The sequence below is a fragment of the Pseudomonas sp. FSL R10-0056 genome (assembly GCF_009600105.1).
GTDB classification, from domain to species: domain Bacteria; phylum Pseudomonadota; class Gammaproteobacteria; order Pseudomonadales; family Pseudomonadaceae; genus Aquipseudomonas; species Aquipseudomonas bubulae.
This window is the reverse complement of sequence record NZ_WIWL01000237.1, coordinates 54204-108383: the sequence shown is the minus strand read 5'-3', so window position 1 is coordinate 108383 and position 54180 is coordinate 54204. Positions and strand designations below refer to the sequence as shown.

Annotated in this window: 46 protein-coding genes and 1 pseudogene (1 of these 47 cut by a window edge); 15 read left to right on the top strand and 32 right to left on the bottom strand. The window is 59.4% G+C overall.

The annotated features are described in order from the left end of the window. A pseudogene (locus tag GHO42_RS24405) lies at positions 1 to 169 on the bottom strand (DUF2868 domain-containing protein); the annotation flags it as partial. Positions 170 to 259: 90 nt separating this feature from the next. On the opposite strand from GHO42_RS24405, the gene GHO42_RS24400 reads away from it, so the two are divergent. Next, positions 260 to 772 (top strand): dihydrofolate reductase, encoded by a 513-nt coding sequence (locus GHO42_RS24400; protein WP_094999782.1) that lies wholly within the window; start codon positions 260 to 262, stop codon positions 770 to 772. Between the two features lie 121 nt (positions 773 to 893). Here GHO42_RS24400 and GHO42_RS24395 read toward each other — a convergent pair whose 3' ends face one another. Next, positions 894 to 2285: an L-cystine transporter gene (locus GHO42_RS24395; RefSeq protein ID WP_083369724.1), complete on the bottom strand. Its 1392-nt coding sequence runs from the start codon at positions 2283 to 2285 to the stop codon at positions 894 to 896. Between the two features lie 219 nt (positions 2286 to 2504). On the opposite strand from GHO42_RS24395, the gene GHO42_RS24390 reads away from it, so the two are divergent. Beyond that, complete coding sequence (locus GHO42_RS24390) at positions 2505 to 3560, top strand: phosphorylcholine phosphatase (protein WP_095017836.1); 1056 nt, start codon at positions 2505 to 2507, stop codon at positions 3558 to 3560. Positions 3561 to 3770: 210 nt separating this feature from the next. Here GHO42_RS24390 and ilvD read toward each other — a convergent pair whose 3' ends face one another. Next, positions 3771 to 5618 carry a dihydroxy-acid dehydratase gene (gene ilvD / locus GHO42_RS24385; protein ID WP_094999784.1) on the bottom strand — a complete coding sequence of 616 codons (1848 nt, stop codon included), beginning with the start codon at positions 5616 to 5618 and terminating at the stop codon, positions 3771 to 3773. A 381-nt stretch (positions 5619 to 5999) separates the two neighbouring features. Between ilvD and GHO42_RS24380 the strand changes: the two genes are divergently transcribed. After that, positions 6000 to 7691 carry a DUF4153 domain-containing protein gene (locus GHO42_RS24380; RefSeq protein ID WP_095026832.1) on the top strand — a complete coding sequence of 564 codons (1692 nt, stop codon included), beginning with the start codon at positions 6000 to 6002 and terminating at the stop codon, positions 7689 to 7691. A gap of 167 nt (positions 7692 to 7858) precedes the next feature. Here the strand turns inward: GHO42_RS24380 and GHO42_RS24375 are convergent, their stop codons facing one another. Then, positions 7859 to 9055, bottom strand: coding sequence for a class I SAM-dependent rRNA methyltransferase (locus GHO42_RS24375; protein ID WP_094999786.1), 1197 nt, complete (start codon positions 9053 to 9055; stop codon positions 7859 to 7861). Between the two features lie 150 nt (positions 9056 to 9205). On the opposite strand from GHO42_RS24375, the gene mutM reads away from it, so the two are divergent. Continuing rightward, positions 9206 to 10018, top strand: a complete 813-nt coding sequence (gene mutM, locus GHO42_RS24370) for a bifunctional DNA-formamidopyrimidine glycosylase/DNA-(apurinic or apyrimidinic site) lyase (protein ID WP_095026833.1) — start codon at positions 9206 to 9208, stop codon at positions 10016 to 10018. 129 nt (positions 10019 to 10147) lie between these two features. On the opposite strand, the gene GHO42_RS24365 is transcribed toward mutM, so the two are convergent. From GHO42_RS24365 to GHO42_RS24355, 3 genes are all read right to left on the bottom strand, one after another. Next, on the bottom strand, positions 10148 to 10399 hold the full coding sequence (locus GHO42_RS24365) for a YfhL family 4Fe-4S dicluster ferredoxin (RefSeq protein WP_016782613.1): 252 nt from the start codon (positions 10397 to 10399) through the stop codon (positions 10148 to 10150). Positions 10400 to 10498: 99 nt separating this feature from the next. Then, a complete protein-coding gene (gene coaD / locus GHO42_RS24360; protein WP_004419754.1) occupies positions 10499 to 10981 on the bottom strand; it encodes a pantetheine-phosphate adenylyltransferase in 483 nt (160 codons plus the stop codon). 171 nt (positions 10982 to 11152) lie between these two features. Next, on the bottom strand, positions 11153 to 12583 hold the full coding sequence (locus GHO42_RS24355; RefSeq protein ID WP_094999787.1) for a coniferyl aldehyde dehydrogenase: 1431 nt from the start codon (positions 12581 to 12583) through the stop codon (positions 11153 to 11155). Between the two features lie 158 nt (positions 12584 to 12741). Between GHO42_RS24355 and GHO42_RS24350 the strand changes: the two genes are divergently transcribed. Next, complete coding sequence (locus tag GHO42_RS24350) at positions 12742 to 13410, top strand: TetR/AcrR family transcriptional regulator (protein ID WP_095023209.1); 669 nt, start codon at positions 12742 to 12744, stop codon at positions 13408 to 13410. Between the two features lie 30 nt (positions 13411 to 13440). Further along, positions 13441 to 14295: a sulfurtransferase gene (locus GHO42_RS24345; RefSeq protein WP_095017833.1), complete on the top strand. Its 855-nt coding sequence runs from the start codon at positions 13441 to 13443 to the stop codon at positions 14293 to 14295. 10 nt (positions 14296 to 14305) lie between these two features. Here GHO42_RS24345 and GHO42_RS24340 read toward each other — a convergent pair whose 3' ends face one another. The 7 genes from GHO42_RS24340 to GHO42_RS24310 form a co-directional block, all read right to left on the bottom strand. Then, positions 14306 to 15142, bottom strand: a complete 837-nt coding sequence (locus GHO42_RS24340) for an AraC family transcriptional regulator (protein ID WP_153326902.1) — start codon at positions 15140 to 15142, stop codon at positions 14306 to 14308. Then, a complete protein-coding gene (locus tag GHO42_RS24335) occupies positions 15142 to 16185 on the bottom strand; it encodes a hydrolase (RefSeq protein WP_153326900.1) in 1044 nt (347 codons plus the stop codon). Before GHO42_RS24335 ends, GHO42_RS24340 begins: the two co-directional genes overlap by 1 nt. 76 nt (positions 16186 to 16261) lie before the next feature. Then, on the bottom strand, positions 16262 to 17716 hold the full coding sequence (locus GHO42_RS24330; protein WP_170943682.1) for a pitrilysin family protein: 1455 nt from the start codon (positions 17714 to 17716) through the stop codon (positions 16262 to 16264). Continuing rightward, on the bottom strand, positions 17709 to 19055 hold the full coding sequence (locus tag GHO42_RS24325; RefSeq protein WP_153326898.1) for a pitrilysin family protein: 1347 nt from the start codon (positions 19053 to 19055) through the stop codon (positions 17709 to 17711). The genes GHO42_RS24330 and GHO42_RS24325 overlap by 8 nt, the downstream gene beginning before the upstream one ends. A gap of 194 nt (positions 19056 to 19249) precedes the next feature. Beyond that, the gene (gene rsmD, locus GHO42_RS24320; protein ID WP_094999794.1) at positions 19250 to 19846 is read right to left on the bottom strand and encodes a 16S rRNA (guanine(966)-N(2))-methyltransferase RsmD; all 597 of its coding nucleotides are present in this window, start codon (positions 19844 to 19846) and stop codon (positions 19250 to 19252) included. Continuing rightward, positions 19846 to 21336 (bottom strand): pitrilysin family protein, encoded by a 1491-nt coding sequence (locus GHO42_RS24315; RefSeq protein ID WP_095017830.1) that lies wholly within the window; start codon positions 21334 to 21336, stop codon positions 19846 to 19848. The genes rsmD and GHO42_RS24315 overlap by 1 nt, the downstream gene beginning before the upstream one ends. Beyond that, positions 21329 to 22681, bottom strand: a complete 1353-nt coding sequence (locus GHO42_RS24310) for a pitrilysin family protein (RefSeq protein ID WP_094999796.1) — start codon at positions 22679 to 22681, stop codon at positions 21329 to 21331. The genes GHO42_RS24315 and GHO42_RS24310 overlap by 8 nt, the downstream gene beginning before the upstream one ends. 356 nt (positions 22682 to 23037) lie before the next feature. On the opposite strand from GHO42_RS24310, the gene ftsY reads away from it, so the two are divergent. The 4 genes from ftsY to rpoH all read left to right on the top strand — a co-directional run bounded on the left by ftsY (position 23038) and on the right by rpoH (position 27145). Further along, entirely contained in the window at positions 23038 to 24489 is a 1452-nt protein-coding gene (ftsY, locus tag GHO42_RS24305) for a signal recognition particle-docking protein FtsY (RefSeq protein ID WP_153326896.1), read from the top strand. Continuing rightward, complete coding sequence (gene ftsE, locus GHO42_RS24300; protein ID WP_016782600.1) at positions 24486 to 25157, top strand: cell division ATP-binding protein FtsE; 672 nt, start codon at positions 24486 to 24488, stop codon at positions 25155 to 25157. The genes ftsY and ftsE overlap by 4 nt, the downstream gene beginning before the upstream one ends. Continuing rightward, entirely contained in the window at positions 25154 to 26176 is a 1023-nt protein-coding gene (ftsX, locus tag GHO42_RS24295) for a permease-like cell division protein FtsX (protein ID WP_094999798.1), read from the top strand. The genes ftsE and ftsX overlap by 4 nt, the downstream gene beginning before the upstream one ends. A 114-nt stretch (positions 26177 to 26290) precedes the next feature. After that, positions 26291 to 27145 (top strand): RNA polymerase sigma factor RpoH, encoded by an 855-nt coding sequence (rpoH, locus tag GHO42_RS24290; protein WP_004419731.1) that lies wholly within the window; start codon positions 26291 to 26293, stop codon positions 27143 to 27145. Between the two features lie 54 nt (positions 27146 to 27199). On the opposite strand, the gene GHO42_RS24285 is transcribed toward rpoH, so the two are convergent. Further along, positions 27200 to 27634 carry a hypothetical protein gene (locus tag GHO42_RS24285; protein ID WP_094999799.1) on the bottom strand — a complete coding sequence of 145 codons (435 nt, stop codon included), beginning with the start codon at positions 27632 to 27634 and terminating at the stop codon, positions 27200 to 27202. Between the two features lie 189 nt (positions 27635 to 27823). On the opposite strand from GHO42_RS24285, the gene GHO42_RS24280 reads away from it, so the two are divergent. Together GHO42_RS24280 and GHO42_RS24275 are read left to right on the top strand one after the other, a co-directional pair. Beyond that, positions 27824 to 28324 carry a YgjP-like metallopeptidase domain-containing protein gene (locus tag GHO42_RS24280; protein ID WP_094999800.1) on the top strand — a complete coding sequence of 167 codons (501 nt, stop codon included), beginning with the start codon at positions 27824 to 27826 and terminating at the stop codon, positions 28322 to 28324. Between the two features lie 51 nt (positions 28325 to 28375). Beyond that, the gene (locus GHO42_RS24275) at positions 28376 to 28672 is read left to right on the top strand and encodes a helix-turn-helix domain-containing protein (protein WP_094999801.1); all 297 of its coding nucleotides are present in this window, start codon (positions 28376 to 28378) and stop codon (positions 28670 to 28672) included. Here GHO42_RS24275 and GHO42_RS24270 read toward each other — a convergent pair. The 11 genes from GHO42_RS24270 to betI form a co-directional block, all read right to left on the bottom strand. Then, a complete protein-coding gene (locus GHO42_RS24270; RefSeq protein WP_094999802.1) occupies positions 28663 to 29124 on the bottom strand; it encodes a GNAT family N-acetyltransferase in 462 nt (153 codons plus the stop codon). The genes GHO42_RS24275 and GHO42_RS24270 overlap by 10 nt on opposite strands. 64 nt (positions 29125 to 29188) lie before the next feature. Further along, positions 29189 to 31363: a YccS family putative transporter gene (yccS, locus tag GHO42_RS24265; protein WP_095020479.1), complete on the bottom strand. Its 2175-nt coding sequence runs from the start codon at positions 31361 to 31363 to the stop codon at positions 29189 to 29191. A 145-nt stretch (positions 31364 to 31508) separates the two neighbouring features. Continuing rightward, on the bottom strand, positions 31509 to 32687 hold the full coding sequence (locus GHO42_RS24260; RefSeq protein ID WP_016782593.1) for an NAD(P)/FAD-dependent oxidoreductase: 1179 nt from the start codon (positions 32685 to 32687) through the stop codon (positions 31509 to 31511). A 144-nt stretch (positions 32688 to 32831) separates the two neighbouring features. After that, on the bottom strand, positions 32832 to 34169 hold the full coding sequence (dbpA, locus tag GHO42_RS24255; RefSeq protein WP_256670565.1) for an ATP-dependent RNA helicase DbpA: 1338 nt from the start codon (positions 34167 to 34169) through the stop codon (positions 32832 to 32834). A 150-nt stretch (positions 34170 to 34319) separates the two neighbouring features. After that, the gene (mdtD, locus tag GHO42_RS24250; protein WP_095017825.1) at positions 34320 to 35750 is read right to left on the bottom strand and encodes a multidrug transporter subunit MdtD; all 1431 of its coding nucleotides are present in this window, start codon (positions 35748 to 35750) and stop codon (positions 34320 to 34322) included. A gap of 124 nt (positions 35751 to 35874) precedes the next feature. After that, complete coding sequence (locus GHO42_RS24245) at positions 35875 to 37212, bottom strand: TldD/PmbA family protein (protein WP_094999805.1); 1338 nt, start codon at positions 37210 to 37212, stop codon at positions 35875 to 35877. Next, positions 37212 to 38654, bottom strand: a complete 1443-nt coding sequence (locus GHO42_RS24240) for a TldD/PmbA family protein (RefSeq protein ID WP_153326892.1) — start codon at positions 38652 to 38654, stop codon at positions 37212 to 37214. The genes GHO42_RS24245 and GHO42_RS24240 overlap by 1 nt, the downstream gene beginning before the upstream one ends. A gap of 132 nt (positions 38655 to 38786) precedes the next feature. Then, the gene (locus tag GHO42_RS24235) at positions 38787 to 39482 is read right to left on the bottom strand and encodes an RraA family protein (RefSeq protein ID WP_153326889.1); all 696 of its coding nucleotides are present in this window, start codon (positions 39480 to 39482) and stop codon (positions 38787 to 38789) included. 292 nt (positions 39483 to 39774) lie between these two features. After that, a complete protein-coding gene (betA, locus tag GHO42_RS24230; protein ID WP_094999808.1) occupies positions 39775 to 41478 on the bottom strand; it encodes a choline dehydrogenase in 1704 nt (567 codons plus the stop codon). A 141-nt stretch (positions 41479 to 41619) separates the two neighbouring features. Continuing rightward, complete coding sequence (gene betB, locus GHO42_RS24225; protein WP_094999809.1) at positions 41620 to 43092, bottom strand: betaine-aldehyde dehydrogenase; 1473 nt, start codon at positions 43090 to 43092, stop codon at positions 41620 to 41622. A gap of 109 nt (positions 43093 to 43201) precedes the next feature. After that, entirely contained in the window at positions 43202 to 43795 is a 594-nt protein-coding gene (betI, locus tag GHO42_RS24220) for a transcriptional regulator BetI (protein WP_094999810.1), read from the bottom strand. A 476-nt stretch (positions 43796 to 44271) separates the two neighbouring features. Here betI and GHO42_RS24215 point away from each other — a divergent pair, with 476 nt between their 5' ends. Further along, positions 44272 to 46209, top strand: a complete 1938-nt coding sequence (locus GHO42_RS24215) for a BCCT family transporter (protein ID WP_238705530.1) — start codon at positions 44272 to 44274, stop codon at positions 46207 to 46209. Positions 46210 to 46267: 58 nt separating this feature from the next. Here the strand turns inward: GHO42_RS24215 and choV are convergent, their stop codons facing one another. The 3 genes from choV to GHO42_RS24200 all read right to left on the bottom strand — a co-directional run bounded on the left by choV (position 46268) and on the right by GHO42_RS24200 (position 49304). Then, positions 46268 to 47446 carry a choline ABC transporter ATP-binding protein gene (gene choV, locus GHO42_RS24210; protein ID WP_094999812.1) on the bottom strand — a complete coding sequence of 393 codons (1179 nt, stop codon included), beginning with the start codon at positions 47444 to 47446 and terminating at the stop codon, positions 46268 to 46270. Continuing rightward, positions 47443 to 48288, bottom strand: a complete 846-nt coding sequence (gene choW, locus GHO42_RS24205; RefSeq protein ID WP_094999813.1) for a choline ABC transporter permease subunit — start codon at positions 48286 to 48288, stop codon at positions 47443 to 47445. Before choW ends, choV begins: the two co-directional genes overlap by 4 nt. A 68-nt stretch (positions 48289 to 48356) precedes the next feature. Further along, on the bottom strand, positions 48357 to 49304 hold the full coding sequence (locus GHO42_RS24200; protein WP_095019590.1) for a choline ABC transporter substrate-binding protein: 948 nt from the start codon (positions 49302 to 49304) through the stop codon (positions 48357 to 48359). Positions 49305 to 49663: 359 nt separating this feature from the next. Between GHO42_RS24200 and GHO42_RS24195 the strand changes: the two genes are divergently transcribed. Beyond that, complete coding sequence (locus GHO42_RS24195) at positions 49664 to 51040, top strand: L-serine ammonia-lyase (protein ID WP_095019591.1); 1377 nt, start codon at positions 49664 to 49666, stop codon at positions 51038 to 51040. Positions 51041 to 51403: 363 nt separating this feature from the next. Further along, positions 51404 to 52507, top strand: coding sequence for a GlxA family transcriptional regulator (locus tag GHO42_RS24190; protein ID WP_088378748.1), 1104 nt, complete (start codon positions 51404 to 51406; stop codon positions 52505 to 52507). Between the two features lie 120 nt (positions 52508 to 52627). Here the strand turns inward: GHO42_RS24190 and GHO42_RS24185 are convergent, their stop codons facing one another. From GHO42_RS24185 to GHO42_RS24175, 3 genes are all read right to left on the bottom strand, one after another. Beyond that, positions 52628 to 52885, bottom strand: a complete 258-nt coding sequence (locus GHO42_RS24185) for a hypothetical protein (RefSeq protein ID WP_094999816.1) — start codon at positions 52883 to 52885, stop codon at positions 52628 to 52630. Positions 52886 to 52995: 110 nt separating this feature from the next. Then, positions 52996 to 53469 (bottom strand): thioesterase family protein, encoded by a 474-nt coding sequence (locus GHO42_RS24180; protein WP_094999817.1) that lies wholly within the window; start codon positions 53467 to 53469, stop codon positions 52996 to 52998. Positions 53470 to 53488: 19 nt separating this feature from the next. Beyond that, positions 53489 to 54180: the 3' portion of an L-carnitine dehydrogenase gene (locus GHO42_RS24175; protein WP_153326887.1), read on the bottom strand. The gene runs 274 nt beyond the window's last position; 692 of the gene's 966 nt are visible here — the last part of the coding sequence; its start codon lies beyond the right edge, outside the window; its stop codon occupies positions 53489 to 53491.

Genomic DNA, 54180 nt, shown 5'->3' with positions numbered 1-54180 from the left:
CCCGTTCCGCCAGCCAGAGGGCGCGGTTTTGCAGGCGTGTGGGCAGGTCGCCGGCGCTGGTGCGGGCGCGCCGATTGGCTTCAAGATCGTCCAGCGGGCCGGCGTGTTCTTCGCGCAGACGCACGGTCTCGGTCAGCCAGAGGCGTTGTAATGGGGAAAGTTGATTCACAGGCCAGTCCATTCAAGTGAGCCATGAGCATAACCGCTGTTAGTCAGGCGGGGTACTGTCGGCGCGGGTGGCTCTGGTATCCTCGGCGCCATGAAAAAAACACTCCCCCTTAGCCTGATCGCGGCACTCGCTGAAAACCGCGTGATTGGCGTCGACAACAGCATGCCGTGGCATTTGCCAGCGGATTTCAAATATTTCAAGGCCACCACCCTGGGCAAGCCGATCATCATGGGTCGCAAGACCTGGGATTCGCTCGGTCGCCCGTTGCCGGGCCGGCTTAATCTGGTGGTCAGTCGTCAGACCGGCTTGCAGCTTGAAGGTGCCGAGGTATTTGCATCCCTTGAGGCGGCTGTGGAGCGTGCCGAGGCGTGGGCAATCGAGCAAGGCGTCAGTGAAGTGATGCTGATTGGCGGCGCGCAGTTGTACACCCAGGGATTGGTGGATGCCGACCGGTTGTACCTGACGCGAGTGGGCCTGAGCCCGGAAGGCGATGCGTGGTTCCCTGAGTTCGATCAGGCGCAGTGGAAACGGGTATCAGAGGAATTGCACGAGGCTGCAGAGGGCAAGCCGGCGTTCAGTTTTGAGGTGTGGGAAAGGGCTTAGTTACAAAAAGCCCCTCACCCCAACCCTCTCCCGGAGGGAGAGGGGGCTGATCTGTGGTGTTACGCAAATCTGCTTTTGCCTTTAATCCCCTCTCCCTCCGGGAGAGGGTTAGGGCAAGCTTTTAGGCGTGCGCCAGATCACCATGATCGTCTTCAGCCAGGATGGCCTTGTCGGTCTGGTGCAGGATCTGGCTGGTGACGGTGCCTGCCACCATCGAACCGCTGACGTTCAGTGCCGTACGGCCCATGTCGATCAGGGGCTCGACCGAAATCAGCAATGCCACCAGCGACACCGGCAATCCCATGGCCGGCAACACGATCAGTGCAGCGAAGGTTGCACCACCGCCCACACCGGCCACGCCTACCGAACTCAAGGTCACGATGGCCACCAGCGATGCGATCCACACAGGGTCCAGCGGGTTGATGCCCACGGTCGGGGCAACCATCACCGCCAGCATGGCCGGGTACAGACCGGCACAGCCGTTCTGGCCAATGGTCGCGCCAAACGAAGCGGCAAAGCTGGCGATCGAAGACGGAATGCCCAGGCGTCGGGTTTGCGCTTCGATGCTCAACGGGATGCTGGCCGCGCTCGAACGGCTGGTGAAAGCAAAGGTCAGAACCGGCCATACCTTGCGGAAGAAGCGCAGCGGGTTAACCCCGGAAAACGACACGATCACGCCGTGAATCACAAACATCAGCGCCAGGGCGATGTAGGACACCACCACAAAGCTGCCGAGTTTGATGATGTCCTGCACGTTGGACATGGCGACCACTTTGGTCATCAAGGCCAGTACGCCGTAGGGGGTCAGTTTCATCACCAGGCGCACCAGGCGCATCACCCAGGCTTGCAGGGTGTCGATGGCGCTGAGGATCTTGCCGCCTTTTTCCGGCTCGTCCTTGAACAGCTGCAACGCGGCGATGCCCAGGAATGCCGCGAAAATCACCACGCTGATGATCGAGGTCGGCTTGGCACGGGCCAGGTCGGCAAACGGGTTTTGCGGGATAAACGACAGCAGCAGTTGTGGCACGTTCAGGTCCGACACCTTGCCCGCGTAGTCGCTCTGGATCACTTGCAGGCGGCTCATTTCTGCAGCACCGGCCACCAGGCCATCGGCGGTGAGGCCGAACAGGTTGGTCAGGCCGATACCGATCAGTGCCGCGATCATGGTGGTAAACAGCAATGTGCCGATGGTCAGGAAGCTGATCTTGCCGAGGGACGAAGCGTTATGCAGACGGGCTACGGCGCTGAGGATCGAGGCGAATACCAGCGGTATCACGATCATTTGCAGCAATTGCACGTAGCCACTGCCGACCAGGTCGAACCAGCCAATGGAGGCTTTCAGTGTCGGGCTGTCTGTACCGTAGGTCAGGTGCAGGCACAGGCCGAAGACCACGCCTATAACCAGTGCCAGCAAGACTTTTTTCGCCAGGCTCCACGCAGTGTGGCGGGTCAGCGACAAGCCGAACAGCAACGCGAGGAACACCAGCAGATTGAGGATCAGCGGGAAATTCATGAAAGCTCCGAGGGGACGACTTGTACCAGTCTTGGATGTAACTATTGCGAACCGGAAATCGTAACAGGTTGATATATCTACAAATATACCGATGTGGAATGACAACCAAGGTTTTTGGAATAAGCAGGTGACGCAGACAGGACGATGATAGTCGTGCCCAAGCCAAAAACTGTCATACAGGTTTGTTAGCGTCTGTGCTTTTGACTAGGAGCATAGCTGATGAACCTGACCGCCAAGCTGACAGCGTTAACTCTGTGTATGGGGCTTGCGGGCCAGGTGTTGGCCACAGAACTCAAACACTGGCCCGCCGATCAGGCCAGGCAACTGGACGCCATGATTGCGGCCAACGCGAACAAGGGTAATTTCGCGGTCTTTGACATGGATAACACCAGCTACCGCAACGATCTGGAAGAAGCGCTGCTGCCGTTTATGGAAAACAAGGGCCTGATCACCCGTGACAGTCTCGACCCGTCGCTCAAACTGATCCCGTTCAAAGACACTGCCGAACATAAAGAAAGCCTGTTCAGTTACTACTATCGCTTGTGCGAAGTGGACGACATGGTGTGTTACCCGTGGGTGGCCCAGGTGTTTTCCGGCTTTACCCTGCAACAGCTCAAGGGTTACGTGGATGAGCTGATGGCCTCGGGCAAACCGGTGCCAGTGACTTACTTCGAGGGGGATGTGGTCAAGACCTCCGAGGTTCAGCCGCCCAAGGTGTTTACCGGACAGGTCGAACTGTTCAACAAACTGATGGAAAACGGCATTGAGGTCTATGTCATGACCGCGGCTTCGGAAGAGCTGGTGCGCATGGTCGCGGCCGATCCCAAGTACGGTTACAACGTCAAACCGCAAAACGTGATTGGCGTGAGTACGCTGCTCAAGGACCGCAAAACTGGTGAGCTGACCACTGCCCGCAAACAGATCAGCGCCGGTACATACAACGAGAAAGCCAACCTGGGGCTGGAGTTGACCCCTTATCTGTGGACTCCGGCGACATGGATGGCGGGCAAGCAGGCGGCGATCCTGACCTATATCGACCAGTGGAAAAAGCCGGTGCTGGTGGGCGGCGATACGCCGTCCAGTGATGGCTATATGCTATTTCACGGCGTGGACGTGGCCAAGGGCGGGGTGCACTTGTGGATCAACCGCAAAGACAAATACATGGCGCAACTGGAAGGCATGATGGCCAAGAATGCGGCGGCGCAAGCCAAAGAGGGGTTGCCGGTAACGGCGGATAAAAACTGGGTAATCGTCAAGCCGGATCAGATCCAGTAGTGACGTAGCAGCTGCCGAGGGACGAAGGCTGCGTTCGGCGACGTAGTCGTCGTAAACCTGAGTCTTCAATATTTCTGATGTACCGAAGTGTCTGATTTCACGACGGCTTTGCCGCCGAACGCAGCCTCGTTCCTACGGCAACTGCTACAGAGTTGGTGTATGAACCAAAAATCCCGGCACATGGCCGGGATTTTTGTTCAACGTATTGGCTTATGGCACCAATTTGTCCAACAGCGCTTTATCACGCACCGCGCCCTTGTCGGCGCTGGTGGCCAGCAACGCATAGGCCTTGAGGGCCGTGGTGACTTTGCGCGGACGCACTTCCACCGGCTTCCAGCCTTTCTTGTCTTGCTCGGCACGACGGGCTGCCATCTCTTCGTCGCTGATCAACAGGTTGATCGAACGGTTCGGGATGTCGATCAGCACTTTGTCGCCGTCCTGCACCAGGCCAATCGCGCCACCAGCGGCTGCTTCCGGTGAAGCATGACCGATGGACAGGCCCGAAGTACCGCCCGAGAAACGACCGTCGGTGAGCAGCGCACAGGCTTTGCCCAGGCCTTTGGATTTCAGGTACGACGTCGGGTAGAGCATCTCTTGCATGCCCGGGCCGCCTTTAGGGCCTTCGTAACGGATGATCACGATGTCGCCGGCCTGTACTTCGTCCGCCAGAATGCCGCGCACGGCGCTGTCCTGGCTTTCGAAGATCTTGGCGTTGCCTTCGAACACGTGGATCGACTCGTCGACGCCCGCGGTTTTAACCACGCAACCATCCAGAGCGATGTTGCCGTACAGCACGGCCAGGCCGCCTTCTTGCGAGTAGGCGTGCTCGACACTGCGGATGCAGCCGTTTTCACGGTCGTCGTCGAGGGTGTCCCAGCGGGTCGACTGGCTGAACGCGGTTTGCGTCGGGATACCGGCCGGGCCTGCACGGAAGAACGTGTGCACGGCTTCGTCGTCAGTCTGGGTGATGTCCCATTTGGCGATGCCTTCGGCCATGGTCTTGCTGTGTACGGTCGGCAAATCGGTGTGCAGCAGGCCGCCGCGGGCCAACGAGCCAAGGATGGAAAAAATACCACCGGCGCGGTGAACGTCTTCCATATGGTACTTCTGAATGTTCGGCGCCACTTTGCACAGCTGCGGCACATGACGTGACAGGCGGTCGATGTCTTTAAGGTCGAAGTCGATTTCGGCTTCTTGGGCCGCAGCCAGCAAGTGCAGGATGGTGTTGGTCGAACCGCCCATGGCGATGTCCAGCGTCATGGCGTTTTCGAACGCCTTGAAGTTGGCGATATTGCGCGGCAATACCGACTCGTCGTTCTCGACGTAGTACTGGCGGCACAGATCAACGATGGTGCGTCCGGCTTGCAGGAACAATTGTTCGCGGTCGCTGTGGGTAGCCAGTGCCGAGCCGTTGCCCGGCAAGGCCAGACCCAGGGCTTCGGTCAGGCAGTTCATAGAGTTGGCAGTGAACATGCCGGAGCACGAACCGCACGTCGGGCAAGCGCTGCGCTCGTACTCGGCAACTTTCTCGTCAGAAGCGCTGGAGTCGGCGGCGATCACCATGGCGTCTACCAGATCCAGACCGTGGCTGGCGAGCTTGGTCTTGCCTGCTTCCATCGGCCCGCCGGAAACGAAAATCACCGGGATGTTGAGGCGCAAGGAGGCCATCAGCATGCCAGGGGTGATCTTGTCGCAGTTGGAGATGCACACAATGGCGTCGGCGCAGTGGGCGTTGACCATGTATTCCACGGAGTCGGCGATGATCTCGCGGCTAGGCAGCGAGTACAGCATGCCGTCATGGCCCATGGCGATGCCGTCGTCGACGGCAATGGTGTTGAATTCTTTGGCAACGCCGCCTGCGCGCTCGATCTCGCGGGCTACCAGCTGGCCCATGTCCTTGAGGTGGACGTGGCCGGGTACGAACTGGGTGAAGGAGTTGGCAATGGCGATGATCGGCTTTTTAAAGTCGGCATCTTTCATCCCCGTGGCGCGCCACAAAGCGCGGGCACCGGCCATGTTGCGGCCATGGGTGGAGGTTTTCGAACGATAGTCAGGCATGGAGCAACTCCGGGCGGCTAATCAGGTAACAAACAGGGAAGTGAGCTTCTAATGACAGGCGGATCACACAGAAAATGACCACGTATCCGCGAGTTGCCGTAAACGCTGCGGGATCGCCGCGCGTCTGGGCTTGAGCTCATAAACCCGCCGGGGATGATTGGCGATGAATGCGTCGATTCTACACGGCTGGCGGCGGGAGGGAATGGGCCCGAGGGTTGCGCCAGGGTACAAATGAGCGACTTGGGATACTGCATGAGGCAATCAGCTCTAGTAAGGCCGGGCCTGCTTTTGTGTGGGAAAGAACTATTTTTAATAAGTGGCACGACCATTTAACGGCAATCAAGTAATAGTGTGCGATTGGTTTTGTAGTGAGGGTTCCAAATGCTGACGCTTGAGCGATCTGTCAAAACGTATCTGGTCATCGGCCTGGTGCAAGGGCTGTTGCTGTGGCTGAGCACCGCCATAGACGAGCCGGGAGTTCGTTATGGCCTGATGACGGCAGTGCTGGTGGGTGGCATCAACCTGTTGCTGCTGGATGAGAATATCCGCCAGCGTGGCACGGTATGGCGGGTGCTCGGACTCACGGCAGTCATGACGTCAATCAGTGCCTGGGTATTTTGGGACGGCGATGAGTATTGGCGCTCAGGCAGTTGGCTGGTGGGCAGCTGGACCTTCTTTGCCGTAGTCGTTACCTATGTGTGTACGGTTTTTATTCTGAGCTGGCCGACCCGTGAAGGGCGCTACCCACGCTACCAGGACCTGTTTCGCCATGCTTGGGACACGGTGTTTATCGTGCTTCTGGGGTTGCTGTTGAATGGCGTGTTCTGGGCATTGCTGCTGTTGTGGGGCGGGCTGTTCAAGATGCTCGGCATCGTGGCGCTCAACAAGCTGTTCTCAACTGACGGGTTTATGTATGTCAGTTCGGCGATGGTGTTTGCCCTGGGCGTTCATATGGGGCGTGAAAAGGACCGGGTGATCGGGCTGCTGCGCGGGATTCTGCTGGCGCTATGCCGCTTTTTGCTGCCGTTGAGTGCGTTGATTGTCATTGTGTTCACCTTCGCTTTGCCCTTTACCGGGCTGGAGCCGATCTGGGATACCGGTTATTCGACGCCGATCATGCTGTGGCTGGTGGCGGTCAGTTTGTTTTTGCTCAATGGCGTGTTTCAGGATGGCACCCAGGGCAGCGGGTACCCGGTCTGGCTGGTGCGGGTGATCGACCTGTGCCTGCTGTGTTTACCGGTGCTGGTGGTGTTGGCAGGGTATTCGACCTGGCTGCGTATCGAGCAGTACGGCCTGACCCCGTCACGGATCCTCGCCATGGTGCTGGTGCTGGTTATTTTTGTTCACAGCCTGGCGGCGGTTTGGGCCGTGTTTGCTTCAAGGGCCGTCTGGCTGGGCAGCTTGCGCGCCAGCAATCCGCTAATTGCGCTGCTGTGCGTGGTGGTGCTGCTGGGGTTGCATACGCCGTGGTTCAGCCCGCTCAAGTTGAGTGCGAACAATCAGGTGCAGCGCTTGCTCAGCGGCAAGACTGCGGTGGATACCTTTGATGCAGATACCTTGCGCAATCGTCTGGGGCCTCAGGGCAAGCAGGCGTATGACGCGTTGTTGGTGCAAGTCGAGCAAGGGCTGGTACTGACCGGGCCGCAGCGGCAAGTCTTGCTGAAACGCCTCAAGGAAGCAGGTTCGGGCAATGGCCCCAGAGGGTCGGAGCGGTTGCTGGAATGGATCGGGCCCAAGGTCGAGGGCAGTGAGCAGTTTGAGGACAAGGGGTTTGACGGGCAGTTGTGCCTGGCGCCAGGTTGCGCCCTGTGGGCCGTGGATCTGGATCAGGACGGGCAGCCGGAGGTCCTGCAATTACCCAAGAACAAGTGGTCCGAACCGTTGCACTTCTTCAAGCGTGATGCTCAGGGCAAATGGCGGCGAGCCGGGACTTACCTGGGGGATGAGAGTGCGCTGGAGCTGATCGAGAAGATCCGCCAGGGCAATGTGAAGGTGGTGAAGCCGACTTATCAATCGTTGCAGATTGGCGAGGTTGAGCTGACGCCGAAGCTGGAGAAGCCTCGCAAGCCTTGAGCCCCCCGTAGCAACTGCCGAGGAACGAAGGCTGCGTTCGGCGGCGCAGCCGTCGTAAAACCTGAGCCCGCGGTTTAACTAACAGACCGGGAGTTCAGGTTTTACGATTGCTTCGCAATCGAACGCAGCCTCGTTCCTTCGGCAGCTACTACGAGGTGATGTGCGTCTTAGCTGTTAGGCAGCAATCGGCAGGTGATGCTCTTGATGTAGCGTGTTTCCGGGATGGCCGGGTGCACCGGGTGGTCCGGGCCCTGGCCGCCGCGCTCCAGCAGCTGCATGTTGCGGTCCAGATGGCGGGCGCTGGTCAGCAGGATGTTTTGCAGGTCGTCTTCGGGCAGGTGCATCGAGCACGATGCGCTGACCAGAATGCCGTCCTTGTTGAGCAGGCGCATGGCTTGCTCGTTCAGGCGGCGGTAAGCGCCTTCGCCATTTTTCAGGTCTTTTTTGCGTTTGATGAACGCCGGTGGGTCGGCCACGATCACGTCGAAACGCTCTTCGTTGGCTTTAAGCTCCTTGAGAGCTTCAAACACGTCGCCTTCCATGCAGGTGACTTTCTCGGCAAAGCCGTTCAGCGCAGCGTTGCGCTCAACACCGTCAAGGGCGAAGGACGAGGCGTCAACGCAGAACACTTCGCTGGCGCCAAACGCACCGGCTTGAATACCCCAGCCGCCGATGTAGCTGTACAGATCCAGTACGCGTTTACCTTTGACGTACGGGGCCAGACGCGCACGGTTCATGCGGTGGTCATAGAACCAGCCGGTTTTTTGCCCGGCGATCACCGGTGCTTCGAACTTCACGCCGTTTTCTTCCAGGGCAACCCACTCCGGTACCAGGCCGAAGACGGTTTCAACATAGCGTTCAAGGCCTTCGGCATCACGGGCAGCCGAGTCGTTCTTGAACAGGATGCCGCTTGGCTTGATGACTTGCACCAGGGCTGCGATCACGTCTTCTTTGTGGTGTTCCATTGTGGCCGAGGCCAGTTGAACCACCAGAATGTCGCCGAAACGGTCAACCACCAGGCCCGGCAACAAATCGGAGTCGCCGTAGACCAGGCGGTAGTAAGGCTTGTCGAACAGACGCTCACGCAGGGACAGGGCCACGTTCAGGCGGTGTACCAGCAGCGACTTGTCCAGTGGCAGCTTGATGTCGCGCGACAGCAGGCGTGCACAGATCAGGTTGTTGGGGCTCATGGCAACGATGCCCAGCGGCTTGCCGCCGGCGGTTTCGAGTACCGCTTGGTCGCCGGCCTTAAAACCGTTCAGTGGTGTGGCAGCTACATCGATTTCGTTGCTGTAGACCCACAGGTGGCCGGCGCGCAGGCGTCGATCGGCATTGGCTTTAAGGCGCAGGCTTGGCAGGGACATGACGTCGCTCCGGGTATTGAAAAGGGCGCGATTATAGCCTTAGACGCAACCCTGAGGCTTGGCTGATTCACCGCATTGCGTCGGATCACGGGCTCAGTGGCGCTGAAATTTCCGCTAGAATCGCCAGCTATTCCAGAGTGCGGAGCCCCCATGCCTGAATTACCTGAAGTCGAAACCACCCGCCGCGGCATAGCCCCGCACCTTGAAGGGCAGCGGGTCAGTCGGGTGATTGTGCGCGAGCGTCGTTTGCGCTGGCCGATCCCTGAGGATCTCGATGTGCGGTTGTCGGGGCAGCGTATTGTGCTGGTCGAGCGCCGGGCCAAGTATTTGCTGATCAATGCCGAGGTTGGGACATTGATCAGCCACTTGGGCATGTCGGGCAACCTGCGGCTGGTGGAGGCCGGGTTACCTGCGGCCAGGCATGAGCATGTGGATATCGAGCTGGAATCCGGGCTGGCCCTGCGTTATACCGACCCGCGCCGGTTCGGGGCGATGCTCTGGAGCCTTGACCCGCTGAACCATGAGCTGCTGGTGCGCCTGGGGCCGGAGCCGCTGACCGACCTGTTTGATGGTGAGCGGCTGTTTCAGCTGTCGCGCAAGCGCTCAATGGCGGTCAAGCCGTTCATCATGGACAACGCGGTGGTGGTGGGCGTGGGTAATATTTATGCGACCGAAGCGCTGTTTGCCGCAGGTATTGACCCGCGTCGCGCCGCCGGGAGTATTTCCCGGGCACGCTATTTGAAGCTGGCGATTGAGATCAAGCGGATTCTGGCGGCCGCTATCGAGCGGGGCGGCACCACATTGCGCGACTTTATTGGTGGCGATGGCCAGCCCGGTTATTTTCAGCAGGAGCTGTTTGTATACGGGCGTGGTTATGAACCGTGCAAGGTTTGCGGCACGGAACTGCGTGACGTCAAACTGGGCCAGCGTGCGAGCGTGTTTTGCCCGCGTTGCCAGACGTAGCCACCAGTCCTGCGCTGAACTCTTGTGGGAGCCGGCTTGCTCGCGATGCAACCACCTCGATCGAACGGGTCGATCGCAGTGAATCTATCGCGAGCAGCCCGCTCCCACATACATCGCATAGACGATGAATCAGGCCTTCCCGGTAATTGCCCGGTACTTTTCCATCAGCTGTTCTTCGGTTTCCGGGTGGGCTTCATCCAGCGGGATGCAGTCAACCGGGCACACCTGCTGGCATTGCGGCTCATCGTAATGGCCAACGCACTGGGTGCACAGGTTGGGGTCGATCACGTAGATCTCTTCACCCTGGGAAATGGCGGCGTTCGGACACTCGGGTTCGCAGACGTCGCAGTTAATGCAATCGTCGGTGATGATCAGGGACATGGGTACTCCGGCCGGGGCGCTCGGCCCGGGCAACTGAAATCGAATGCGGCAATTGTGCCGCATTGGCGCCCGCAGTGCACGCGGACGCCGCTTCAGTGGTTATTTCTTGCGAAAACGCTCGGTCAGGGCATCAGCCACGGCCGGGTGTACGAATTTGTTGATATCACCGCCTAATGCTGCGATTTCGCGCACCAACGTCGAGGATATAAACGAATAACGTTCTGACGGCGTGAGGAACAGGCTCTCGACATCGGGGGCCAGTTGGCGATTCATGTTCGCCAGCTGGAACTCGTATTCGAAGTCCGACACGGCACGCAGGCCACGCAGGAACACATTGGCATTCTGTTCTTTGGCAAAGTGCGCGAGCAGCGTCGAGAAACCGACCACCTCAACATTGGGCAGGTGTTTGGTGACTTCACGAGCCAGCTCCACCCGCTGTTCCAGAGGGAATAGCGGGTTTTTCTTGGTGCTGGCAGCGACAGCAATGATCACGTGGTCAAACAGGCGCGAAGCGCGTTCGACCAGATCGCCATGGCCCTTGGTAATAGGGTCGAATGTACCTGGGTACAACACTCGGTTCATCGCGTCGTCCTGGCGGGAATCCGTTGGGGAGTCGGATGGTATCGCAGCATTCCCGGTCGGCCAAGTCGCCATTCGCAGAAGAAAGCACTATAGACGCGACGAATTTACTGCTTTTTCATGATTTTTTCAGGCGTTGGCCCAGTAGGCTCGCCAGTTTTTCGATAAAGCCCGTTAGCGGATAAACAGCTTCTGGATCATGCGTACCAGTTGCCGGTCATAAGGCGGATAGATCATCGGCGAGCTGTTCAGGCGCTGTTTGCACAGCACGCCCTTGGCTTTGCTGAAGGTCAGGAAACCTTCGTGGCCGTGGTAATGCCCCATGCCTGAATGCCCGACGCCGCCAAAAGGCAGGTCGTCGATAGCCACATGCAACAACGTTTCGTTGATGCTGACCCCGCCCGAGTGAGTGGTGTGGATAACCCTCTGTTGCTCGGCTTTGTTGTAGCCGAAGTAATACAGTGCCAGAGGGCGGGGTCTACGGTTGATGTAGGCCATTGCCTGATCCAGATTGGAGTAGGGCACAACGGGTAGTAGAGGGCCGAAGATTTCGTCCTGCATGACGTGCATCTCGTCGTTTACATCCAGCACCAGCGTATGGGGCATGCGCCGCCCCTGGCCCTGTTCATACAGCGGGATCAACCGTGCGCCCTTGAGGGTGGCGTCGGTTTGCAGCCGTTCAAGGCGCGCCAGCTGCCGGTCATTGATAATTGCGGTGTAGTCCGGGTTATCGATGAGGGTCGGATAAAAGCTGTGAACGGCCTGGCGGTAGGCATCGACGAAGCCGTCTACCCGATCCTGGGGTACCAGCACATAATCCGGAGCGATACAGGTTTGCCCGGCGTTGAGTGTTTTGCCCCAGGCGATGCGCTGGGCAGCGTCTTTGAGCGGTACATCGGCCGACACGATAGCGGGAGATTTACCACCCAGCTCCAGTGTTACGGGGGTCAGGTTTTCAGAAGCCGCACGCATCACCCGTTTGCCCACATGGGTGGAACCGGTGAACAGCAAGTGATCGAACGCCAGCCCGGAGAACGCCACCGCCACATCTGCCTCGCCCAGTACCACCGCAACCATGTCTTCGGGGAAGATCCGCCCCAGCAAATCCTTGAGCCAGTGCCCGGTGACCGGGGTGAACTCGCTGAGCTTGAGCATGACCCGGTTGCCGGCAGCCAATGCGCCAACCAACGGGCCGATGGCCAGATACAGCGGGTAGTTCCACGGCACAATAATTCCCACAACCCCCAGCGGCTGATACATCACTTTGGCACTGGCGGGCGCGAACATCATGCCTACGCTGCGTGAGGAAGGTTTCATCCAGCGCTTAAGGTGTTTGAGGGCATAATCAATGCTGTGCAAGCACGGCATCAATTCGGCAAACAGGGTCTCGTCCGGGCTGCGATGGCTGAAATCCTGGCTGATGGCATCGATCAGCACCTCGCGCTCGCGGCTCAACAGCTGGCGCAGGCTTTTGAGCCATTGCTGGCGCTGCGCAAGTGGCGGGAATGGATGAGCGGCATAGGCCTGGCGCTGCTTGTCGAGCAGGGACTGGAGAGCGTCCGGTTGAACCGGGGCGTCGTGAGTGTGAGTGCTGTCGACAGGCATGATGGCTCCAGGCAGTTTTTATCGGTATTTATCGTAGAAGAGCACTATGTTTTTAGAGCTTGTGCTCTAACCTGTCAATTGAAGGCCTGCCCCGTGTTGTTTATCGATTCAAGGTTAGGCCGTAAGATGCCTTTCGTTTTTAATTTAAGCGCAAGCCCATGGCCATACGACTAAAAACCAGTCAGCGCATCGCCAACAGCAGCCTGGAGCTTTTCAACCAGTTGGGCGAACGCAGTGTGAGCACTAATCACATTGCGGCCCATATGGAAATTTCGCCCGGTAATCTGTACTACCACTTCCCCAACAAGCAGGCGATTATCGCGGTCTTGTTCAGCGAGTACGAAGCGCTGGTATTGAGCTTTTTGCACCCACCCCAAGGGCGTTTGCCAACCGTTGCCGACAAGCACCACTACCTGCAGCAACTGCTGGATGCCATGTGGCGCTACCGTTTTTTGTATCGAGATATCGAGCATTTATTGCACAGCGACACGGAACTGGCCATCCGCTATCGACGTTTTTCCCAGCACTGCCTCACACAGGCCCAGGCCATATACGCCGGCTTTGTCGAGGCCGAAATCTTGTGCATGAGCCCCCGGCAAATTGAATCCCTGAGCCTGAATGCATGGATTATTCTCACCTCATGGGTAGGTTTTTTATGCGCCACCCGTGAAAACAGTGACCAGCTCAGCGAGCAGGCCATCAAGCGCGGTGTGTACCAACTGCTGGTGCTGGAATCAGGTTTTGTTACCGACCAGGCACGGGAAGCCATCGATGAATTGATCAAGGAATACTACGTCCCTCTGGAACACGCGTTGTACGCTCAATAACTGCATTTCACCCCCTTACAGGAGTTCACTATGCCCGTTGCGCAACTGATCAGCCCTCATGCCCTGAATGAACGTCAGGCGCAGCCCGGCCTGGTTATCCTGGATTGCCGCTTTGCCCTCGAAGACCCGGACTACGGCCGTTGCAGTTATGCCGAGGGGCATATTGCCGGCGCGCAATTTGCCGATCTCGAACGCGACCTGAGCGGGCCTGTAATCAAAGGTGTGACCGGTCGTCATCCATTGCCCGATCCACGTACTCTGGTTGAGCGTCTGCAGGCCTGGGGCATCAATGCCGACAGCGATGTGGTGTTGTATGACGACGGCCCGGGTGCTTTTGCGGCCCGGGCATGGTGGTTGCTGACCTGGCTGGGCAAGCGCGAGGGTGTATTTATCCTTGATGGTGGTCTCAAGGCCTGGCATGCCGCGGGCTTCCCGCTGAGCCTGGATGCGTCACCGACCTTGCGTGGCACTTTCGAAGGCAAACCCGACAGCCATATGCTGCTGAGCGCCGAACAATTGCAAAAGCGCCTGACCAAGCCGGGACTGACCTTGATCGATGCCCGTGCCCAGCCGCGTTTTCGAGGTGAGGTCGAGCCGATTGACCCGATCGCCGGGCATATTCCGGGCGCGCAATGTGCCGCCTTCAGCGAAAACCTGGATCCTACGGGGCGCTTTTTGCCTGCGGCGCAGCTCAAGCAGCGCTTTGCCGAAAAACTTGCCGGCCGCTCTCCCGAGGAGCTGGTTGCCTATTGCGGCTCCGGGGTGACGGCGTGTCACAACCTTTTTGCATTGGGCTTGGCGGGTTATCCGCTAGGCAAGCTTTATGCGGGTTCGTGGAGCGAGTGGATCAATGATCCTGCGCGGGGCATTGCTACTGGCGATTGAGCCAGTTGGCTTAAGGGGTGCCGACACTGGCCAACCGGTATGCACCGGGGCCAACACCATAGACTTTCTTGAATTGCCGGTTCAGGTGGCTCTGGTCGGCAAAGCCCAGTTGCGTCGCCACCTGGAGTGGCAAACAGCCTTGTTGCAGCAAGGCTCTGGCATGGGCGATACGCTGTTGCATCAACCAGGTGTGCGGTGGCATGCCGGTGGCGCGCTGAAATACGCGGGTAAAGTGGAATGGCGACAGATTGACTGCGGCGGCGAGTTCTTCCAGTGATGGTGGCTCTGCCAGCCGGGCTTGCAGTACTTCCTTGGCACGGCTTACAGCGCGGTGTTCGACCCCGGGCTTGGCTGGTAGTGGCAGGCGGGCATGGCGGTTGAGCAGGGCAAGCATCATCTGACGCCATGCGGTTTGCTGCTGCAGCGCAGTCTCCGGCCCTTCGAGCAATTGATGTAGCTGGAATAACCCGCGAAACAGGTCGCAGTCGTACAGCAATGTGTCATTGAAGGTCGGCAAGTGGGTGGCGGGCAGTTCCAGTTCTTCCAGCAACTGCTGAATTTGCACGTTGTCCGGGTAAAAAGCCCGGTAACGCCAGCCCGCATCATGACCTTTGTGACCATTATGGACTTCGTCCGGGTTGATCAGCACCAGCGTACCGGTGGCAGCCAGATGCTCGGCGCCGCGATAGCGATAGCGCTGGGCGCCTTCGAGGATCATGCCGATCACAAAACCATCATGCACATGGGGCACAAAGCGATGTTCGATATAACGTGCCGTCAGCAGTTCGACACCCGTCAGGGGGGGTGTTTGCCAGAAACGGATCGACTCACCCTGTTCTACGTCCATTACGCAGATTCAAGCCGCAGTGCGGCCAGCCATTGCGGAATTCTTCGTTCAAGGTAATAGCCCGGTTTTCTTGGGGAGCCCTCCAGAAATCCGACATGCCCGCCCCTGGTGTGCAACTCCAGTTGCGTGCAGGCTGACAGCTCGCTGGTGTCGGGGATGCTGTGCTTGAACACGAACGGATCGTCCATGGCCTGGATAATCAGCGTCGGCGTGTGGATGGCGCCGAGGAAGTAGCGGCTGGAGGCGCGACGGTAGTAGTCATCGACATTCAGATAGCCGTTAAGAGGTGCCGTTACGCGGTCATCGAACTCCCAGAAGGTGCGCATTTTGCTCAGGGCTTCGACCGAGCCAAGCCTGGTCAGGCTGGCCAGACCTTCGTGTTGGGCATCGAGCTGGAATCGATGTTTTTTGTCTTTGACGTAAGCCAGCATCTCGCGCATGAAGTGAGCTTGATAGACCCTGGAAAATCCCATACCGATCCGGTCGGCACACTGGTCAAGCCGGAACGGCACCGATACCGCGACAGCGCCGTGCAACCCGCTGTCGCTGCCGCTTTCGCCCAGATACTTGAGCAGCACATTGCCCCCCAGCGAATAGCCTACGGCATACAAGGGGGCCAGCGGATGTGCGGCACGTAAATGGGCCACTGCCTCGGCCAGGTCTTCGCTGGCCCCTGAGTGATAACTGCGGGCCAGTAAATTGGGTTCGCCCGAGCACCCTCGCCAGTTCAGTGCGGCGCTGGTCCAGCCGCGTGCGGCGAGGGCGGTTTGCAGCCCCAGTACATAGTGAGAGCCCGACGAGCCGGTCAGGCCGTGCAGCACCAGTACCACCGGCGCATGGTCTGAGGGTGTGCCGTGCCAGTCCAGATCGAGAAAATCGCCATCCTTTAGCCAGATACGTTCACGTCGATGTTCAATGGCCGGCTTGGTACGCCACAACGGCCCCCATAGCGTCTGGACATGGGGGTTGCCCAGACCCGTAGCCGGAGTAAAAGGCTTGAGGGGTGAAGCATGACTGGCTGGAAAAGGCACGGAGGTTCTCATCGAGTAACAGGTACGGCGGATGTCTAAATTGCCACATCAGGGCCCGACACCCAAGTGTTGCGTGCGGGTGCCGGGGTTATCTGATGGCAGGCATACAACTTTGTGCCATCGTCGTTTCTGGCACCATCACCTTGGGCAGGGGCAGTTGAGCAACACTGGGGCCGACGGTTACGCCGACCCAGCCGTCAGCCGTGAAGTGACGGTTCATCGCCGCTTTGATCTGCTCACTGGTCAAGGCTTGAATCTGTTGGATCTTGTAGTTGAAGGCCAGGGGCTGGTTAAAGCGGTTGATGATGGACAGTTCGTTGCGCATATCCAGGTTGCTGGCCGTGAGCTGTGGCAGCGCCCGCAGCAGGAACTGCTTGATGTCGTCCAGTTCGGTTTCGCTGGGTCCGTCCTGCAGGTACTGGGCAAACAGGGCTTTGATATGAACCAGGGCGCTTTGGCTGTAGCGCGAGGGGGTATTGAGGCTGATGATCCAGGGGGTTGGTCCCTGCGCATGGGGAATTTGCGATAGCACGCCATAGGTGATGCTGCGCTCCTCCCTTAACTGCCTGTTGAGGATATGGCTGAAAATAATATGCCCGGCCCGGATCGCTACCCCGTCAGGGTGCTGATTGGGCAAGGCATTCTGTGCCAGCATCAGCACGGTATGGGTTGCTTCATCTTCGATATGCAGGGTTTTGCCATGGGGCAGCGGGGCAGGCACCGAGTGTCTTTCAGCGAGTGCTGGTCCGGCGGGCAAGGCATTGGCCAGTGAGCGGCTGAGGCTCTGCGCCTGTTGCAGGGTCAGGTCGCCGACGATCACGATCTGTGCATTGGCAGCAGTGTAGGCGCGACGGTAAAAGGCCCTTAGGTGTGATTCATCTATGCGCTCCAGGCTCTCGACCGAGCCGAAGTCGGAGCGGGTGTAAGGTTGCCCCGGATAGAGTTCGTTGTAGATCTGCATCCGTGCAAGAGCGTGTGGGTCTTCGTGGTTTATTTTGAGTTTGGTGAACAGTTCGTTTTTGACCCGTCGCTGGCCTTCGACGGTAAAGCCCGGTTGGGCGAGCATCTCGGTGAACAACTGCATGGCGGGTTCGCGGATGTGCGGGGCGCTCAAGCTGCGCAGGGTGAAGAAACTCCGCTCTTTATCGATACCGTTACCCAGATCCACGCCCAGGCTATCAAACCCCTTGGCCAGTGCGTTGGCGTCCTTGAGCGTCGAGCCTTCGTTAAACAGGCTCAGTACAGTCGCTGCCAGGCCGGGTGTATCGCCATCCTGATTGCTGCCCGCGGCAAAGGTGATTTGCACATCGATCATGGGCAAGGTGTGGCTTTCGACAAACAGGACTTTGGTGTTTTGGCTCAGTTTCCAGGCCTTGATTGTCGGCAGGCGGGTGGCAGGCACGGCAGTGCTCAACTCAAGCAGCGATTGCAGTCGTGCTTGTGGTTCTTGTGCTCGGGCTTGCACGCAGACACAGGCAAGGGTGAACAGCAGCGTAGCGACGCGCAAGGCGCGGCTGGCTGCGATTGCGTGAGGCTTATTCATGGCGCGCCTCCTTGGGCAGTACATAGCTGAGGGTCAAGCGGTCGTGGGTCAGGAACGTTTGAGCGGCGAGCTGGATATCTTCAGGGGTGATTTTCACCAATATCTGCATGCGCTTTTCGTCGTCCTCTGGCGACAAGCCCGCAATGTCCAGTTCACCGAGATACAGAGCCAGGCTTTGCAGGTCATCACGGCTGAAAACATGCCGTGCAATGATCCGCGTACGGGCGCGTTCAAGGTCACTGCCGGAGGGGGGTGTTTTTTTCACTGAGTCGATCACGGCCCAAATCCGTTCTTGAACCTCGCTCAGCGGTTTCATCTTTTTAAGGTTGAGGGTGGCGTCGATGCTGAACAGCTCATCACCGCGGCTGATGCTGCTGTAATGTGAGCCGACGCTGATCAGCAATTCCTCGCCGCGCCACAATCTGCTTTTGAGTTCTGAACTGTCGCCGCCACCGAGCAACTCGCTGAGCAGCTCCAGTGCTGGAGCTGAACGTGGGTCGGTCTGGGTGTGCAGGCTTGGCACGTTGAACGTCATGCTCAGGTTCGGGATTTGATGATCGATGTACTGAGTCATGGTGCGCTCACCGGGAGCTGCCAGTTCGAGCGGGGCCTTGATCACAGGTAGCTTGCGTGAGGCAATCGGGCCGAAGTAGCGTGTGGCCAGGGCCTTGACCTGCTCGGTGTCGATATCGCCGACGATGATCAGGGTGGCGTTATTGGGCGCATACCAGCTTCTATACCAGTGCTTGAGTTCATCGATGTGCATGCGTTCGAGGTCGTGCATCCAGCCGATGACCGGGCTGCCGGAAGCGCTGGTCAGGAATGCCAGGCGGCGTGGCAGTTCAAGTGCGCGCTGATGGGGGTCGTTGTCGACGCTTTCGCTGCGTTCGCTTTTGATGACTTCGCGCTCACCGGCCCAATGAGCAGCGGACAGGTGTGCAGTGCTCATCTGGTCTGCCATCACTTCAAGTGCGACTGCCAGGGCATGGGGGGGCAGGGTTTGAAAGAAAATGGTGGCGTCATTTTGCGTCGCCGCATTGTCCGTTGCGCCCAGGCTTTGAAAGATGTGGTCTGACTCGGCCGGACAAAGTTTGCTGCTGCCTTTGAAAATCATGTGTTCAAGGGCGTGGGACAACCCGGATTGGCCTGGGGGCTCATAGCTTGAGCCGACCCTATACCAGAGCTGTGAGTGAACCACGGCTGCACGGTGGTCTTCGTGAACGATAACCTTGAGGCCGTTATCCAGGGTGAAATGTTGAGTGGAGGGTTGGCTGCTGGCCAGGGCCATCAGCGGTTGCAACATAAAGCCGAGAGCCAGCCCGGCAAGGGGGTGTTTCATGGTGGGTGTCCTGACTGTTTATCGTCAGAACAGATTGGGCTTGGCAGGGGGGAGGCGGGCGGTACATAGATACCTTGTACCGCAAAAATCTGTAGCCGCTGCCGCAGGCTGCGATAAGGACCGAAGGGCCTTCGCTTTTGAAAAAGCGACCCCTCCGGGCTTGATCGCAGCCTGCGGCAGCGACTACAGGTTCGTCAGGCTTGAGTGGCTTCGCGTTGCCACAGGGCGTAGTTCACGCCGCCGGCTTTTTGCTCGCGGTGCAGGCGCCAGTTGGCAGGCAAGCCCAGCTCTGACGGGCGCAACTCGCTTTCGGTGTAAACCCAGGCGTCTTCAGCCAGCCAGCCGCGTTGCTCGAGCAGATCACAAGCAGGTTTGAGCAGGTCCTTGTTGAACGGCGGGTCGAGGAATACCACGTCAAAGGTTGTGCTTGGCGTGGTGTCCAGATAACGCAGGGCGTCAGTCTGCTGAACTTCGCCGACAGTGCAGCGCAGAATGCCCATGTTCTCGCGGATGTTGGAGATCGCATCGCGGTTGCTGTCCAGTGCCACGCCCTTGGCTGCGCCGCGGGACATGGCTTCAAGGAACAGTGCGCCGCTGCCGGCGAAAACGTCCAGTACCCTGGCGCCGCCGATATAGGGGGCCAACCAGTTGAACAGGGTTTCACGCACGCGATCTGGCGTCGGGCGCAGGCCCTCTACATGGGGGAAGTCCAGCTTGCGGCTGCGCCATTCCCCGCCAATGATGCGTAACTGACCAGCACCTGAGTGCGATGTGTTTTTTGGCTTTGCCATTAATGCTCCGGAACCCCAAGAGGTTGCTCTGAAGGTTTGTCGGTAGGAGGTGGCAGTGGTTTTTGCGGCACGGTCGGGCCGGCGGTCACTACGACCATTTTGTCGGCGCTCAGGTGCTTGTTCATGGCGTCCTTGACCTGTTCGGTGGTCAGGTCCTGGGACTTCTGCATGAAGGTTTCCAGGTAATCCAGGGGCAAATCATAAAAGCCCATTGCGCCAAGTTGGCCGACGATGGCGGCGTTGCTGGCCGTGGACAGCGGGAAGCTGCCAGCCAGTTCACGCTTGGCATCGTCGAGTTCTTTTTGCGTCGGACCATTTTTCAGGTAGTCGGCCAAAATGTCTTGCACCAGTTTGAGCGTACCTTCGCTCAGTTCGGCGCGGGTTTGCAGGTTGATCATGAACGGGCCGCGAGCCTGCATCGGGCTGAAGCCGGAGTACACGCCGTAGGTCAGGCCGCGCTTTTCACGCACTTCGGTCATCAGGCGCGTACCGAAACCGCCACCGCCCAGAATGCTGTTGCCCAATGCCAGTGCGGCATAGTCGGGATCGTCACGGTCAATGCCCAGCTGCGACAGCAGCAGGTGGGTTTGTTTGGACGGGAACTCGATATGGGTTTGGCCAGCCTTGGGCTCGCTTGGTTGCACGGTCTTGGCCACTGCCGGGCCTTTGGGCAGTGCGGCAGATACCTGGGCTGCAATGGCTTCGGCTTCGGCACGCGACAGGTCGCCAACAATCGCAATCACGGCGTTGCCTGCGGTGTAGGCCTTGTTGTGGAAGGCCTTGAGCTGGTCAATGGTGATCGAGGTGATGCTTTGGGCATTGCCATCACTGGCATGAGCATACGGGTGGTTACCGTACAGGCGCTTGAACAGTTCGTCGCTGGCCAGTTTGCCGGGGTTTTGTTTCTGAAACTCGAAGCTGGCGAGCAACTGGTTCTTGATCCGCGCCAGGGAGTCGGCCGGGAAGGTGGGTTTGCCCACCACCTCGGCGAACAGGTTGAGCGCAGGTGTGCGTTTATCTACATCGCTCAGGCTGCGCAGCGAGGCCACGGCCATGTCGCGATATGCGCCATTGCCGAAGTCCGCGCCCAGGCCTTCAAAGCCCTGGGCGATGGCGCCCACATCTTTACCCGCTACACCTTCGTTGAGCATGGCGTTGGTCAGCAGGGCCAGGCCCGGGGTGTTTTCGTCCTGGCTGCTGCCAGCGGCGAAGGTCAGGCGCAGGTCGAACATCGGCAATTGCCGTGCTTCGACGAACAGCACTTTGGAGCCTTCGGCGGTTTTCCAGGTTTGCACGTTCAGCGCACGGTGGCTGGGCGCCTTGCCGTCCAGCTCAGCCAGGGATTCGAGCTTGTGCTCGCTCTTGGCCTGGTCCAGTGCCTGGCTGGCGACCGATTGCTGCGGGTTGGTAAAAAAGTAGCCGAGTGCACCCACCAGTATGGCGGCGCTCAGACCAAGCAGGGCGTAGCGGGGGCCTTTACGCTCACTCATGGGTTTTCTCCTCGGGCAGTACATGGGCAACGCTGAGACGGTCGCGAGTGAAATAGGTGCGGGCAGCCTGCTGGATATCGGCCGGGGTGACCTTCTGCAGGTCGGCCAGTTCGGAGTCCATCAGCTTCCACGACAGGCCGACGGTTTCCAGCTGGCCGATCGAAGTGGCCTGGCTGGTGATCGAGTCGCGCTCGTAGACCAGTCCGGCAATTACCTGGGCACGCACACGTTCAAGCTCTTCAGTGGTCGGCGGGGTCTTTTTCAGGTCATCGAGCAAGCGCCACAAGCCTGCCTCGGCCTGGGCCATGGTGACTTTCTTCTGGCTGTTGGGCATCGCCGAAAGCATGAACAGGCTGTCACCACGGGTGAAGGCGTTGTAGCTGGACGATGCACCGGAGACCAGTTCTTCGCCCCGCTCCAGCTGTGTCGGCATGCGTGCGCTGTAGCCGCCGTCCAGGAGCGCGGAAATCAGGCGCAGGGCATTGGCGGTGATCGGATCCTTGGCCGTGGCAACGCTGGGCACGTTAAAGCCCAGCATCAAGCTTGGCAGTTGGGTCTGGACGTGGATCTTGAGCAGGCGTTCGCCAGGGGTCGGCAGTTCCAGCGGGATTTTGGCGACAGGTATCTCGCGTTTTTGCACCTTGCCAAAGTAACGCTGGGCCAGGGCTTTGACTTCATCCGGGGTGACGTCACCGACCACCACTAAAGTGGCGTTGTTGGGGGCATACCACTCTTCATACCATGCGCGCAGTTCGCCAACGCTCATGCGCTCCAGGTCGACCATCCAGCCGATGGTCGGGGTGTGGTAGCCGCTGGAAGGGAAGGCCATGGCGCTGAACAGCTCGTAGGCTTTGCTCATGGGCTGGTCGTCGGTGCGCAGGCGGCGCTCTTCCTTGATGACTTCGATCTCGCGCTTGAATTCTTCGGGCGGCAAGCGAAGGCTGGCCATGCGGTCGGCCTCAAGCTCAAAGGCCACGCCCAGGCGGTCACGGGCCAGTACCTGGTAGTAGGCGGTGTAGTCGTCGCTGGTGAAGGCGTTTTCCTGGGCGCCAAGGTCGCGCAGGATCAACGAGGCTTCGCCGGGACCGACCTTGTTGCTGCCCTTGAACATCATGTGCTCAAGCGCGTGGGACAGGCCGGTCTTGCCAGGGGTTTCGTAGCTGGAGCCCACTTTGTACCAGACCTGGGAGACCACCACCGGGGCGCGATGGTCTTCGCGCACGATGACCTTGAGGCCGTTGTCCAGGCGGAACTCGTGGGTGGGCTGCGGTTCGGCCGCCAGGGCCGAAAGCGGTAATAAAACTGTGCTGAGCAACAGGCCAGCAGCGCGGCGGGCTAGATTCATTCGTTTTTTAACCTGTTGGGCTACCCGCTCGGCCTTAGCGTCTGCGGGTGAGGAGGTGCTAGGATACTGATCCGTTTTACTGGCGGCCACGCCTATCAGGCCTTTGACGATCAGACGACGTTTGATCGGGCAGTATAGGAGCCCGCTTGGAAGTGTGGATGTATACCGGTAAATTTCGCATTTTTGCCGACTTTCCCGTGACAGACCCGAGTTAAGACGAAGTTTACGAGGTGTGTTTTACCCTCTGAATACAGTTGCGTGCGAACAAGCTGACAAAATTACAGTCTGTTTCACACCGAATATTATTTGCCGGGGCGCCACAGTGGCGCGTCGCTACGATGAGATAGCCGTCCTCCATGTTTGGTTCCAACGACGACAAGAAGACCCCAGCTGCGGCTGGCGAGAAAAAAGGCCTGTTCGGATGGCTGCGCAGAAAGCCGCAGGAAACCGTCGTGGAACAACCCGCGCCTGCGCCCGAAATCATCCCTGAGACGCTGGTTGAGGCCACTCCGGTGGAGGTCGAGGCCGCGCCCGAAGTGGTCGTGGTTGCCGCCGAGCCTGCGATTGAATTGGCCCCCGAGCCGGCACCGTGGCCGCACTTGCCTGTCGCCGAAGAACCGGTGGCGCTTGTCGAGGATGTGCAGGCACCGCATATCGTGCCGCCGATCCCCGAGCCCGAGCCTGTTGTTGAAGCGCTTGCGGTGGTCGAGACTGTTGTTGAGCCAGAGCCAGAGCCAGAGCCAGAGCCAGAGCCAGTTGCCGTCGTCGCGCCTGTAGTCGCTCCTGCACCTGCACCTGCACCTGCGCCTGTGGTGGCTGCCCCAGCCCCGTTGGTCGAGGCCCCGGCCCCCGCGCCAGTTGCGCCCCCCGAGCAAAAAACAGGCTTTTTCGCTCGTCTCAAGCAAGGCTTGTCCAAGACCAGCGCCAGCATTGGCGAAGGCATGGCCAGCCTGTTTCTGGGCAAAAAAGCCATTGATGACGATCTGCTCGAAGAGATCGAAACCCGACTGTTGACCGCCGACGTGGGTGTTGAAGCAACCTCGGTGATCATCAAGAACCTGACGCAGAAGGTCGCGCGCAAGCAACTGACCGATGCCGATGCACTCTACAAGTCGCTGCAGGACGAGCTGGCGGCCATGCTCAAGCCGGTGGAGCAACCGCTGAAAATCGAATCGCAAAACAAGCCATTCGTGATTCTGGTGGTAGGCGTCAACGGCGCGGGTAAAACCACCACCATCGGCAAACTGGCGAAAAAACTGCAGCTTGAAGGCAAGAAAGTCATGCTGGCTGCCGGTGATACCTTCCGTGCGGCCGCCGTCGAGCAGCTGCAGGTGTGGGGCGAGCGCAACCATATCCCGGTCATTGCCCAGCACACTGGCGCGGATTCGGCGTCGGTGATTTTTGACGCTGTGCAAGCTGCCAAGGCCCGTGGCATCGACGTATTGATCGCCGATACCGCTGGTCGCCTGCATACCAAAGACAACCTGATGGAAGAACTCAAGAAAGTTCGCCGGGTCATGGGCAAGCTTGACGAAGACGCTCCCCACGAAGTGCTGTTGGTGCTCGATGCCGGTACCGGGCAGAACGCTATCAACCAGACCAAGCAGTTTGATCAGACCGTTGCCCTCACGGGTCTGGCACTGACCAAGCTCGATGGCACGGCCAAAGGCGGGGTGATTTTCGCCCTGGCCAAGCAATTCAATATTCCTATCCGCTTTATCGGTGTGGGTGAAGGCATCGATGATTTGCGTGATTTTGAGTCCGAACCCTTTGTCCAGGCTCTGTTTGCGGAGCGGGAGCGTCCATGATTCGTTTCGAGCAGGTCGGTAAGCGCTATCCAAATGGACACGTGGGCCTGCACGAGCTGAGCTTTCGGGTCCGTCGAGGCGAATTCCTTTTTGTGACCGGCCACTCCGGCGCAGGTAAAAGCACGCTGTTGCGCCTGTTGCTGGCGATGGAACGCCCGACCAGCGGCAAATTGCTACTGGCGGGGCAGGACTTGGGGCAAATCAGCAACGCGCAGATCCCTTTTTTACGTCGCCAGATCGGTGTGGTTTTCCAGAACCACCAGTTGCTGTTTGACCGCACAGTGTTCAACAACGTCGCCCTGCCGCTGCAAATTCTCGGCCTGTCCAAGGCTGAAGTCGCCAAGCGTGTCGACTCGGCGCTGGAGCGCGTAGCGCTGTCGGACAAGACCGACCTGTACCCGGGTGACTTATCCACGGGTCAGCAACAGCGTGTAGGCATTGCCCGCGCCATCGTGCATCGCCCGGCCTTGCTGCTGGCCGATGAACCCACCGGTAACCTCGACCCGCGTCTGGCGGCGGAAATCATGGGCGTATTTGAAGACATCAACCGCTTGGGCACCAGCGTACTGATTGCCAGTCATGACCTGGCGCTGATCGCACGCATGCGCCATCGCATGCTGACCTTGCAGCGCGGACGCCTGATCGGTGACGGGGAGGCCGCGCAATGAGTGCCACCCGCAGTTCCAAAGTATCCGAGCGCGTAGCTCCAAAGGCTGCCGACCCGCAGCCGCCGAAGAAAAAACACGATGATGACGATGGCCCGACCTTCGCCATGTTGTTTCACGCCTGGGTTGAGGCTCACCGGGCCAGTCTGCTCGACAGCCTGAAGCGCCTTGGCAAGCAGCCGATTGGTAGCTTTTTTACCTGCCTGGTGATGGCGGTTGCCTTGAGCTTGCCGATGGGCCTGTCGTTGTTGCTTAACAACGTCGAGCGCCTGGGTGGTTCCTGGCAGCGTGCAGCACAGATTTCGCTGTATCTGCAGATGGATGCCAGCAGCCAGCAGGGTGAAAATCTCAGCGATCAGATAAAAGGTATGGCAGGGGTGGCTGACGCGGAGTTTATCAGCCGCGAAAAGGCACTCGAAGAGTTCCAGCAGCAGTCAGGGCTGGGCGAAGCGCTTAAAGAGTTGCCCGATAACCCGTTGCCCGGTGTGGTCCTGGTAACCCCGGCAGAAGTCGATAAAGCGACGCTTGAAGCCCTTCGCGAACGCCTTGCGCAGTTGCCGAAGGTGCAACAGGCGCAACTTGATCTAGTCTGGGTCGAACGTCTGGCGGCAATCCTGAAATTGGGTGACCGTTTTGTGTTTGGCTTGACGGTGTTGCTGGTTTCAGCTTTGCTGCTGGTTATCGGTAATACGATTCGTTTGCATATCGAGAATCGTCGCATCGAAATCGAAGTCATCAAGCTGGTCGGCGGTACTGACAGCTATGTGCGCAGGCCCTTTCTTTATATGGGTGCGCTCTATGGCTTTGGTGCGGGAGTTTTATCCTGGGGCGTTTTGGCATTCGGCCTGAACTGGCTTAACGACGCGGTGGTGGGGCTGGCTGGCTTGTACGGCAGCAATTTTGCCTTGGCGGGTGTGCCGGTAGCCGATGGTCTGTCTCTCTTGCTTGGCGCGGTGCTGTTAGGGTATATCGGTGCATGGATTGCAGTTGCGCGTCACTTACGTGAGCTTTCGCCTAAATAGTTTTCTTTTTGCCTGTTGACCTTTTCAGCTTTTTTTGGGAACTTTTTTCCAGGTTTCCGGTCAACTTTCGCAGTGCTGAACTGCACGAGTTATGTGAGACGGAGGTTTTTTCGTATGACCACTTCTTTGCAACCTGCGTATGCGTTGGTCCCTGGTGCGAACCTCGAGGCCTATGTCAATACGGTGAACAGCATTCCATTGCTGACACCGGAGCAGGAGCGTGAACTGGCCGAGAGTCTCTATTATGAGCAGGATTTGGGGGCGGCTCGGCAGATGGTGCTCGCCCACCTGCGTTTTGTTGTACACATTGCCCGTAGTTATTCGGGCTATGGCCTGGCTCAGGCTGACCTGATCCAGGAAGGCAACGTCGGCCTGATGAAGGCGGTCAAACGCTTCAACCCTGAAATGGGTGTGCGTCTGGTGTCTTTTGCGGTGCACTGGATCAAGGCAGAGATCCACGAATTTATCCTGCGCAACTGGCGGATCGTGAAAGTCGCGACCACCAAGGCTCAGCGCAAATTGTTCTTCAACCTGCGCAGCCAGAAAAAACGTCTGGCCTGGTTGAACAACGATGAAGTGCATCGTGTGGCTGAAAGCCTCGGCGTAGAGCCTCGCGAAGTGCGCGAGATGGAAAGCCGCCTGACCGGTCATGATATGGCGTTCGACCCGGCAGCCGAAGCTGACGACGACAGTGCGTTCCAGTCGCCAGCCAACTACCTGGAAGACCACCGGTACGACCCGGCGCGCCAACTGGAAGATGCTGACTGGACCGACAACTCCACCAGCAACCTTCACGAAGCGCTGGAAGTGCTGGACGACCGCAGCCGTGACATTCTGTATCAGCGCTGGCTGGCTGAAGAAAAAGCCACGCTGCACGACCTGGCGCAGAAGTACAACGTGTCAGCCGAGCGGATTCGTCAGCTGGAAAAAAGCGCGATGAACAAGCTCAAACTGTCGATTGCCGCCTGACCGGCCCGACCAAAAAACGCCTCGATCTGATCGGGGCGTTTTTTTTTGGAGGAATTAAAGCCCCCCCTTGCCAGCCTGCTTCGCGCAGGGCCAGTTTGACGGTTGTGCCTTTAGCAACTCTGGATCAACACCATTGGCCCTGAGCAGTGAGTCCACCAGTGATCGGGACATCTCCACCGAATGCACCAGCGACCACACCAGCCCACGCTCTATGCCGCTGGCGTATGCGGTGATTTCATCCGAGACCTCTTCTGCGCTTTTGAGCATCAGCGACACATGGGACAGCGCTTCGATTGCACGGATATCAGGCAGCACGGCAAAGGGTGATTGCTTGCCTGCCCTTAGTGCACGGGTGGGTTTGAGGTTTTCCAGGCAAACGGGCGGGGCCTGAAGCAGGGCGTCGAGAATAAGCCGGGTGGTTTCATCGTGCTGATGATCATCCCGGGGAGTGTGAATGGCTTTGGGATCGTCGGGCGTCGGCTTTTTCATGTTTCTTCCACGGGGGAGCATCGGCGACTGGTGAAGATAGCCCTGTGAGTTTGCGGGTCGCAAGCAGCGCTTGTGTGCATCGTGTTTTCTCGGAAGCGTCTGCCTTTTGGCAGCGTAAAAGTCTGACGTGGGCGCCCGGGGATCGAATTCGCTACACTGGCGCACTTTTACGCTGTGCGTTGGCGCCCCATGACTGTGCTCAAATACCTCCAGGCTTACCCCCAGACCTTGCAAGAGCAGGTGCGCCAATTGATCGAGCGCAACCAGCTGGGCATTTACCTGAGCGAGCGTTATCCACAGCGTCATGCCGTGCAAAGCGACAAGGCCCTGTATGCCTACGCTCAGGAGCTCAAACAGGAATACCTGCGCAATGCGCCATCCTTTGACAAGGTGCTGTTTGATAACAGGCTCGACCTGACCCACCGTGCGCTGGGTTTGCATACTGCTATTTCACGGGTTCAGGGCGGCAAGCTCAAGGCTAAAAAGGAACTGCGCGTGGCCTCGTTGTTCAAGGAAGCGGCGCCCGAGTTTTTGAAGATGATCGTGGTCCACGAGCTGGCCCACTTGAAAGAGTCAGACCACAACAAGGCGTTCTACAAGCTGTGTGAGCACATGTTGCCGGGTTATCACCAGCTGGAGTTCGACCTGCGGGTGTACCTCACGTGGCGGGATATGCAGGGCAAAACCTGACACTTACTTTATGTGTGGGAGCGGACCCGTAAAGACGGGCAGGAGTTCTGAATGGAAGTCAGCAAAACCAAAAGCAGCTTTTACCGGCGCTTGTATGTGGCCTGGTTGATCGATAGCCAGATCGCCAGCAGCGTGCCTGCCTTGACCGAAGTCACCGGCATGCCGCGTCGTACCGCCCAGGACACCATTGCTGCCCTGGCCGATCTGGACATCATCTGCGAATTTGAACAGCAGGATGGCGCCCGCAACCATGCCGGGCGCTACCTGATCCGCAACTGGGGGCCGGTGGACAAAAACTGGGTCGCTGGGCATCTGGTGCAGATCAAGCAGGTGCTGGGTTACCCCTGAGATGTCAGGCGCATGCCGATGTGCGGGATGTTGTCTTCTAGGTAGATCTCGCCCTGGGTGTTGAACCCGTGTTGCTCGTAAAAGGGTTGCAGGTGCGCTTGGGCGGACAGGAATACGGGCTGCCCCGCCCAGTACTCTTCGATATTTTTCAGGGCCTGTTCAAGCAGGGTATGCCCAAGCTTTTGCCCGCGGCCTTCGACGGCAACGATTACGCGGCCGATCACTACGTCACCGCCCTGGGACTCGGGGTCGAGGATGCGGGCGTAGGCCACCAGCTGGTCGTCTTGCCAGCCCATCACATGCAGCGTATCGCCCGTCAGGTCTTGCCCGTCGACGTCCTGATAGGCGCATTTCTGCTCGGCGACAAATACTTTTGAGCGCAATTCGAGGATTGCGTAGAGCTGTTCCTTGCCCAGGTCGTTGTGGTGTTTGCAGAGCCAGTCGGTGGTCACGATCTTGTCCTTGTTGGCGAGTTCATGTCTCGATAGTAGGCGTGATGCCGACTGGCGCCAAGGCCTAAGGTGCCTTGACCAAATGCGCGGCCAGGGTGCGCAGTGGCCCGAGCTGGCGGCAAATCAGCGCCAGTTGGGTTTGTACCAGCCTCTGGTTTTCATCTATTTCATCGGGCATTTGTTCAAGTTCGCCGGCCAGGGCCTCTTCCTCATCACTTTGCACTGCAACCGCCTGCTTGGTGGCCAGGCCCTGGGCAATCTGGTCGATGCTGTCGGCAATCTTGCTCCCGGCCCCTTCAATCAACTGCTCGCGCACTTCGGCAGGCAATTGGGTGTCGCGGTGGGCGCCCAGGCCAGAGAGGTAACTGAGCAAAGTGTGGGACAGCACCAAAAAGCGGAAGCCCATGTCTGCATCCTTACGGAAATGCCCGGGTTCCATCAGCATATTGGCCAGGGTGGTCGACAGCGCCGCATCGGCGTTATGTGCGTTACGCCGTGCCAACCGATAGGCCAGGCTGTCGCTTTTACCCTGGGCATATTGCTGCATGATCTGGCGCAGGTACTGGCTGTTGCAGCTCAGGGTATTGGCCAGCACCTGGTTCAGGCGACGGCCCTGCCAGTCAGGCAAGAACAGGAACACCGCCGCTGCCGCGATCACGCTACCCACCAGGGTGTCGAACAGGCGCGGCAGGAACAGTCCGTAACCATCGCCCACCTGATTGAAGCAAAACAGAATCATCAGGGTGATGGCCGCCGTGCTCAGGGTGTAGCGCGTGGTGCGGTTGATAAAGAACACCACCCCGGCCACGACGGCAAACATCGACTGCACCAGCGGGTTGGGGAACAGATCGAACAACGCCCAGCCCACGGCCAGGCCGATGGCCGTGCCGATAATCCGCTGGCTGAACTTGCGCCGCGTGGCGCCGTAGCTTGGCTGGCACACGAACAGCGTGGTGAGGATGATCCAGTAGCCCTGGCTTGGGTGAATCCAGTGCACCATCGCAAAACCGATACTCAGCGCCAGGGGCAGGCGCAAGGCGTGGCGGAAGATCAGCGAGGTGGGTGTCAGATGCTGGCGCAGGCGTGACCAGACATCCTTGAGGTTGCGTGGCGAGCGGTCGAGCAGGCTGCTATCGGTGGCATCGGCCAGGGTGTCGGGGTTGCTTGCATCGCTCAGCAGGCGGTCGAGGGTGCCGAGGTTGGCGGCCAGTGCCCGCAGTGAGCGCAACAGTCCGCGCCAGGCCGGGTTGCTCTGGATGCGCAAGTGTTCGAGGGAGGCGTGCAGGTCTCCCAGAGCCTCGGCAAAGCTGTCGTCATAGACGAATGGCTGGCGCAGCTTGATCGACTCCGACAGGCGCTGGCAGGCCACGCCTTGCTGGCGCAGCAGACGTTGGCAGCGGAACATCACATCACTGTGGAAGAAGGCGTCGGCCAGGGCGTTGTACGGGTAATGCGACGAGCTGGCACGTTCGTGGATGTCTTGGGCGAGGAAATACAGCTTGAGGTAGCGGCTGAGTTTGGAACCTGGCCGAGTATTGCCGACCCGGTGCAGGATAATTTCCTTGGCGGTGTTCAGCGCCGCCACCACCCTGCCGTTTTGCCGGGCCAGTTCCAGCCGTCCCGCTTCCACGTCCAGTTTGCGGATGGGCTCGAACAGCGCCGACTTGATCTTCAGATACAGCCCCAGTTCCCAGAACAACCGGGCCAGGCTCTGTTGCACCGGCTGATTGGAAAACAGCGCCTGCCACAGCACCGACAGTATCCCGTACCAGGCGGCACCGGCCACCAGCAGCAAGGGTTCATGCCAGAAGTTGGTGACTTCGCCGCCGCGCTGATCCACGCCGATCATGGTGTACACGGCCAGAATCAGTGTGGCTGAAGCAATCGCCCCGTAGCGCTCGCCCAGCGCGCCGAGCATGGTCAGGCCGAAACTGGCCAGGGCCAGCGCGCAGACCATCAGCCAGGGGTAGGGGAAAAGCAACTCGACACTCAGGGCCGAGGCGGTGAAACACACCAGCGTCACCAGCAAGGCGTTGAGACGGCCTTGCCAGCTGTCATCGGTTTCAGACAGCGCACTGGCGATAACCCCCAGAAACAACGGGATCAGCAGTGACATCTCATCCTGATACCAGCAAAAAGCCATGCTGCCGGTCAGGGCGACAAATACCCGCACGCTGTAACTGAACTTGTCCAGTGCCCACAGGCGGCGCAGGGAATGCTGAAAGCTTTTCGATGACATGAAGTGGCGGTGCCTGGCTCGTGATTCGCTAACTTGAGCCAGATAAGACGACAGTGCAATGGGGCTGTCACATCGAACCAAAAATATTTTTCATGCGCCCCTGCCGTCGCTGCTGCAGGTTGCAGCAGCGGCTACGGGGGGCAGGTCAGACGTACTGCGCCGCTGCATACCCCGAAGCCCACGCCCACTGGAAGTTGAAGCCGCCAAGATGGCCGCTTACATCCAGCACTTCGCCGACAAAATACAGGCCGGGGCTTTTCAGCGATTCCATGGTCTTGGACGACACTTCGCGGGTATCGACCCCACCCAGGGTCACTTCAGCGGTGCGATAACCTTCGGTGCCCGCGGGGACCACCTTCCAGCACGCCAGTTTGTCCGCCACCTGCGCCAGCTCCGCCGGGGTGTACTGCTTCATTGGCTTGGACTCGAACCAGTGCTCGGCCAGCAGATTGGCCATCTTCTTGGTGAAGATTTCACCCAGCAGGGTTTTCAACTCGCTGTTGGGGCGTTCAGCCTGCTGTGTTTGCAGCCAGCTCAGGGCGTCGAGGTCGGGCAGCAGATTGATCTCAACCGTGTCGCCGGGGTTCCAGAACGAGGAAATCTGCAAGATCGCCGGCCCGCTCAAACCACGGTGGGTGAACAGGATATTTTCGCGAAAGCTCTGATCGTTGCAGCTCACCAGGCAATCCACCGACGTGCCCGACAGCTCGGTGCAGATCTCTTTGAGCTGATCGGTGATGGTGAACGGCACCAGGCCTGCGCGGGTTGGCAGCAAGGTGTGGCCGAACTGTTTGGCGATTTGATAGCCGAAGCCTGTGGCGCCCAGGGTCGGGATCGACAGCCCGCCGGTGGCGACCACCAGAGACTGGCAGTCAACCGGCCCCAGCGTTGTATTGAGGCTGTAGCCGTTGTCGGTTTTTTCGATCTGTTCGACTGAAGTGTCCAGGTGCAGGCTGACGCCGGCCTGTTTGCACTCGTCGAGGAGCATTTCGAGGATGTCGCTGGATTTGTTGTCGCAAAACAGCTGGCCGAGTTTTTTCTCGTGGTAGGGCACGCCGTGTTTGGCGACCATCTCGATAAAGTCCCACTGGGTGTAGCGGGCCAGGGCCGACTTGCAAAAGTGCGGGTTCTGCGACAGGAAATTGTTGGGCTCGGTGTACATGTTGGTGAAGTTGCAGCGGCCACCGCCCGACATCAGGATCTTTTTGCCTGCCTTGTTGGCGTGGTCGATCAGCATCACCTTGCGCCCACGGTTGGCGGCGGTCAGTGCGCACATCAGGCCTGCGGCGCCAGCGCCAATAATCACAACGTCGGTAGAGCGCAAAGCGGTGTCCTCGGTAAAAGCAGCCCTCACCCCAGCCCTCTCCCTGAGGGAGAGGGAGCTTGACCAGGGTGATTTCGAATTCTATGCAAATCTGCCCCCTCTCCCTCCGGGAGAGGGTTGGGGTGAGGGGGCTCTTGAAGCGTCTTACAAAACCCGCACGCGCAATACGCGGCCTTTGATTTTGCCTTCGCTCAGGCGCTGTGCAGCCTGCTTGGCAATGGTGCGGTCAACCGCCACATAGGCCTGGAAGTCAAAGATGGCGATCTTGCCAACCTGGGCCCCCGGAATGCCTGCGTCGCCGGTCAGTGCGCCAAGGATATCGCCTGGGCGAACCTTGTCTTTACGACCTGCGCCGATCACCAGTGTGCTCATGGCCGGCAGCAACGGTGCGCCGCCCTGAGAGGTGAGGGTGTCCAGGGTTTCCCAGTTCAGCGGAGCTTTCTGCAACTGCTCGATGGCCTGGGCGCGGTGCGCTTCGGACGGTGCAACCAGGCTGATGGCCACGCCTTTTTCGCCCGCACGGCCGGTACGGCCAACACGGTGAATATGGATTTCCGAATCGCGGGCCAGCTCAACGTTGAGCACCATGTCCAGCGCGTCGATGTCCAGACCACGGGCGGCTACGTCGGTGGCAACCAGTACCGAAGTCGAACGGTTGGCAAACATGGCCAGTACCTGGTCACGGTCGCGCTGCTCCAGGTCGCCGTGCAGGCCGACGGCCGAAATGCCCTTGGAGGTCAGGTGATCAACGGTTTCCTGCACCTGCTGCTTGGTGAAGCAGAACGCCACGCAGGACTGCGGGCGGAAGTGGCCCAGTACCTTGGTCACGGCGCTCATGCGCTCTTCAGGCGAGATTTCGTAGAAACGCTGCTCGATTTGGCTGTCAGTGTGCAGCGCCTCTGCTTTTACCTGCTGAGGGTTGCGCATGAACTTGGACGCCAGCTGCTTGATACCGGCCGGGTAAGTGGCCGAGAACAGCAAGGTCTGGCGACGCTCCGGGGTTTTGACAATGATGTCTTCGATGGCGTCATAGAAGCCCATGTCCAGCATGCGGTCAGCTTCGTCCAGTACCAGGGTGTTCAGACCGTCCAGTACCAGCGAGCCTTTGCGCAAGTGTTGCTGGATACGCCCCGGAGTGCCGACGATGATGTGCGCGCCGTGCTCCAGCGAACCGATCTGCGGGCCGAACGACACGCCGCCACACAGGGTCAGCACCTTGATGTTGTCTTCGGCGCGGGCCAGGCGGCGGATTTCCTTGGCGACCTGGTCAGCCAGTTCGCGGGTCGGGCAGATCACAAGGGCCTGGCAGCCGAAGAAGCGCGGGTTGATCGGGTTCAGCAGGCCGATGCCGAAGGCGGCAGTTTTGCCACTACCGGTCTTGGCCTGGGCGATCAGGTCCATGCCTTTGAGGATCACCGGCAAGCTCTGCGCCTGAATCGGCGTCATCTGGGCATAACCGAGGGAGTCGAGGTTAGCCAGCATGGCGGCGGACAGAGGCAGAGTGTTAAAAGCGGTGGCAATGGTGGTCACGGGACTGGCCTGCAAAACAAAATGTCGCGCAGTGTACCAGTCCCATGCCCTTTGCCTGAACATTCTGGACGAGATGTCATCCAGTTCTTGGCGAAAAGTAGCTTAATGTTCCAGCTCATGTTCCGAGTTGGCCTTGGGTTTGCGGCCATCCTGGGGTGACAGTTGCAGGAATATCGCCGCTGCCAGCATCGCCATGATCCCTACTGTGAGGAAGGTCAGCTGGAACGCGCCCAGCACCGTGTCCACCCCATCGTTGCCGCCATCCCCGGTAAAGCCGCCAAGCAATGCCCCGGCGCAAGCCACGCCCAGGCTCAGGGACAGTTGCGCCACCACCGACAGCAAACTGTTGCCGCTGCTGGCGCTGGCGTCGTCGAGATCGATCAGGGTGACGGTGTTCATGGCGGTGAACTGCAATGAGTTGATCGCTCCCAAAACGGCCAGCATTGACAGCAACAACGGGTATGGCGTGTGTTCGGTAACCAGCCCCATGCTGGCCAGCATCAGGCCAAGGGCGAAGGTGTTGGCCGTCAGCACGGTGCGGTATCCCACGCGCTCGATCAATGGCCTGGCCACCCATTTGGCCAGCATGGCGGCCGCGGCCAGTGGCAGCATGCTCATCCCGGCCTGTGACGGGGAATAGCCCAGCGCGACCTGCAACAGCAAGGGCACCAGAAACGGCAGGGCGCCGCTGCCCAGGCGGGCGAACAGGTTACCGAGGATGCCCACTGCGAAGGTCTTGGTTTTGAACAGCACCGGGGAGAACAGCGGGTTGCTGATATTGCCCGCGCGTAACCAGTACGCTGCCAGACAGGCCATGCCCGCAAACAGCAGCAACATCACCCGCAGGTGCGGCATATGCAGCTCGCCCAGGCCTTCCATGGCAATGGTGATAAACACCATCGCCGCGCCAAACAGCACAAAACCCAACCCGTCAAAACGGGTGCGCTCGCTGCCGCGCAAATCCGGAATGAAGTGCCAGACGGCCCAGCAACCGAGAACGCCCACGGGCAGGTTGATCAGGAAAATCCAGTGCCAGCTCAGGTACTGCACCATCCAGCCGCCCATCGTGGGGCCGATCAGCGGGCCGAGCAGGCCGGGAATGGTGATAAAACCCATGATCCGCACCAGCTCCGAGCGCGGATAGGCCTTGAGCACCACCAGCCGGCCGATGGGCAGCATCAGGGCACCACCCAGGCCCTGGACGATCCGTGCGCCGATCAGCTCGTTGAGAGTGCCGGACAGGGCGCAGAGCAACGAGCCGAAACTGAACAGCAGGATGGCGCTGAAAAAGATTTTTTTGGTGCCGAAGCGGTCGGCGATCCACCCCGAGGCCGGGATCAGCAAGGCAACGGTGAGCATGTAGGCAACGATCACACCTTGCATGCGCAGCGGGTTTTCGTCGAGGTCGCGGGCCATGTCGGGCAGGGCGGTGTTGAGGATGGTGCCGTCGAGCGACTGCATGAAAAACGCGATGGCCACCACCCACGGCAACCAGCGCAGGGTTTCAGGGCTTAGAACCGGGCGTACGGGCATAGGACCTCTTTTTATGGACTGTCGATAATCCTCTGTGGGAGCGAGCTTGCTCGCGATGCAGACACCCGGGTTTTTCAGGTAAACCGCGGCGACGCAATCGCGAGCAAGCCCGCTCCCACAGGTGTTACAGCGTCAGCGTGAGCTTTTTGACCAATGCCCCCGGCAGCAGATTCGACGCCGTCTGGCGCTGGTCGTAGGTGCTGGCCGACAGCAACAACTCACGCTCGGCTGTCAGCGCTTCCAGTTGTGAACCCAGCAGACTATAGACGCTGTCATCAAAGCGCATGGTGTTGACCGGGGCCTTTATCTCGCCGTTTTCCACCCAGAAAGTGGCAAAGCGGGTCATGCCGGTCAGGCGGGCGGCCGGTTGGTCCGAGTAGTTCAGGTACCACAGGTTGCTGATATACAACCCGGTGCCCAACTGCTTGAGGATGTCGGCCTGCACCAGGCTCCCTGCCGCCATCGCCAGTGCGCTCGGGGCTTCGCCCTCCGGTGCGCCGTTGACCTCAAGGCCATACTCGGCGGCACTGCGAGAACTCACCAGTTGCTGTTCGGCCTTGCCGTGTTTGACCAGCGACAAGTCCTGACGCGGGTACCCCTCGCCGGAAAACGCCGGGCTCAGGGACTGGCTGACCTGCTCGTCAAACGACACCAGCGGGCTCAGTTGCGCATCGCCCGCGTAGAGCTTTTGCAGCGGGCTGGATTTGCTGGCCAGTGCCTGGGCCGAAAAACCGCCCCAGCACAGCATGCTCATCACTTCTTCCAGCGCCGCCGGCGCCAGGTAGGCCCGGTACTCACCGGGCGCCAGGGCATGCAGCGGGCGATCGAGGAAACTCAGTTGCTCGCGGGCCAGTTGCATGCGCCGGGCGAAACGTTCGCTGTCCCAGTCGGCGCCGGCGTAGCTGGCCTTGACCGCCTGACCGTTGCTGTGGAACAAACTCCAGTCGAAATTGAAGCTATTGGCCTGATGCCAGCCAAACGCGCCCTCGGAGCTGGCATAGCCGTAGCTGATCGGGCCGCTGGCATAAAATCCGACCAGATCTACGCCTTTGGATGCACTGCGGATTTCTTCCAGAACCCGGGCCGTGTCCGGCAGGGGCTGGTTCTGCACGTTATGGCTGTTCCACGGCTGCGGGTTGAGCAGTAAATACGGATCGGCGGGCAACAATGGCAAGGTGTCGCGCAGTTGCCGCAGGGCATCGGCCAGGCGCTGTTTGTCGACATTAGGCTCGCCAGCCAGGGTGAGGTTCACATCGGCGTGGCGGCCGTCGTGGATCAGCTTCAGGCTCAGGCTGGCCTGTTGCACCTGCCCGGCCTGACGCACCTTGCCCTTGTTGAAACGGATAAATTCCGATGCTTCGCCGTTATAGCCCAGGGTGAACTGCTCAGGCGCAAGGATCGCTTTGCCCAACCACTCGACCAACCCCTTGAACTGCTCGGCCTGACTCAATGGGGTACTCATCAGGCATCACCTCCAAACACATCGATTTGACTGAACACGCAGGCGGGGGACGCATGGCCCACGCGGATCACCTGGTTGGGTTCGCCCTTGCCGCAGTTCGGGGTGCCCAGCACCTTGAAAGTGCTGGCGTCGCCCACGGCGCTGAGGTTGCGCCAGAACTGATCGGAAATGCCCCGGTAGTTGGGGTTCTTGACCACGCCCTTGAGTTCACCCTCCTCGATCAACTGGCCCCACTCGCAACCGAACTGGAACTTGTTGCGCGCGTCGTCGATCGACCAGGACCGGTTGGTGGCCATCAGAATGCCGCTTTCGATACCGCCGATCATTTGCTCAAGCGACTGATCGCCTGGCTCGATATTGAGGTTGGCCATACGGTCAATCGGTGGCCGGTTCCAGCCGCAGGCGCGGCTGTTGGCCACGCCTTCGAGGCCCGAGCGGAACTGTGACAGTGCGCCACCCAGCGGGCGTAGCAGCAAGCCTTCGCGGATCAGGAACTCCTTGTAGGCCGGGGTGCCGTCGTCGTCGAAGCGGTAGCTGGCGAGCTCCTCGGGGATGGTTGGGTCGAAGGTCACGTTCAGCAGCTTTGAGCCATATTGCAGGCTGCCGAAGTCGCTGGCCTTGACGAAGCTGGTACCGGCGTAATTGCGCTCGTCACCGAGAATGCGATCCAGTTCCAGCGGGTGTCCGATGGACTCATGGATTTGCAGGATCATCTGGTCGGGCATCAGCAGCAGATCGCGTTTGCCGACCGGAGCATTGGGTGCCAGCAGCAATTGCAGGGCCTGATCGGCGACCTGGGGTGCGGCACCGATCAGCCCGCAGCGGCTGATCACATCGGCGCCACCTTGCTGGCCGAAGTTTTCGCGGCCCAGGCTACGGCTCTGGCTATCGTTGCCGTCATAGGCAGTGACACTCATGCCCGGGTAAACAAAGCGCTGCGCCCGGCGCAGCTCGGCGCCGGCGCTGTTCAGGTAAATTTGCTCGACGTGATTGAGGCCCAGTGAAACCACCCAGCTCACCAGCCGCTCGTCTTTGGGCACGGCGGCCGACTCGGCGCTCAGCAGCTCGAAGCACTCACTCAGTGACGGGAAGGCCTGGTCGAGGTCGGGAGAGAAAAAATCGGCGCGCTCATGGCACACCGGCTCCTGGCTCAGGTTGAGCAGGGCATGCCCGGCGATCAGCTGGGCCTGGGCTTCGGCGCGGTCGAGGGCCGCCTGCAGGCCGGCCTGGGACAGGTCGTTGGTGGCGGCGTAGGCTTCGATACCGCGCAACCGCACGGTGAGCATGGCGCCCTGGTCGTGACTGAATGAGGGAGGCTCTGCGACGTTCTTGCGTACCGACAGGTTTTGCCCGGACTCGCGTACATAGCGTAACGAAAAGAACTCGGCCCGGGTGCGCAGCGCGGCAAAGCGCTGCTTGAGCTGAGGGTAGAAATCGAACATGCACAGACCTCCTTGGACTTGGTGGGTCTGTGGGAGCGGGCTTGCTCACGATGCAGGCAGTGCGGTTAACCCGCTGGACCGCGGTGATGCCATCTCGAGCAAGCCCGCTCCCACAGGGGCGCGCGTAGCGTGTTAAACCGGGCAACCCTTGGCGCGCAGGATGGCGTCAAAACGGTCCGGGTCCAGGGTGCCTTCTTTGATTGCCTTGAGCGTTGCCTGTTCACGGGCCAGCAGATCGTGGCAACGCTTGAGCAATTCCGGCAGTTCACTGCGCGAAGCCGCAACCACGCCGTCACCGTCGCCGATCATCAGGTCGCCTGGCATTACCAGCATACCGGCACACGAGATGGGGACGTTGATTTCGCCGCCGCCGTCAGTGCTCGGACCGCGATGTACGCCGCCGATGGCATAGGCGGGCAGTTCACCGGTCTGCCACTCGTCGAGGTCGCGCAGGGCGCCGTTGATCACCACGCCGACAATCCCGGCCTTGAGGGCCATGGCACGCATGATGCCGCCGAACACGGCACGGGTCAGGTCGGCACTGCCGTCGATCACCAGCACATCGCCGGGGCGGGCCATTTGCATGGCTTTGAGGATCATCAGGTTGTCGCCCGGGCGTACACGGACGGTCAGCGCGCTGCCCAGCATCGGGCGGGTACCGTGGAACGGCTTGAGGCCCAGGCCACCCACGTTGCGGCCCAGACAGTCACTGACTGCGGCTGCGGGGATCTTGCTGAATTCGGTGAGCCATTTTGGATCGAGAGGTTCTGCGTTTGGATTAATCAGGAAGCCGGTCGGCCATTTGCTCGAAGAGACAACATCAAACATAGAAAACCTCTTGGCCAGGCAAGGCTGGCATGTCGGGTGGGGCGGGGGGGTGTGGCGCGAAGCGAGGCACTAGATTAGGCCTGCGCTGAAGCGGGGGCAAGCGGGGCAAGATGAAACTCAAGAGTTACACAAAATTCGTAGCAGCTGCCGAAGGAAGGAGGCTGCGTCCGGTTGCGAAGCGACCGTGAAACCAGATGACGCGATTCATCAGAAGAACCGCATCACCTGAATTTACGACGGCTGTGCCGCCGGACGTAGCCTCGCTCCGCTCGTCAACTGCTACGGATAGTGCTTACTGCGCAGTACGGCTCACTTCACGCAGCGGCTTGCCGCGTACCGGCGCGTCGCCTGCGACGTAGTAGTCGGCAGTGCTGCGCGGCTCCGGCTGGCGGCCACGGATCTTGTCGGCAATTTTCTCGGCGATCATGATCGTCGGTGCATTGAGGTTGCCGGTGGTGATCAGCGGCATGATCGAGGCATCGACCACACGCAGGCCCTGCATGCCATGCACACGGCCTTCGCCGTCGACTACAGCCATTTCGTCGGTGCCCATTTTGCACGAGCAGGACGGGTGGAACGCGGTCTCGGCGTGTTCGCGGATAAAGGTATCCAGCTCTTCGTCGGTCTGCTTGTCGATGCCCGGGCTGATTTCACGGCCACGGAATGCATCCAGTGCTGGCTGCTGCATGATTTCACGGGTCAGGCGGATGCCGTCGCGGAATTCCTGCCAGTCCTGCTCGCTGGCCATGTAGTTGAACAGGATGCTCGGATACTCGCGCGGGTCCTTGGACTTCACATTGATCCGGCCACGGCTCGGCGAACGCATGGAGCCCATGTGCGCCTGGAAACCGTGTTCTTTCACCCCGTTGCTGCCGTTGTAGTTAATCGCTACCGGCAGGAAGTGGTACTGGATGTTCGGCCATTCGAATTCTTCGCGGGTGCGAATAAAACCACCGGCTTCAAACTGGTTGCTGGCACCGATGCCTTTGCCCAGGAACAGCCACTCGGCACCAATGGCCGGCTGGTTGTACCAAAGCAGCGACGGGTACAGCGACACCGGCTGGGTGCAGGCGTATTGCAGGTACAACTCAAGGTGATCCTGCAGGTTCTGGCCAACGCCCGGGAGGTCGTGCACCACCGGGATATCGAGGCTGTTGAGCAGTTCGGCCGGGCCGACGCCGGAGCGTTGCAGCACGGTTGGCGAGCCGATTGCGCCGCTGCACAGCAGCACTTCCTTGCGGGCCTTGGCCTGGATGCGGGTGTCGCTGTCGCCGACCATATAGGAAACGCCAACGGCGCGTTTACCTTCAAACAGGATCTTGTCGGTCAGGGCGTGGGTGACGATTTTCAGGGTCGAACGCTGCTTGGCCGTGTCCAGGTAGCCGCGGGCGGTACTGGCGCGACGGCCGTTCGGCGTCACGGTACGGTCCATCGGGCCGAAACCTTCCTGCTGATAGCCGTTCAGGTCTTCGGTGCGCGGGTAACCGGCCTGTACACCGGCTTCAACCATGGCGTGGAACAACACGTTGTTCCCGGCTTTGGGCGTGGTCACGCTGACCGGACCATCGCCACCGTGGTAGTCGTTGGGGCCGATATCGCGGGTTTCGGCTTTGCGGAAGTACGGCAGGCAGTCCAGGTACGACCAGTCTTCGAGGCCCGGGTATTTCGCCCAGCCGTCGTAGTCCATCGCGTTACCGCGGATGTAGCACATGCCGTTGATCAGGGACGAACCGCCCAGGCCCTTGCCGCGGCCACATTCCATGCGACGGTTATCCATGTGTGGCTCTGGATCGGTCTCGAAGGCCCAGTTGTAGCGACGCCCTTGCAGCGGGAATGCCAGCGCCGCAGGCATCTGCGTGCGGAAGTCGAAACGGTAGTCCGGGCCGCCTGCTTCAAGCAGCAGCACGGTGACGCCTTGGTCTTCAGTCAGACGGGTCGCCAGGGTGTTACCGGCAGAGCCGGCACCAATGATGATGTAATCGAATTCTTGGGACATAAATGCACCCTCTTTGAAGTTGTGGCAGAGCTTGTGGGAGCGAGCCTGCTCGCGATTGCATCAGCGCGGTGCAACTGATGCACCGCGTCGCCTGTATCGCGAGCAAGCCCGCTCCCACAGGGTTTATGCGGGCCTGTCGGTTTAGAACACCGAAACGTAGTCGCCCAGCTCTACCTGTACCGATTTGATCTGGGTGTACTGAGCCAGCGAGCTGATACCGTTTTCACGGCCAATGCCCGATTGCTTGTAGCCGCCCACCGGCATTTTTGCGTCGGACTCACCCCAGGCGTTGATCCAGCAAATGCCCGCTTCCAGCTGATGAATCACGCGGTGAGCGCGGTTCAGGTCCTTGGTCACGACGCCGGCAGCCAGGCCGAACTCGGTGTCGTTGGCGCGGCGGATCACTTCTTCTTCGCTGTCGTAGGTGAGGATGCTCATGACCGGGCCGAAGATTTCTTCTTTGACGATGGTCATGTCATCGGTGCAGTCGGTGAACACGGTCGGTGCCACGAATGCGCCTTTGGCCAGATCACCTTCGGTCAGGCGTTCACCGCCGCACAGCAGGCGGGCGCCTTCTTCTTTGCCCTTGGCAATGTAGCCCAGCACGCTTTCCATGTGAGCAAAGCTGACCAGCGGGCCGAAGTTGGTGTTTTCGTCTTGCGGGTTGCCGATACGGATGCGCGCTACGCGCTCCAGAATCTTGGCTTCAAACGCCGCTTTCATGGCCGTCGGGATAAATACGCGGGTGCCGTTGGTGCACACCTGGCCCGAGCTGTAGAAGTTGGCCATCATCGCGGTATCCGCGGCGCGATCCAGGTCGGCGTCGTCGAAAATGATCAGCGGTGATTTGCCGCCCAGTTCCATGGTCACGTCTTTGAGCGACGACTGGGTAGCACTGGCGGTGACTTTCTTGCCGGTATCGGTGCCGCCGGTGAACGAGATTTTCGCGATGCGCGGGTGCTCGGTCAGCCAGGTGCCCACTTCACGGCCGCTGCCAGTCAGAACGTTGAACACGCCGTCCGGCAGGCCCGCTGCGGTGAAGACTTCGGCGAGCTTCAGGGTAGTCAGGGAAGTGACTTCACTTGGCTTGAAGATCATCGCGTTGCCGGCAGCCAGGGCCGGTGCGGATTTCCACAGGGCGATCTGGATCGGGTAGTTCCACGCGCCGATACCGGCCACAACGCCCAACGGCTCGCGACGGGTGTACACGAACGAAGTGTCGCGCAGCGGGATTTGCTCGCCTTCGATGGCGGGCGCCAGGCCAGCGTAGTACTCCAGTACGTCGGCGCCGGTGACGATGTCGACATAACGGGTTTCGGAGTACGACTTGCCGGTGTCCAGGGTTTCCAGGGCGGCCAGTTCATCGTTGCGCTCGCGCAGGATTTCCACGGCGCGACGCAGGATGCGCGAACGCTCCATGGACGTCATGGCGGCCCAGATTTTCTGGCCTTTTTCGGCGCTGACTACAGCGCGCTCGACGTCTTCTTTGGTAGCGCGTTGCACTTGCGCGAGGACTTCGCCGTTAGCCGGGTTGATGGCATCGAAAGTAGCGTCGCTACCGGCGTCGGTGTAGCCGCCGTCGATGTAGAGTTTTTGCAGTTCGAAACGGGCCATAAAATCCTCGCAAGTGCAGACAAGTGGTGGGCGTTAATCGTGAGTCGGGTGCCCTCTAGCTGTGGCACCGCAGATTCACGACAGTTCAGGGGTTAAGCGTTAATTGGGCCTAACTCACCTGTTTCGCCAGTTGTAGATCCATATATTCGTAGCAGATGCGTTGTGCCTGGTCGGTGTCGAAGCCGTCACCGGAAAGGGCACCCCGCAACCATAGACCATCGATGAGCGCTGCCAGGCCTCGTGCTGCATTGCGGGCCTGGGCCTGGGGCAACACCCGGCGGAACTGGCAGCACAGATTGGAGTACAAGCGGTGGTCGTTGATCCGCTGCAATCTGTGCAACGACGGTTGGTGCATGCTGGCCGCCCAAAAGGCCAGCCAGGTTTTCATTGCCGGGCCATTGACCTGGCTGGCGTCGAAGTTGCCCTCGACGATGACCTGTAAATGAGCCCGCGGGCTGTCGTCGCCCAACGCCTGGCGGCGCTCGGTGACGTTGTCGATCAAGACGTTCATCAAGTACCGCATGGTGGCGGCAATCAGACCGTTCTTGTCTTTGAAGTAGTGACTGATGATGCCGTTGGACACACCGGCCAGACGGGCAATCAGCGCAATGCTGGCATCTGCCATCCCGACCTGATCGACAGCCGTCAATGTGGCTTCGATCAACTGCTGGCGGCGTATGGGTTGCATACCGACCTTGGGCATTTCGCAAATCTCCTTGGGCCGGCGGTCAGTGCAAAAACATCACTGAACGGCAGCCAGTCTATTTTGTTTTGATTGAACGTTCAATCAACAAAGAATAAGCTCTGCGACAAATCGTCGCGATTTATGTCGTTTTCCTACGCATGAATGGCGCAAATCGACACGGTAAATTCCCATGGAACCCAAGCAGAAGCAGGCTTTCGCAGGCGCTGACGGGAGATCCAAACAGGCACAACGCATCAGACCACGCGGGGCAGCCCTTGATTTCAAGGGGACGCACACAGGTTTTGAACGCGGTCTGGGCGGGTCCGGTTTTTTAGCGGTGTCTTTATATCACTCGACCGTTGGTCGCTATCTAGGCGAATGGTCGTGTGGTGCGTTGCCTTAAGTCCTTGTCTCGCACTCCCTGGAGCATCCGTGCAATGAGTTCTGCCTCTCTTATAAAGACCCCACCGCAAAAGGTGACGGTCAACGGTTGGGTGTTTTACACCTCCACTGCCTTGATACTTTTGCTGACTGCCATCCTGATCATTGCTCCCGAAGAAGCGGGCCGTATCCTGGGTGTGGCCCAGGAATGGCTGTCGCGCAGCTTCGGCTGGTACTACATGGTAGTCATCGCTGCTTATCTGATCTTTGTGGTCGGGTTGGCGTTTTCGTCCTACGGAAAATTGAAACTGGGAACGAAACAGGACACCCCGGATTTCAGCTATGGCGCCTGGGCCGGGATGCTGTTCTCGTCCGGTATCGGTATTTCGCTGCTGTACTTCGGCGCATCCGAGCCGCTGGATCACTACTTCAACCCGCCTGAAGGCGTGTCGGGCAGCCATGAAGCAGCGCGCCAGGCGTTGCAACTGACTTTCCTGCACTGGGGTCTGCATGGCTGGGCGATTTACGCGCTGGTCGGTCTGGCCGTGGCCTATTTTGCCTACCGTCACAACCAGCCGCTGGCGTTGCGTTCGGCGCTGTATCCGTTGATGGGCGAGCGCTGGGTCAAAGGTGCTGCGGGCCATGCGGTGGATGGCTTCGGTATGTTCGTGACACTGCTGGGCCTGGTGACCAACCTGGGCATTGGTTCGATGCAGGTGTCGTCGGGGCTTGAGAACCTGTTCGGCATGGAGCACAGCAACACCAACCTGTTGATCGTGATCATCGTGATGAGCACCGTGGCGACCATTGCTGCAGTCTCGGGCGTTGAAAACGGCATCCGCCGACTGTCCAACCTGAACATTATCCTGTTCAGTGGCCTGCTGATTTTCGTGCTGCTGTTCGGTCCGACCCTGCACCTGCTCAACGGTTTTGTGCAAAACACCGGCGATTACCTCAACGGTATCGTGATGAAAACCTTCGACCTGTACGTGTACGAAGGCGACAGCAGGAAAACCGAAGGCTGGCTGGGCCTGTGGACTCTGTTCTACTGGGCCTGGTGGATTTCCTGGGCCCCATTTGTCGGGATGTTTATCGCGCGTATTTCCCGTGGTCGCACGGTGCGTGAACTGGTGGCGGGCGTGCTGTTGATTCCGCTGGGCTTCACCTTGGCCTGGTTGTCGATCTTCGGTAACTCGGCGCTGGACCTGGTGGTTAACCACGGTGCCGTGGAGCTGGGTAAAACGGCGCTTGAGCAGCCGTCGATGGCGATTTATCAACTGCTTGAGCATTACCCTGCGTCGAAAATTGTTATCGGTGTCTCGATCTTTGTCGGCTTTGTGCTGTTCCTGACCCCGGCCGACTCCGGCGCGGTGATGATGGCCAACCTGTCGTGCAAAGGCGGTGATGTGGACGAAGATGCGCCGCACTGGCTGCGGATCTTCTGGTCGGCGGTAATCACGCTGGTGACTATCGGCCTGCTGTTTGCCGGTAACTTTGCGGCGATGCAAACCATGGTGGTACTGGCCGGTTTGCCGTTTTCGGTGGTATTGATCCTGTTTATGTTTGGCCTGCACAAGGCGATGCGCCAGGACACTCTGGTTGAACAGGAACAAGCCGAGCTGGCTGCCCGTGGCCGTCGTGGTTTCAGCGAGCGGCTGACTGCACAGGACCTGCAACCGACTCAAGCCGTGGTGCAGCGTTTTATGGACAAACACGTGACCCCGGCACTGGAAGATGCGGCGGTACAATTGCGTAGTCAGGGGCTTGATGTGCAGACCCTGCTGGGCAGCGCCAAGCGTTGCATGGGCGTGCGGGTTGAAATGGAAGAAGGCAACCCGTTTGTCTACGAAGTCAGCCTGGATGGCTACCTGGCCGCACCGAGCGAGTCGGGTGAAGACGAAGTGCGCAGCCGTTATTACCGCGCTGAGGTGTACTTGCACAACGGTAACCAGGAGTACGACTTGATGGGCTTCACCCAGGAGCAGATCAGCCGTGACGTGCTCGATCAGTTTGAAAGCCATCGCCAACTCCTTGGCCGCGTATATAGCTAAGAACTGCAAAAGCCCCTCACCCTCTCCCTCCGGGAGAGGGTTGGGGTGAGGGTAATGCCTACCCCAGATTCTTGCCCAGCAGCGCGTGATACAGCTCTGTATCCCCCAGTATCCCTACCACTTTGTGATCGTCGTGCAGCACCAGTTTGTTGCCGGTCTGGTAACGGATCTGTAGTGCATCGCGCATGCCGATGCCACTGTCCACCAGGGTTGGCCCACGCCCCAGGCCTTCTACTGCCTGACCGCTTTTCCAGTGTTGCAGGTCCACCACAGCAGCACCCTGGCGCACGCCTTTTATGGTGTTGCCCTCCGCCAGATCAATCCACGAGTCATCCCCCGGGTCGATGCACACCGAGCCATTGATGCGTTTGCAGTTGTCCAGTGTGCGCATCAGGCTGCGTCCGCACAGCACGTTGAGCGGGTTGGTATGGGCAACAAAGGTGCGTACATAGTCATCGGCGGGGTTGAGCACGATTTCTTCAGGCTTGCTGTACTGCACGATCTTGCCGTCTTTCATGATCGCAATGCGGCTGCCCAGCTTGAGTGCTTCGTCCAGATCATGGCTGACAAACACAATGGTCTTGTTCAGCTTGTGTTGCAGTTCCAGCAACTCATCCTGCAAGCCCTGGCGGATCAACGGGTCAAGTGCCGAAAAGGGTTCGTCCATCAGCAGGATATCGGCGTCCATCGCCAGTGCCCGCGCCAGGCCAACCCGCTGCTGCATGCCGCCGCTCAACTCATCGGGCTTTTTATTGCGCCATTGGGTCAGACCCACCAGCTCAAGTTTTTCATCCACCAGGGTGCGGCGTTCCTTTTCGGGACGGCCCTGCATCTCCAGCCCGAAGCTGATGTTTTCGCGCACCGTCAGCCAGGGCATCAGGGCGAATTTCTGAAACACCATGGCGATGCGCTTGGTGCGCATCATCTTCAGTTCGGCAGGGGTGCACGAGGCAATGTCTATCTGCTTGCCTTCGTGCTCTACATACAACTGGCCGCGACTGACCGTATTGAGCCCGTTGATGCAGCGCAGCAAGCTGGATTTCCCCGAGCCTGACAAACCCATCAGTACGCAGATTTCACCTTTTTCGATGTCCAGGCTGGCCTTTTCCACGCCAACAATCTGCCCGGTTTTTTTCAGGATCTGATCCCGCGACAAGCCCTGGTCCAGAAGGCCGAGTGCTGCGCGGGGGTCTTTGGCGAAGATCACGTCAACATTATCGAAACGGATAATACTCATGCGTCGGCTCCTGCTTTGGCGTCCGGCTGCTTGCAGATACGGTCGAGCATGATGGCCAGCAGCACGATCGCCAGCCCGGCTTCAAAGCCCAAGGCGATATCGGCAGTGTTGAGGGCATTGACCACCGGTTTGCCCAGACCATCGGCACCCACCAGGGCGGCGATCACCACCATCGACAATGACAGCATGATGCATTGGGTAATCCCGGCGGCGATGCTCGGCATGGCGTGGGGAAGCTCGATACGGGTGAGCAACTGGCGACGGGAGCAGCCAAAGGCCTTGCCCGCATCAAGCAACTCATGGGGGACATCGCGGATGCCCAGGTAAGTCAGGCGGATCGGCGCGGCAATGGCAAATACCACTGTGGAAATCAGCCCCGGCACCACGCCCAGCCCGAACAGGGTCAGGGTCGGGATCAGGTAAACGAAGGTAGGAACGGTCTGCATCAGGTCGAGAACAGGACGCATAAAGGTGTAGAACATGGGTTTGTGCGCCGCGAGAATTCCTAGCGGCACGCCGATGATCACGCATACAAATGTAGCGAACAGCACCTGGGCCAGGGTTTCCATGGTTTCTTGCCAATACCCCAGGTTAAGGATCAGCAGAAACGACAGCGCCACAAAAACCGTGAGCCCCCACTTGCGCTGGATAAAGTGGGCAAACAGTGCAATCAGCCCGATAAACACAAAGGGATTGAACCAGGTCAGGGCAAAGGTCACGGCGTGGATCATGGCTTCCAGCGTGCTGGCGATGGCATCGAAGGTGCTGGCGCCGTGCTGGGTCAGCCAGTCGACGAAGTTTGCAATGTAATCGCCCAGAGGGATTTTTTGATCAATCAGCATGGTAGTGAACGTCCGCATGCAGGGGAATTGAAACGGAGCCGGGCGCAGTTGCCGCCCGACGCCCGCGATTACTTCGCAAGGCTGGCTTTAACGGCCTCAAGCCCGGGCTTGCCATCCACCGTGGTAACACCCGCGAGCCAGCTTTCAAGCACTTGCGGGTTTTGTTTGAGCCAGGCTTTGGCGGCCGCGTCGGGTTTGATCTTGTCGTCCAGCACCTTGCCCATCAGGGTGCTTTCCATGTCCAGGGTAAACACCAGATTCTTCAGTAACTGACCCACGTTGCTGCATTCTTCGGTGTAGCCCTTGCGGGTGTTGGTGTAGATGGTCGCCTGACCATAGTTGGGGCCGAAGAACTCATCGCCACCGGTGAGGTATTTCATTTTGAAGCGAGTGTTCATCGGGTGGGGTTCCCAGCCCAGGAACACCACCTCGGTGCCACGACGCTGGGCGCGGTCAACCTGCGACAGCATCCCCGCTTCGCTGGATTCCACCACTTTGAAGCCGGCGTCCTTCAGGCCGAAGGCGTTTTTGTCGATCATGGTCTGGATCATGCGGTTGCCGTCGTTGCCCGGCTCGATGCCGTAGATCTTGCCGTCCAGTTCCTTGCTGAATTTGGGCAGATCGGAGAAGTCCTTGAGGCCCTTCTCATAGAGGGCTTCGGGTACGGCGAGGGTGTATTTGGCGTTCTCCAGGTTGGCGCGCACTGTCTCGACGGTGCCCGCGTCGCGGTAGGCCTTGATGTCGTTTTCCATGGTCGGCATCCAGTTGCCGAGAAACACGTCCATGTTCTTGCCATCGGCCAGCGACTTGTAGGTAACCGGCACGGAAATCATGGTGGTTTTGGTTTTGTAGCCCAGGCCCTTGAGCACTTCGCTGGTAACGGCGGTGGTGACGGTGATGTCGGTCCAGCCGACATCCGAAAAATTGACGGTACTGCATTGCGCCGGTTCTGCTGCCTGGGCGATGACGGGCAGACTCAGCAATGCAGCCAGCAACAACGATGAGGAATGTGTCATGGAGCGACTCCTGTGTGTCCGGGTTGCGGTTTTCGATCGAAAAGCCGCACATATCAGTTGCGGTCGGGCGATGCCCGGCAGGCGTGTTGCCAGCGCATCTTGCAATCGAGTCAGAACCGATCATGTAACAGCGAAAATCAAACGCCTACAGGGGGCGTCGCATCCAGTACAGGCAGGGTCGTATCTAGTACCTGCGAGGTCGTATCTGGACGAATGAGGCTTGAAAACTGTCTTTTTCATACCTCTGCGCCCTATAAAACGTCGGGGGCGCTGGCAGGCAAAGGCGGGTCGTAGCTGGACGTTTTTGCCGACTGCAAACACCCCATGATGCAAGGCATTCACCCCCGAGGTTCGTGCTCATGGCTATCAGCGTGTTTGACCTGTTCAAGATCGGTATCGGCCCTTCCAGTTCCCACACCGTGGGCCCGATGCGGGCGGCGGCGCTGTTTGTGCAGGGCTTGCGTGAACGCGATCAACTGCAACAGGTAAGCCGTATCGAAGTGCAGCTCTATGGCTCGCTGTCGGCCACCGGTATCGGTCATGGCAGTGACAACGCGGTCATCATGGGTTTGATGGGGGAATGGCCGGATGCGATTGATCCGTCCTGCATTGGTTCGCGTATCGCGCAGCTGCGCGAAAGCCGCACCCTGTTACTCGACGGCCATGTACCGATTCCGTTCGACTGGGCGCAGGATATGCGCCTGATAGACGAGAACCTGGCATTTCATCCCAATGCCATGACCCTGGTAGCGCACAGCGGGCACGGCATATTGCATGGCGATACTTATTACTCGGTTGGCGGTGGCTTTGTAGTGGATGCGGCGCAAGCGGCCAGTGGCGTATTGGACATGGATCGCACCGAGCTGCCTTACGATTTTAATAGTGCCGTCGAACTGCTGGACCTGTGCCGCACACATCACCTGAGCGTGGCGGCATTGATGATGGCCAACGAACGCATCTGGCGCAGCGAAGATGAAATCCGCTGCGGTCTGATCAAACTTTGGCGCGCCATGCAGGACTGCGTGGAGCAAGGCCTGAAACATGAAGGCATCCTGCCCGGCGGCCTCAATGTACGTCGGCGTGCTGCGCGCCTGCACCGCAGCCTGCTGGAACTGGGCAAGCCCAATGTGATCGGCTCGACCCTGAGCGCGATGGAATGGGTCAACCTGTTCGCCCTGGCGGTCAACGAAGAAAACGCAGCCGGCGGGCGCATGGTCACGGCGCCCACCAATGGTGCGGCAGGGATCATCCCGGCAGTGTTGCACTACTTTATGAAATTCAGCGATGAAGTCAGCGAAGCGCATGTGGTCGACTACCTGCTGAGCGCCGCGGCGATCGGCATTTTGTGCAAAAAGAATGCGTCGATTTCCGGGGCTGAAGTGGGCTGCCAGGGCGAAGTCGGCTCGGCCTGCGCGATGGCGGCTGCCGGGCTGGCGCAAATCCTCGGCGCCACCCCGGAGCAACTGTGCAACGCCGCTGAAATTGGTCTGGAGCATAACCTGGGCCTGACCTGTGACCCGGTGGGCGGGTTGGTACAAGTACCCTGCATCGAGCGCAACGCGATTGCCGCAGTCAAGGCGATCAACGCGGCGCAGATGGCCTTGCGCGGTGACGGCCAGCACTTTATTTCCCTGGACCGGGTGATCCGCACCATGCGCGACACCGGTGCCGACATGCACGACAAATACAAGGAAACCTCGCGCGGCGGCCTGGCGGTCAGTGCGGTGGAATGTTGAGCCCCCAAACACCTCTGGGAGCGAGCTTGCTCCTACAGCCTCGGCGCTTTTTCAGCGCACACCGACCCGTTTTGGCGCACTCGTACTTTCGGTGACATTCTGTAACCGAGCAGCTCCTACACCCTTCCCACAAGTGCTACCGATGTGCTCAACAGCCTCGGTCAGCACCTGTGTATCCGTGTTTAACCGTCATTTCCCATCACCCTGCCAGACACATTGCGACGTCGTTTTCAGGCTTTGTTGAATAGCCATTCAAGTTTAGGCATGGCATTTGCGTTGTCATTTCAAAGCCCCGTGAAACGAGGGTAATAACAAGAGCCTGTGCCTGAGGCCATCACCCGCTTTGTGTGAGGAGATACCGCGATGACGTCGTTCAACTCCGGGGTCCAACCCCAGAACCGTACGCCTCAATCCATCGGCTTTCTGCTGCTGGACAATTTCACGCTCATTTCCCTGGCTTCCGCGATAGAACCTTTGCGCATGGCCAACCAGTTGTCGGGCCGTGAGTTGTATCGCTGGAGCACCCTCAGCGCCGATGGCAGTCAGGTCTGGGCCAGTGACGGTCTGCAGGTGACCCCCGACGCCAGCATGCACAAGGCTCCGGCGCTGGACATGGTCATCGTGTGTGGTGGTATCGGCATTCAGCGCACCGTGACCCGTGAGCATGTGTCCTGGTTGCAGAGTCAGGCGCGCCAGTCCCGTCGCCTGGGTGCCGTGTGCACCGGCAGCTGGGCACTGGCCTATGCCGGCTTGCTCGACGGTTTTGATTGCAGCGTGCACTGGGAATGCCTGGCCTCGATGCAGGAAGCCTTCCCGCGCGTGGCCATGAGCACGCGGCTGTTTACCCTCGACCGCAGCCGTTTTACCAGCTCGGGCGGCACGGCACCGCTGGACATGATGCTGCACCTGATCAGCCGCGATCATGGCCGTGAACTGTCGGCGGCGATTTCGGAAATGTTTGTGTATGAACGTATCCGCAACGAGCAGGACCACCAGCGGGTGCCGCTCAAGCACATGCTCGGCACCAACCAGCCCAAGCTGCAGGAAATTGTCGCGTTGATGGAAGCCAACCTCGAAGAGCCCATCGACCTTGATGAGCTGGCGGTGTATGTGACTGTGTCGCGGCGCCAGCTCGAGCGCTTGTTCCAGAAGTACCTGCATTGTTCGCCGTCGCGCTATTACCTGAAGTTGCGGCTGGTGCGGGCGCGGCAGTTGCTCAAGCAAACACCGATGTCGATTATTGAAGTGGCGGCGGTGTGCGGCTTTGTGTCCACGCCGCATTTTTCCAAGTGCTACCGCGAATACTTCGGCATTCCGCCACGGGATGAGCGGGTGGGCTCCAACACTGCGCAGCAGACCACCCTGGTGCAGATCCCGCAGTCCCTGTTGCTGGCGCCGCTGGCCGGGCCGATGTCGGCGTTGAATCAGGCGCGCAATGAGTCGACGTTTGCCAGTGTGAGGATTTAACAGTCAAAAGCGCCCTGACCCGGGGTGGGGAGGGCGCTTGATCTGTATCGAGGCGCAAAACTGCTTTTGCTTTTAGTCCCCCTCCCTTCGGGAGAGGGCTAGGGTGAGGACGCTTTTGCCTTACCCGACCTTGCTCTGCTTGAACTGCGCCAAGCCCGGCAGCAACTGCCGGTCAATGGCCTCGCGCACCGCAGGTAAAATGGTTGCGCTGCCGGTGTAGAGCTTTTCGACCAAACCCTTGAGGGCGCGGGCATTGGTCTCGTTCAGCCCACAGACTGCCGTTGTGCAGGCCTGCTCCGCCGTACCTGACACTTCAAAGCCCAGCGAGCGCAGTTGGCCAACCAGATCCTGCTCATCAATCAAATCCGCGTGCATCATGACTTTTTATCCTTCTACAAAGCGCGATCGAAGTCTGATTCTGGTAGGGCTTTAGCCAGTGGGCAAGGGCGGTTTGGTGATATGTCTGATATGCCTAAGAACAGGTCGTTTTAAGGCACAGGCAAGGCAATCACCCGACTCACATACTCGGGTCTCGGCAGATCACGCTGTTGCTCCCCGATGGCCTGCAATACGGCCAGCGTGTGCTCGCCAAAGGGTGCGGAACGCGGGCCTGCCAAGTCCACGTGCAGCAGCATTTGCTCATTGCCCGCGAGGGCTCGCCCATCACCTGCCAGGTGCAGGCTGTGATAGACATGCAGGCGTTTTTTGTCGTGGCCGATGAGCTGGGTACGCACTTCAACGTGGGCGCCGAGCTTCACCTCGTGCAGGTAATTAAGATGCACCTCCAGGGTGAACAGTGAATGACCGCTGGCTTCGCGGCCCTGGCTGTCCAGCCCCAGGCGGTCCATCAGGGCATCCGTGGCGTAGCTGAAAATCAGCAGATAAAAGGCGTCGCGCAAGTGGCCGTTGTAATCGACCCATTCTTCAAGAATGGGCGTGGTGTAGGTGGTGAGGGTGGGCATGCTGTACCTCGCGGTTCGATCAGTCGTTGATGGTCATGCCATGTTTGAGTCTGGTTGCGTTCACCGCTTCCATCACCGCCAGCAGGCAGTCATCCCGATAGCTTTCCAGCGCGGCAATGCTGTGCTGGCCGAGTTGTTCAGTGGTGCCTTCCACCACATCGTCGATCAGTTTTTCGCTCAGTTCCGGAGCGGGCAAATACGTCCACGGCAGTTGCAGCGCCGGGCCGAACTGGTTCATGAAATGTCGCATTCCGGCATCGCCACCGGCCAGGGTGTAGGTCAAAAAGGTACCCATGAACGACCAGCGCAACCCTGCGCCAAAGCGAATGGCGTCGTCAATTTCACCGGTGCTGGCCACCCCGTCATTGACCAGGTGCAGCGCCTCGCGCCACAAGGCTTCGAGCAGACGGTCGGCAATAAACCCGGGCACTTCCTTGCGCACATGCAGGGGGCGCATGCCCAGGGATTGATAAACCTTGATTGCCGCCTGAATGGCCTCGGGAGCGGTTTTTTGCCCGCCCACCACCTCGACCAATGGCAACAGGTAAACCGGGTTGAACGGGTGCCCGACAATGCAGCGCTCGGGGTGTGTGGAGGTTTCATAAAATTCGCTGGGCAGCAGGCCCGAGGTGCTGGAGCCGATCAATGCATCGGGTTTGGCGGCGGCGCTGATTTTGCTGTGCAGTTCAAGCTTCAGGTCGAGTCGCTCCG

Coding starts and splice junctions, on each gene's coding strand:
- GHO42_RS24400 (WP_094999782.1), top strand. CDS start 260: ATGAAAAAAACACTCCCCCTTAGCCTGATCGCGGCACTCGCTGAAAAC.
- GHO42_RS24395 (WP_083369724.1), bottom strand. CDS start 2,285: ATGAATTTCCCGCTGATCCTCAATCTGCTGGTGTTCCTCGCGTTGCTG.
- GHO42_RS24390 (WP_095017836.1), top strand. CDS start 2,505: ATGAACCTGACCGCCAAGCTGACAGCGTTAACTCTGTGTATGGGGCTT.
- ilvD (WP_094999784.1), bottom strand. CDS start 5,618: ATGCCTGACTATCGTTCGAAAACCTCCACCCATGGCCGCAACATGGCC.
- GHO42_RS24380 (WP_095026832.1), top strand. CDS start 6,000: ATGCTGACGCTTGAGCGATCTGTCAAAACGTATCTGGTCATCGGCCTG.
- GHO42_RS24375 (WP_094999786.1), bottom strand. CDS start 9,055: ATGTCCCTGCCAAGCCTGCGCCTTAAAGCCAATGCCGATCGACGCCTG.
- mutM (WP_095026833.1), top strand. CDS start 9,206: ATGCCTGAATTACCTGAAGTCGAAACCACCCGCCGCGGCATAGCCCCG.
- GHO42_RS24365 (WP_016782613.1), bottom strand. CDS start 10,399: ATGTCCCTGATCATCACCGACGATTGCATTAACTGCGACGTCTGCGAA.
- coaD (WP_004419754.1), bottom strand. CDS start 10,981: ATGAACCGAGTGTTGTACCCAGGTACATTCGACCCTATTACCAAGGGC.
- GHO42_RS24355 (WP_094999787.1), bottom strand. CDS start 12,583: ATGCCTGTCGACAGCACTCACACTCACGACGCCCCGGTTCAACCGGAC.
- GHO42_RS24350 (WP_095023209.1), top strand. CDS start 12,742: ATGGCCATACGACTAAAAACCAGTCAGCGCATCGCCAACAGCAGCCTG.
- GHO42_RS24345 (WP_095017833.1), top strand. CDS start 13,441: ATGCCCGTTGCGCAACTGATCAGCCCTCATGCCCTGAATGAACGTCAG.
- GHO42_RS24340 (WP_153326902.1), bottom strand. CDS start 15,142: ATGGACGTAGAACAGGGTGAGTCGATCCGTTTCTGGCAAACACCCCCC.
- GHO42_RS24335 (WP_153326900.1), bottom strand. CDS start 16,185: ATGAGAACCTCCGTGCCTTTTCCAGCCAGTCATGCTTCACCCCTCAAG.
- GHO42_RS24330 (WP_170943682.1), bottom strand. CDS start 17,716: ATGAATAAGCCTCACGCAATCGCAGCCAGCCGCGCCTTGCGCGTCGCT.
- GHO42_RS24325 (WP_153326898.1), bottom strand. CDS start 19,055: ATGAAACACCCCCTTGCCGGGCTGGCTCTCGGCTTTATGTTGCAACCG.
- rsmD (WP_094999794.1), bottom strand. CDS start 19,846: ATGGCAAAGCCAAAAAACACATCGCACTCAGGTGCTGGTCAGTTACGC.
- GHO42_RS24315 (WP_095017830.1), bottom strand. CDS start 21,336: ATGAGTGAGCGTAAAGGCCCCCGCTACGCCCTGCTTGGTCTGAGCGCC.
- GHO42_RS24310 (WP_094999796.1), bottom strand. CDS start 22,681: ATGAATCTAGCCCGCCGCGCTGCTGGCCTGTTGCTCAGCACAGTTTTA.
- ftsY (WP_153326896.1), top strand. CDS start 23,038: ATGTTTGGTTCCAACGACGACAAGAAGACCCCAGCTGCGGCTGGCGAG.
- ftsE (WP_016782600.1), top strand. CDS start 24,486: ATGATTCGTTTCGAGCAGGTCGGTAAGCGCTATCCAAATGGACACGTG.
- ftsX (WP_094999798.1), top strand. CDS start 25,154: ATGAGTGCCACCCGCAGTTCCAAAGTATCCGAGCGCGTAGCTCCAAAG.
- rpoH (WP_004419731.1), top strand. CDS start 26,291: ATGACCACTTCTTTGCAACCTGCGTATGCGTTGGTCCCTGGTGCGAAC.
- GHO42_RS24285 (WP_094999799.1), bottom strand. CDS start 27,634: ATGAAAAAGCCGACGCCCGACGATCCCAAAGCCATTCACACTCCCCGG.
- GHO42_RS24280 (WP_094999800.1), top strand. CDS start 27,824: ATGACTGTGCTCAAATACCTCCAGGCTTACCCCCAGACCTTGCAAGAG.
- GHO42_RS24275 (WP_094999801.1), top strand. CDS start 28,376: ATGGAAGTCAGCAAAACCAAAAGCAGCTTTTACCGGCGCTTGTATGTG.
- yccS (WP_095020479.1), bottom strand. CDS start 31,363: ATGTCATCGAAAAGCTTTCAGCATTCCCTGCGCCGCCTGTGGGCACTG.
- dbpA (WP_256670565.1), bottom strand. CDS start 34,169: ATGCTGGCTAACCTCGACTCCCTCGGTTATGCCCAGATGACGCCGATT.
- mdtD (WP_095017825.1), bottom strand. CDS start 35,750: ATGCCCGTACGCCCGGTTCTAAGCCCTGAAACCCTGCGCTGGTTGCCG.
- GHO42_RS24245 (WP_094999805.1), bottom strand. CDS start 37,212: ATGAGTACCCCATTGAGTCAGGCCGAGCAGTTCAAGGGGTTGGTCGAG.
- GHO42_RS24240 (WP_153326892.1), bottom strand. CDS start 38,654: ATGTTCGATTTCTACCCTCAGCTCAAGCAGCGCTTTGCCGCGCTGCGC.
- GHO42_RS24235 (WP_153326889.1), bottom strand. CDS start 39,482: ATGTTTGATGTTGTCTCTTCGAGCAAATGGCCGACCGGCTTCCTGATT.
- betA (WP_094999808.1), bottom strand. CDS start 41,478: ATGTCCCAAGAATTCGATTACATCATCATTGGTGCCGGCTCTGCCGGT.
- betB (WP_094999809.1), bottom strand. CDS start 43,092: ATGGCCCGTTTCGAACTGCAAAAACTCTACATCGACGGCGGCTACACC.
- betI (WP_094999810.1), bottom strand. CDS start 43,795: ATGCCCAAGGTCGGTATGCAACCCATACGCCGCCAGCAGTTGATCGAA.
- choV (WP_094999812.1), bottom strand. CDS start 47,446: ATGAGTATTATCCGTTTCGATAATGTTGACGTGATCTTCGCCAAAGAC.
- choW (WP_094999813.1), bottom strand. CDS start 48,288: ATGCTGATTGATCAAAAAATCCCTCTGGGCGATTACATTGCAAACTTC.
- GHO42_RS24200 (WP_095019590.1), bottom strand. CDS start 49,304: ATGACACATTCCTCATCGTTGTTGCTGGCTGCATTGCTGAGTCTGCCC.
- GHO42_RS24195 (WP_095019591.1), top strand. CDS start 49,664: ATGGCTATCAGCGTGTTTGACCTGTTCAAGATCGGTATCGGCCCTTCC.
- GHO42_RS24190 (WP_088378748.1), top strand. CDS start 51,404: ATGACGTCGTTCAACTCCGGGGTCCAACCCCAGAACCGTACGCCTCAA.
- GHO42_RS24185 (WP_094999816.1), bottom strand. CDS start 52,885: ATGATGCACGCGGATTTGATTGATGAGCAGGATCTGGTTGGCCAACTG.
- GHO42_RS24180 (WP_094999817.1), bottom strand. CDS start 53,469: ATGCCCACCCTCACCACCTACACCACGCCCATTCTTGAAGAATGGGTC.